Below are 42,026 nucleotides of genomic sequence, written 5' to 3'. Positions count from 1 at the left end.
TCCAGATGGCACCTATACCATTACCCTCTTTGCAGAGGATGAGTATGGAAACGTAGGTGAGTGTACATTTGTACTTACCATAGAGAGTATCCTTGGCAAGGATGATAACTTGTTAGACATTTCTACCATAGTTTTATATCCTAACCCTGCAAAAGCAATAGTAAATATTAGCAACCCTCAATCCATTGCATTGGAGAGTGCTACCGTGTACGATATTACAGGGAAAATGGTTAGAGTGTATGACTTAAAAGATATGGGAACTGAGAAGGTACTAGATGTATCAATGCTTTCTTCGGCTACCTATTTAGTTCATATTCAAGGTGAGCATGGTTCAATAACCAAACAGCTTATAAAAGAATAGGCCTAATTTGATTAATTTTAGTTAGTTGAGAACCCCCAAGAAATTGGGGGTTTTTTATTGCGTGCATTTTATATCATATTTATAAAAAGACACTATGGAAACTCCGTAGCTCCTTGCAGTCTACTTCGGGTCTACTTGCAGTCTACTTCGGGTCTACTTGCAGTCTACTTCGGGTGAATTGCAGTCAAGGTATTATGTAAAATAGCATGGTACCCTCGACCTTTTACCCGCTACCTAGCACCCATTTTTAATTCAAATTAAATATCTTTAAGCAGTGATTCAAAAAGCAGCCCTTTACTTATGCCTTATTTGCTTCGCCTTTTCCTGGTCTCAAGAAGGGAAAGTGTTGCATAAAGTATTTACCAAGCAAGATGGTTTAAAACTCGATTACATAGACACCATGGTCTATGACGACGACGGCTTTATCTGGCTGGGGGGTTCTAGTCTGGATATGCGGGAGATTATCAATAGCGACAAAAAACTTTCCTTACAGCGTTTCAACGGAAAAACCTTTCATAGCATACCCCTTCCTAAACTTAAAAAGCCTATTACCAATATTCGGCAATTGTTAAAACGCAGTGATGGTAAGTTTTACGTATTAGGCGCCATGGGCTCTGGAAATAACTTTTTACTACTTTTTAATCCTATTACTACAGAATTTCAAGAGATTGAAATAGTACCCAACTACCCGTTGCCCTTACAGCTTTCAAGTATTTTTCAGTACCAAGGAGAGGATTATATCCTATATCAAATAGAGCAAACCATAACAGTAGCCAAACTTTCTGAAGCATTGGAAGTAGAAACTCTGTTTACCTATACAGACACCGAAACTCGTTTTTCAATAGATGAATACACTGTATTTATCCCTTTTAAGGAGTTTTGCTTACTAGGGGATAATCATTTACCCGTCCATTACTTTAACTGGGATGGAACACTCTTAAAAAAAGAACCCAATACAAGAAGAGTTAATAATAAAGATGGGGAAGGAGTACGTCGCTATATCGACGAATATGCAATACAGGATGGGATTACTTACATTATGTTATATAGAAACCCACAACTACAGTATGTTAATGAAAAGACTATGGCTATTGAGCCAGTTGGGATTGCTAATACAAGACTAAGCAGCCAACATTTAAAAATTTCCAAAGACTCAAAGGGAAATGCTTCTTGGATAGCTTCAGAAGGAGGAACCCTCTCGGTACAAAAACTCGCCCCCAATACGGGGTTTGAAACACACTTTAAAAGAGATTTATTTAGTTCTTCTGAAGCCTTTACAACCTTATCTAGCGATATAGCCAAAGAACTATGGATAGGTAGAAATAAGGGAGAGCTTCATTACTTTCAGTTTCCATCACAAACCGTGCGTACCTTTTTACCAGATGTTGAAATGCGCGCCATTGCAGCTTTGGACAAAAACACCTATATCATTGCCACCGAAATGGAAGGATGGTATACCTTAAATCTTGAAGACAACTCCGTAGCTCCTTTTTCAATTTCTAGTGGTGCTATTGACATAATACCAAATTCTTCAAGAGCCATCTTTAAAGAAGGGAATACACTATGGAGCAATAATGGCGGTCATATTATTGAGATTGATATCCCTACGCAAGAAGCCAAGACCTATCGTCATTATCCTGTACTTTCCATGGTTAAAGCAACCGACAGCACCTTTATATATGGCACCAATGGATATGCCCTAATGGAGTTTAATAAAAATACCAAAGAGCATACGCAATTACTAGACACTAAAGAATACATCCTTTATGGACTTGCCATCAACAATGCTGTGTGCGTTGCAGCAACCAATAAAGGGGTGATTACCTATAATTTAATATCTAAAGAACATCGCATCTATGGTTCTGAAACCCTTGAAGACCCATTTTTATTGATGGCTACATTTCACTCCGAATATGGATTTTTGTTGGGTAGTCGGTCGGGGAACATCTACCATTTCGATCCTATACAAAAAACCTTTACAACGAAATATAAGGATGTCTTTGAAGCAGGGATAGCAACCCTATTGTTTGATGAGAAACTGTGGTGGATTAATACCTTTAATGGGGTAGTGGCCTTTAATCCAAATGACCAAAGCATTACACGTTATTCTGAAAAGGACGGCTTTAGCCACAATGAAACCAATAGATATAGTGCACTTGATACGGGTGATGGTTTTCTTGTAGGTACCATTGCGGGTATTAATTATTTTGACCCTAAGGCACTTACCAATGAAACTCCTGATTGGAAATTGCACTTATTATCCCTGAAAAACTATAATAACAAGACAAATTCACTTACTACACTTCAAGATAGGAGCCAATTGGATGCTCTACAAGAAATTGTTTTGCCTCAGGAAAACAAAACCCTATCGTTGGATTTTGCGCTATCTAATAATGCTGGTGGCAAAGAACACTCCTTTAGGTATCGTTTAAATGATGAAGATTGGGTTGATATAAAAGAGCAACAATTTATTAGCTTTCCTAACCTGGCAGCAGGAAATTATATATTGGAGATAGAAGCGCTAGACTTTTCGGGTAATCGTATAGGAGAACCCCTTCGCTATTCTATTTATTCTAAGGACTTTTTTTACAATCAGTGGTGGTTTTATCTTCTGTTATTACTGGCTGGCTTTGGAATTGCACTATATCTTCTGCGCCAATCCTCTCAAAAACGAAAAATACAAGAACAGTTTTCTGGGGCTTTGCTAGTTTCTCAGGAAGAAGAGCGCACACGTATAGCAAAGGAACTTCACGACAGTATAGGGCAGCAATTAACTTTAATTAAACGAAAGGCTCAAACCGAAAATAAAGATGAAATAGCGGCTTTATCCCATAAAACATTAGAAGAGGTTCGCAGTATTTCTAGAGGTTTATATCCGGCAGTATTGAAGCAATTAGGGCTGTCTGAAAGTATAGAACAACTCATTTTAGAAATAGATGAAGACACTTCATTATTTTGCACAGCAGAGATAGACAATATTGATTCGTATTTTTCTAAGGAAGAAAGCTTAAATTTTTATAGATTTATACAGGAATGTATTAATAACAGTTTGAAACATGCGGAGGCGACCAATCTTTTGGTACAAGTAAAAGATTTACCAAAGAGTATATTGCTTCAAATAAAAGATAATGGTAAAGGATTTGAAGTTTCCGAAGCCATAAAAAATAATAGTTTAGGCTTAAAAACATTAAAAGAACGTATCCGGCTATTACGTGGCACCATGCAAATACATAGTGGCCCAGCAAAAGGAACTGTTATTAATTGTGAAATCCCGAAAAAGTGAAAAACAATCCTTCCATTTTAGTTGCCGACGATCACCCTATGCTATTAAAAGGGTTATTAGACGAATTACAACAACACGGATATACTGTATTAGAAGGTGCAACCCAAGGAGCACAGGCCCTAGAATCTATCCTTGCACATCAACCTGATATTGCTATCCTCGATATTGAAATGCCTATCCTAACAGGTTTTGAAGTCATAAAAAAATGTATTGAAAAGGATTGTGATACAAAATTTATTATCCTAACCTCCTATAAAGAAAAGGCCTATGTGCATAAGGCTAAAAAGCTGAATATATCTGGATATTTACTTAAGGACGAACCCTTTTCTGAAATAGAAAAATGCATTCAAGCGCTTCAAAAGGATGAAAAGTATTTTAGTAGCAGCTTTACCGATGTGTTTGACAAGGAGATCTATCCACAAATGGATAAAATAAAGTATCTTTCTCCTTCCGAAAGGACTATTGTACGACTTATTGCGCAAGGAAAAACTTCTAAAGAAATAGGAGAGTTGTTAAGTATTTCTCATCGAACCGTACAAAAACACCGAGGAAATATTATTTCAAAATTAGATTTACCTCCTAGTATGGATGCTCTAAATGTTTGGGCTTCTGAAAATAAAGAGTTATTACTTTCCCTTTAAACTACGTACCCCTACGTATTTTTAGACAACGCATGCGTATTTCCTAGCGTAGGTTTATCAAATATCTTTACCGTAAGAAAAATAATACAATATGTATAGAATTACGGTATTTTTTGTCTTACTCTTTTTTCAAGTTTCTTTCTCGCAAGATACCACACCTCCCACCGCAGTTTGTCAAAGTGCCACTGTAACACTAGATTCTTTTGGAAATGGTAGCATCACTGCACTTGATGTAGATGGGGGCTCTACAGACGATGTTGCTATAGCAAGCCTTTCTGTGAGTCCAAGTAATTTTGATTGTTCAGACATAGGGGTAGTAGTGGTAACTCTAACAGTTACCGATACGTCTGGAAATACCGATACGTGTACAGCGAATGTAACCGTTGAAGATACCGAAGATCCTGTTGCGGCCTGTCAAGATATTACCGTTTCGCTTGATGCTACCGGAAATTATGGTTTTACTAATGCTGACTTACAATTTATGGGTGCTGGTAGTACCGATAATTGTAACTCCCTGATTTATAGTTCGGTGCCAAACGCTTTTACTTGTGCAGATGTTTACAATCCTCAATTAATTGACCTAGTCATTACAGGAGTATTGGATGTCGATATTGATAATCCAACACCTACGGTAGCAGTTCAAGCTGTGGAGGTTTATGTTATTGAGGATATTCCCGATTTATCTTTATACGGAATTGGAGTTGCCAATGATGGAGGTGGTAGTGATGGGCAAGAATTTACCTTTCCAGCCGTGGCTGCTTCGGCAGGAGATTATTTAGTGATTGCATCAAATGCAGCCGACTTTGCAACCTTTTTTGGGTTTGCTTCAGATTTTGAAAGTGCAGTTCTCGATATGAGTGGGGATGATGCAGTTGAATTGTTTTTTAATGGAAGCGTCATTGATACGTTTGGAAATATCAATATGGATGGCACAAATGAACCTTGGGAATATTTTGATGGTTGGGCCTATAGAAAAGATGAAACACAAGCAAATGAAGGAGCATTTGCTTTTAATAATTGGATTTATTCTGGTACTGAGATTTGGGATATTACAGACCCAGTATCAGGGAATGTATTGATACCATTTCCTTTTGATAATTATACCTATACCATTAGTGGATCCACAACTCCAATTTCTTTAACACTGACGGTTTCAGATGATTCAGGGAACACTAATACTTGTATGGCAAATGTTTATGTGGAAGATTCTACTCCTCCTGTTGCCAATTGCCAAAATATTACTCTACAACTAAATGCCAATGGAGAAGCGTTCCTTACTGCCGAAGATTTAGACAATACAACAACACCTTCAACCGACAATTGTAGTATTGCCTTCTTTTCGGCAGATCCTAGTGCATTCTTTTGTGATGATGTTGGAGTGAATAATGTGGTACTTACAGTAATTGATAGTTTTGGAAATAGCAGTATCTGTAATGCCACTGTAACTATTGAAGATGTGAATGATCCAACGGCATTTTGTCAAAATATAACAGTTCCATTAGATGCTAATGGTATGGTAACCATATTACCTGCTGATGTGGATAATATTAGTACCGATGCATGTGGAATTACAAGTCGGTCTTTGGATATAGATACTTTTGATTGCACAAACGTAGGCGCCAACACGGTTACACTTACAGTCACGGATGCAAATGGAAGACAAGACACTTGCACAGCACAAGTAACGATTTCCGATGTAACGCCTCCCAACGTGGTATGTCAAAACATTACAATTCCACTAGATGCGTCAGGAATGACTTCGATAGCGGCGACTCAAATAGATAACGGAAGTACTGATGCTTGCGGAATTGCTTCAAGAACACTTAGTGTAAGTAGTTTTACTTGCAATGACCTTGGTGCCAATACAGTTACCTTAACTGTTACAGACAACAACGGAAACAGTGCAAGTTGCTTTGCCGAAGTTACCATTGTCGATACAAATCCTCCTGTTGCGAATGCTATGGACATCACCGTATTTCTAAATGCTTCTGGGACGGCTACGATAGTAGGTAGTGATGTTGATAACAACTCTACGGATAATTGTGCAATTACTACTATTACAGTAAGTCCAAGTAGTTTTGATTGTTCAGATACAGGAAGTCCTGTTTTAGTAACTATGACAGTGACTGATGTTTCAGGGAATTCTAGTACTGATACTGCCACGGTTACGGTGGTTGATGATAGTCCGCCTACAGCAGTTTGTACAGATATTACTTTGCCACTTGACGTTACAGGAATTGCTACGTTAACTCCAAATCAAATTGATGGCGGAAGTGGAGTTTCGTGTGGTGCTGCAACATTAACCATTGACACAACAAGCTTTGATTGTAGTGATATCGGGCCTAATACTGTAACCTTAACCGTTGCAAACGCGGCAGGAGCTTCGGCCACTTGTACTGCTGTTGTAACCGTAGTAGACAGTACTCCTCCTAATGTTATATGCCAAGATGTTACCGTTATTTTAGATGGAGCCGGTAGTGGGACGATAACCACTTCCGACATTGATAACGGTACTACAGATGCCTGTGGTATTGCCTCCCTAAGCCTAAATACAACAACCTTTGATTGTTCGGATGTGGGTGCAAACACGGTTATTTTAACAGCAACAGATGTAAATGGAAATTCGAGTAGTTGTACCGCTATAGTAACTGTTTTAGATAATATAAACCCCTCTGCTATTTGTCAAAATATTACAGTTTCATTAGATGCTTCAGGAGTAGCGACAATTACCCCTTTACAAGTGGATGGTGGTAGTAGTGATTTTTGTGGAATAGCAAGTAGAAGTATTGATATTTCTTCCTTTGATTGTAACGATTTAGGAGCTAATACAGTAGCACTTACCGTTATTGATACTTCTGGAAATATGGCTACTTGTAATGCTATTGTTACCGTTCAAGATGTAATTTCACCTACAGCGGTATGTCAAAACATAACAGTGCAACTTGATACCTCGGGTTCTGCTATCATAACGGCAAGCGATGTTGATGGTGGAAGTACAGATGCCTGTGGAATTGCTTCCACGAATATTAGCAATACCATTTTTAATTGTAATAATGTGGGCGCTAATTCGGTAATTTTATCGGTAACCGATACCAGCGGAAATACAAGTACGTGTAGTGCGACCGTTACGGTACAAGATCTTATACCTCCAACTATGAGCTGTCAAAATATAACGGTGGCCTTAGATGCTTCTGGGACTGCTTTTATAACCCCTCAAGATATTGATTCGGGTACTTTTGATGCCTGTGGTTTATCTTCTGTATCGATTGATAGATCCAATTTTTCCTGTGCTGATTTGGGCGCCAACTCGGTAGTGTTGACCGCTACAGATATTTATGGTAATACGGCTAGCTGTACCGCGACGGTTACTGTAGTTGACGTGATTGATCCCTCAATTAATTGTCCTTCAAACCAAACCGTCATAGCGGATGCTGGAAATATGTATATCATTCCTGACTATTTTGCAGAAGGTCTTGCCGATGCAAGTGATAATTGTACTAACCCTATTACTGCTGTGACACAAAACCCAACCCCTGGAAGTAGTGTTGGATTGGGACTAACAACAGTTTCCTTAACCGCTATGGATAGTAGTGGAAATAGTGATACGTGCAGTTTTCAGCTTACTGTAAATGAACTATTAGGAGTTTCCGATAATCAAATAGAAAAAACAATTAGCATCATACCAAACCCTGCTTCAGAGTATATTACCATTTCTACTTCTGAGTTTGTTTCCATTCAGCAAATCAAACTATTTGATATTCACGGTAGGAAGATAAAGGAACAGGTATTTCAAGTAAACCAAAATGTGGTAACCCTAGATATTTCCATCTTAGAAAATGCTATCTATTTTGTTGAAATTAAAACAGATAGTGGCTTTGTATTAAAGCGTTTAATTAAAAAATAGATTTATGAAGAAGCTACTAAGTTCTTTATTCATTGTAGCATTTGGTTGCTACAGTTTATCTGCTCAGGAAGCTGTAAGATCAACTTTTTCAGCCTCAGGTTCCTCATCTAGCATTCGTGTAAATGATAGGGACTATGTGATTCAGCAAAGTGTGGGACAGCAAAGTATTATTGGGACTTCACAAAGTTCCGTAGCGATTATGCGTCAGGGATTTATACAGCCTCCCATTGAAGTGTTTGCGCTTTCAGAAACCGATAATAGTTTGGATGCAGTAGTATATCCCAATCCTTTTCAGAATATAGTGCATGTCCGCTTTAATGAAACCCTTAAAAAACCTGTTAATATTGTTCTTTATGATGTTCTAGGCAGAATTGTACATACCGAAACAAAGGTGGTTACTACCTCTGAAACGTCTATTCACCTTGATGGTTTGTCTAGTGCGCAATATATCCTGACAATTACTTCAGAAAACAAAGAATTTAAAACGTCTCTCTTGAAAAAATAATTATGAAAAAACTACTCATTTATAGTCTTTTACTAGCTACTATCAGTTCTTTTGGACAACAAGTCTTTTTTGAAACGGGGCTTAATGTTTCTGATTTTAAGTTCAGAAATAATGAAGGTGAATACCTTGAAAATCTTCAGTCTAAGACCCAAAACTATATTACTGCTGGGTATAAACACAGAATTTTTACTGATGGACTAAACATTAGCACTGCGATATCTTACAACAATTATGGAGCAATTGGAAGCGATCCCGTTTTGCAAAACTTTTTTGAATGGGACATTAGCTATTTAGGGTTTAACCTCGGGTTGGATTATGAGGCATTTAAAGTAGGGAACTTTGCTTTTTATATATCTGCTGGAGGTTCTGCTGAATATATGACCGATGGGGTACAAACCATCAACAACCAAGTGTATAATGTGAAGGATGTGGAGGAGTTTAAAGACATTGCCTATTTCTTCAGAAGCGGCGCAGGGCTACGATTTGATATTTCGGATACAGCCAAAATGTACTTCCAATATGCATACGCCACAGGATTAGCTTTAAATGATAATAACAATTCTAGTGTGACAAGACTGACCATAGGAGTTGATACAATTGCATTAGGAATTATGGTGGACATTCCTTGTAATAAAAAGGAAGAAACTCCAGAGGAAACTGAAACAAACGAATTAGAAACTAATTAGTTATGAAAAAAATAGCGCTACTTCTTATTTTATTAACTGCATTTGTAGCTAAAGCCCAAACGGATGGATTAAGTTATCAAGCGGTTATAATCGACCCAAACGAACAGGAACTTCCTGGAGTTAATGCTACTGGGAACATTCTTCCAAATGCCGATGTAACACTTCGGTTTACAATTCTAGATGAATCTGGAAATGTGGAGTATAAAGAAACACAAGACACAAGAACAGATGCGTACGGAATGGTAAACCTAATCATTGGCAAGGGAAACCCTCTGACAGCCAATAGGTTTACAGATATTTTTTGGGGTGGATCCCGAAAAGACCTTCAAGTGGAGGTAAAATTGTATGGGCAGTATGCCGATTTAGGAAAAAACAAACTCACTTTTGTTCCATATGCCTATCATAGAGATATTATTGCAACAGGCTATTTTGCTTTAGACGGAGCTGCAACTTTAGGAGATTCTTTAGAGGTAGAAGGAATGACCGATTTAAATGGATCCCTTTCTGTAAACAATGAAAGCCCAACCAATTTAACAGGAACCCTATCTGTAGATGGGCAAACCGATTTAAACAATACGGTTAACATTAACAATGGCAGTGAACTAATTGCCAGTGGAAATGTGAATGTTGTAGGGGACACCCAACTGGATAGCAATCTTACGGTTGATGGAATAACCAATTTAAATAGTGAATTGAATGTAAATAACAACAGCGCAACGGTATTAACAGGGACACTTCGTGTAGATGGCCAGACCGATTTAAATGGCGATGTAAATATCAACAATGGAAGTGTGCTTAATGTGAGCGGTCCTCTTAACGTAGAAGGAATTACGACTCTTGGGGATGATTTAATTGTTGAAGGAACTACCAATTTGAATAATTCCCTAGATGTGAATAATAACAGTCCTAGCCGACTGTCAGGCACATTAACCGTTGAAGGGGAGACCTTGTTAGAAAATAGCTTAACCGTAGAAGGAGCTACAAACCTTGAAAGCTTTTTCAATGTAAATAATCAAAGTCCTTCCATACTATCAGGGAGTTTGACGGTAGATTTAGGAACCAATTTAAACAGCAGCCTATCCGTAAATAATGGCAGCCCAACCTTTTTATCGGGACCCTTAAACGTGGATGGTCCAATTGGATTAAACAACAACCTAACGGTAAACGGGATTACCAACTTAAATGGTTCGCTCTTTGTCAATAATAACGCACCAACAAATCTTACTGGTAGCTTATTTGTAGGAGGACCTGCCAATATGGACGGAACACTCATTGTAAACGGAGAAACAACATTAAACCAAGGTTTAACAGTGGCAAATGCTTCTGAAACGAATTTAACGGGACAGTTAAATGTAGATGGAGAAACTTTTTTAAATAACACCTTAAATGTGTTGAATGCTAGCCCTACTAATTTAACAGGAAATCTAACAGTAGATGGCGAAACTACCTTGAATAATTCGTTGGAAGTAGCTAATAACACACCTACGTTGCTTACTGGCACCTTAGAGGTTGGTGAAGCCACTACCTTGCAAAATGAATTATCAGTACTTAATGGAAGTAGTACCGTGCTAACAGGAGCACTGACAGTGGATAATGAAACGACTCTAAATAGTTCCCTAACAGTAGCAAATGGCAGTCCTACCCAATTAACGGGTATACTTGATGTTACTGACGCAACGACTTTAAATGATATTCTTACGGTAGCTGGAGCAACCACAATTAATAACGATTTAACTGTAACGGGTAATACCTTCTTAAGTAGTTTAAATACACAAACCATCAATATTGAGAGCGATAATGCCAACTATATTGCCAGTTTTGTAAATACGAATAGTGCTACAGGAGATGGCATTGTCATCAAATTAGGAAAAAACCACGGTGCTTTAAATGGTGGAACAGTTTATAATTATCCCAATCCTATACAAAGTGATCTTCAAGGGCCTTTAAATGCCTTAAAAGCAAGAATTCAAAATGCAGGTGGTGGTCCCATTACATTTTCGGAGGTTATTGCTTTTGCGCCTGCCGCGCAGCGTATCGCTACATTTAACTATGTAAATAATTTAATCTTTTCTGAAATTAACACCCGATCTATTAGTGGCACATCTGGAGGGTTAACATTACCTATAGCTTTTCCTAACTTAACGGTTCCAGGTACTACTTTACTTAATGGATATAATGTATTTGGAGGAGTCAATATTCCTTTTGTTAACATCTCTATCCCATCTTGGTCTATACCAACGATACCTTTACCTAATATTCCCATACCTATTCCGTCGGCTCAAATACCCAATCCGGCACAATACCTTCCAAGTTTACCAATAAACCTTCCGGTAGGAGGCCTACCTTTTGTAGTACTTCCAGCCGATATTATTGTAAATTATTTACCTGCAACGGCTGGCGATGTCTCTCCAGACTCTCTCACTAAGGAGAACGAATACATCACCTTTCAGGATAAGGATGGGAGAAAAACAGGAACTATTCGTGCACAATCCCTTTGGGATTTCAAAGAAAATACCTTGTTGGATAATATCTATATGTTGAATCTACTTTCCGATTTTGTTGGAATTGATTTACTAGATGGTATTACGGCAGGAACGGTCTCGATTACAAATTTCATTGATGAATTTAATAAAATAGGAGTAGAGTATTCCTCTGGAAATGGTGATTATGCGGAATGGTTAGAAAGAATGGATGCCTCCGAGTTTATTTCGGCTGGTGACATTGTAGCGATAGTAGGAGGTAGAGTGACTCGTAATTTAGAAAATGCCGAACAAGTCATGGTAGTTTCACATCGACCTATCATTTTAGGGAATGCCCCTGAAGAAGGCCTAGAAACCTTGGGAAATAACATCGCTTTTATGGGGCAAGTTCCTGTAAAGGTATTAGGGCCTGTTAGCACTGGTGATTACATAGTTGCAGATGAAAATATTAAAGGCTATGGTAAAGCTATTGCTCCAAATGAAATGACTGCTCAAGATTATAAATATACCGTTGGACGTTCCTGGGAAGAAAATCTGAAAGAAGGTCCGAAGCTCGTCAATACAGTAATAGGGGTTCACAACGGAGATTGGATTCAAATTGTTCAAAAACTTCAGAAAAAACAAAAGTTATATGAAGATAAATTCAAAAAAATTGAGGCACAAGTTATAGAGCTTGACAACAAAGCAAACGAACTATTATTAGAAAACAAATAAGTATGAAAAAGATAGTTCTTATACTCGCCTTACTTGCAGTATTTATTACACAGGCACAAACCGATGGGCTAAATTATCAAGCGGTAATTATTGACCCTAATGTTCAAGAATTACCTTGGCAAGATGCAACTGGAAATATTCTTCCTAATGAAGTTATTACCCTTCGATTTTCGATTTTGGATGAATCTGGAAGTATAGAATACCAAGAAACTCAGGAAACTAGAACTGATGCCTATGGTATGGTAAACCTTATCATTGGTCAAGGAACCCCATCCACAGGGAATCGGTTCACAGATGTTTTTTGGGGAGGTTCTCGTAAGGACCTTCAAGTGGAAGTAAGTTTTCAAGGTCAGTTTTCTGAAATTGAAAAGAAGCCACTCACATTTATTCCGTATGCCTATCACAGAGATATCATTGCTACGGGTTATTTTGTCTTAGATGGTCCAGCTACGTTGGGAAATACATTGGTAGTTGAGGGTACTAATGATTTGAATGGTTCGCTTTCAGTAAATAATGAAAGTCCTACAAATCTAACAGGAACACTTACGGTGGATGGACAAGCCGATTTAAATAATACTGTAAACATTAATAATGGTAGTGAATTTAATGCTAGCGGCAATGTAAATGTAGCAGGTGACACCCAACTTGATAGTACTCTTAATGTGGATGGAATTACTAATTTAAATGGAGACCTTAGGGTAAATAACAATAGTTCAACCCTTTTAACTGGCAGCTTTCAAGTGGATGGTGAAACCAATTTAAACGGTGACGTAAATATTAATAATGGTAGCACACTTACTATAAATGGTCCATTAAATGTTGAAGGAATTACGACCTTGGAAGATAACTTACTAGTTGAAGGCACAACCAATTTAAACAATTCTTTAGATGTCAATAACACAAGTCCCACTCATCTTTCAGGCACCTTAACAACGGAAGGGCGAACCACGTTAAACAATACCTTACAAGTACTTGGTGGTACTGATTTAAACAATATTTTTAGAGTAAATAATGCAAGTGATTCTTATTTATTTGGAACATTAATTGTGGATTTAGCCACAAACTTAAACAATGGATTATGGGTTAACAATGGAGCAACCACCTTATTGACTGGGCCATTAAATGTCAATGGGGAAATACTATTTGGAAATGACCTCACTATTAATGGGAACACCAATCTAAATGACGCTCTATTTGTGAATAATAGTGAAAACACAAATCTGTCAGGAAGCCTAAATGTCCTTGGAAATTCCCTATTAGAAAGTGAATTAAAAGTAAATAGTTTAACCACGTTAAATAATACCCTTACGGTTACCAATCAAGAAAAAATGTATGCTACGGGTACATTAAACGTACATGGAATAAGTAATTTAAACAATTCTTTAAAAGTAACTAATGGAGCGTCTTCATTTTTAAATGGTGCCTTAACCGTTGATGAAGTTACATTATTTCAAAATAGTTTAACGGTTACCAATTCAAGCCCTTCAACGCTTTCAGGAACTTTAAATGTTGAAGGCATCACCACTCTTTTAGACAATCTTCGGGTTGAAAATAATAGTGCTACATTGCTTACAGGTAGACTAGTGGTGGATGAAGCGTCCACTTTAAATGACCTTTTAGTTGCTAATGGTGCTAATACCCAATTAACTGGCGAGCTACAAGTGAATGAGGCATCTACATTCAATTCAACTACAGCCATACAAGGGGCTACATTAATTAATAACGATTTAACGGTTACTGGCAACACCTCCTTAACAAGTGTATCTTCGGGTAGTATCAATGTATTCGGGGATACCGCTGGATCCATAGCAACTTTTTCAAACACAAATACTGCAGACGGAGATGGTATTTTAATAAAATTAGGACGCACTCACGGGGCTTGGAATGGCAGCGACTATAATTCATTACCCGTTCCAATTCCAGCCGCTATAACTGCAGCAAGGGATCTATTAGTTGCGGCAGTGAATAATTCGGGAGCCGATCCAAATTTAGACTTAGCAGATATTATAGCCTTAACGCCGAGCACTATGAGGAGAGGCTCTTTAATAGATGTAAATAACTTTGTTTTCAATAAAATAAATTCTGGATTAGGATTGCCCAAGGCTTTTCCTTCATTAAATATGCCAGGGCAGATATTACAAAATGAGGTTACTTTCTACAATGGTAATAATGCTGTGTGTTCAGGGCAATATTGTTATAGCATATGTGTTCCTTTTGTAGGGTGTTATACGGTCTGTATTCCCCCAGTAAATGTGTGTGTTCCTGCAATACCCAGGATATATTTTCCAGGAGTAAACCTTCCTACCATACCTCTTTCATCGCCTTCTATTCCCGATTTATCTCAATATGTTCCTAAGTTACCTACCACAATTACAGTAGATGGTTTTCCCAATACGGCAATCCCAGATGTCTCTTTAGGTAACGTTGCCTATTCACTAAGCAAAGAGAATGAATACATTTCTTTTCAAGATAAAGATGGAAGGCAAACAGGCGTCATTAGAGCCCAATCTATGAGTGATTTTAGAGATAACACTATCTATGATAATATCTATATGCTGAATTTACTATCCAATTTTGTAGGGGTTGATCTGGCTGATGGTGTTGCTGCAGGACTAACAGGGGTTTCTAATGTCATTGATGAGTTTAATAAAATAGGAGTGGAGTATTCTTCTGGAAATGGTGATTATGCCGAATGGCTAGAAAGAATCGATGTTTCAGAAAATATTTCAGCAGGAGATATTGTAGGTGTTATAGGGGGAAAGATTACACGTGACCTAACAAATGCAGAACAAGTCATGGTGGTTTCCCATCGGCCTATTATTTTGGGGAATGCCCCAGAAGAAAAAGATTTTCCGCTTGGAAATACAGTTGCCTTTATGGGTCAAGTTCCTGTGAAAGTTATGGGACCTGTTACCCACGGAGACTATATCATTGCTTCCAAAACCATTGTTGGATACGGGAAAGCCATTTCGCCTAATAATACGAAAGCAGAGGATTTCAAATACACCGTAGGACGTTCTTGGGAAACGAATAGTAAAGAAGGTCCAAAATTAGTGAATACTGTAGTGGGTGTAAATGATTATGATTTTAGTTTAATACTTTCAAATTTTGAAATGCAACAAAAGAACTTAGATACTAAAATTGAAACCTTAGAACAAAAACTGGAAAGAATTTCAGCAAAAATCACAAAAGCAAAACAAGATGAAATTATATATGCAGTTGAAAAATAATATGTGTGGATTCCTATGGGTTTTACTATTAGGTTTTTCCAATGTTCATGCACAAGAAGTAGCAACAGAAACTACCATTCCTGCTGAGGATGCCATAGTGTTACTTGAAAATGAAGAAAACTATAAGATTTGGCTCGAAGCATTAGAAGAACCCGGAGTTAAAGTAGAAGGAAATACGATGAGTTTTAGCTTTGAAGCCAAAAAACTAATAGCAGATGTTTCCTATAGAAATTCAGTTTATAAAAGTGATTACACCTTTGAAGATGTAGCCCAAAGCCTTAAAAGCATGGAATTACAAAAAGCATTCTGGCAAATGATTACGATGTATCCTAATCATAAACAGGAAGTAGTGAATTATATTTTTGCTTACGATCAAGTAATTCCTACAGACAAAGTAGTATCAGCTGCATTTTATACCTATGCATTCTTCGATCCACAAATAACCGAAATTGTAGAAGGTAAACCCAACGTACTACGTCCTGATATTTTTGAAGCCTATTTAAAAAACACAAATGAAATAATGCACTACATTAAATATTTGAGAGAGCAAGGTGCAATTGAAAAGTAGAACTAACTAATTAGCCAATTTTTAAGAAATCGTCTTCACAACCAAAGAAGGCGATTTTTTTTATTTTTAAGCAGTAATCCGTTACATTTGTTGAAAACAGGGTATGGCAGGAAATTCTTTCGGAAATGCATTTAAGCTAACCACTTTTGGAGAATCCCATGGGGAAGCGCTGGGTGGAATTATAGATGGTTGCCCTGCAGGGTTAATATTAGATTTTGAAGCCATTGAAGCCGAAATGCAGCGCCGTAAACCTGGACAATCTGCTATCGTAACTCAACGTAAAGAACCCGACTCTGTTAAGTTTCTTTCGGGTGTTTTTGAAGGAAAAACCACAGGAACACCCATTGGTTTTATTATTGAAAATACCAATCAAAAATCGAATGACTACTCACACATTAAAGATGTGTATCGACCTTCTCATGCCGATTTTACGTATGATAAGAAATACGGTATTCGCGACTATAGAGGAGGAGGGAGATCTTCAGCCAGAGAGACGGCTTGTCGTGTTGCAGCGGGTGCCATAGCAAAACAACTACTAAAAGACATCAAAATTACTGCCTACGTTTCTGGAGTTGGAAATCTACAATTAGATTCAGATTATGCAGCTTTGGATTTTTCAGAAATTGAAAAAAACCCAGTTCGTTGCCCCGATGCTAGCCTAGCAAAGCAAATGGAAGCGTATATTAAAGAAATTCGTAAAGAAGGAGATACAGTTGGAGGAAGAGTTACCTGCGTGTTACAAAATGTACCTATTGGTTTGGGAGAACCTGTGTTTGATAAGTTTCATGCACAACTTGGCAAAGCAATGCTTTCTATTAATGCGGTAAAAGGAATTGAATACGGAAGTGGATTTGCTGGAACCCACCAAAAAGGAAGTGAACACAACGATCTTTTTAATGCAGATGGAAGTACCAAAACTAATTTTAGCGGCGGTGTTCAAGGAGGAATCACCAATGGCGAAGATATTTATTTTACAGTGGCTTTTAAGCCTGTCGCTACTATCATGCAAAAACAAGAAACGATAAATGCCGAGGGGGAGTTGGTTGAAATGCAAGGAAAAGGCCGTCATGACCCCTGTGTGGTTCCGCGTGCAGTTCCAATTGTTGAAGCGATGGCAGCATTAGTATTAGCCGATTTTTATTTACTGAATAGACTTTCAAAAATTTAATATAGTTACCCGACTTTTAGGGCAAATAGTATGAAAAAACTAGCATTACACTGGCAAATAATTTTAGGAATGGTTTTGGGAGTGGTTGTGGCACTTCTTTTAAACAATTTTTCTTGGGGAGCCCAATTTATAGGAAATTGGATAAAGCCCTTTGGAACTATTTTTATCAATGCGCTCAAATTAATTGCTGTTCCATTAATATTAGCCTCTTTAATTAAAGGTGTATCAGACTTAAAAGATATTTCAAGTCTTTCTAAGATGGGGCTAAGAACAATTTCTACTTATATAATCACTACGGTTATTGCAGTTTCAATTGGGCTTGCAGTTGTAAATGTCGTAAAGCCGGGTAATAGTATTTCAGAAGACACACGAAACGAATTAGTAGAAGCTTATGGAGGAGAAGCAGAAATGCGCAAGCAGGAGGCTGCCAAGCAAAAAGAGGCCGGACCTTTACAGGCGCTGGTAGATATTGTTCCAGACAACATTATTGGAGCTTCTGCGAATAATAAAAATATGCTTCAGGTAATATTCTTCGCTATTTTTTTCGGAATAGGATTAATTCTTATTCCTGAAAAAACATCAAAACCCGTAAAAGACTTCTTCGATGGCTTTAATGAAGTCATCCTTAAAATGATTGATCTTATTATGCTTGCCGCACCTTATGGCGTTTTTGCATTATTAGCGGCCTTGGTTGTGGAAGCACCTAGCGCCGATCTTTTTGCCGCTCTAGGAATGTATGCCATAAGTGTGATTATAGGCCTAGCGTTAATGATTTGTGTGTATCTATTATTGGTCTGGATTTTTACAAAGAAGTCCCCCAAATACTTTCTAAATGGAATAGCACCTGCCCAGTTATTGGCTTTTTCAACAAGTTCTAGTGCTGCCACACTTCCAGTTACCATGGAACGAGTGGAAGAACACTTAGGTGTTAAAAAAGAGGTAACAAGCTTTGTGTTACCTATTGGAGCCACTATCAATATGGATGGGACAAGCTTGTATCAAGCGGTAGCAGCTGTCTTTATTGCCCAAGCCTTTGGGATGGACCTTTCAATAGGTGCCCAACTAGGAATTATCGTCACAGCAACTTTGGCTTCCATAGGATCTGCAGCGGTGCCAGGAGCAGGAATGGTAATGTTGGTCATTGTGCTGGCTCAAGCGGGTATTCCAGAAGCTGGACTAGCACTTATTTTTGCTGTCGATAGACCTCTTGATATGTGCCGAACTGTGGTAAATGTTACTGGAGATGCCACGGTTTCTATGATGGTAGCAAAAAGTCAAGGGAAGTTAGGAGAACCCCATGTAAAAGATTGGGATGATAACTATCCTCATAAATAACAAAAGGGCCACAAATTGTGGCTCTTTTTTTATCCTTTTTTTTGAATTTCCACTTGATGCGGATATGGTATTTCAATACCTGCTGCATCAAGATCTTCTTTAATCGTGGGGAGCAGTGCAAACTGCGTGGGCCAGAAATGTTCATTCATTACTGAACAACGAACCGTGAAATCGATTGAGCTGTCATTCAAATTAACCAATTCTACTACAGGAGCAGGGTCTTCTAACACATGTTCCTGCTTTTTAATGGCTGCCATTAAAACCTCTTTTGTTCGTTTAATATCGGCATCATAGGAGACTCCTATAGTGAGTATAATTTTCTGAAATCCTTCAGCCGTAAAATTGGTGATAGCTCCGTTAGAAAGGGCACCGTTAGGTATAATAACCAATCTATTTTCTTTGGTTAACAACTTAGTTGTAAAGATTTCTATTTGCTTAACTGTACCTAATTCGCCTTGTGCCTGAATTACATCTTCAAGTTTAAAAGGCCTAAATATCATGATTAATACGCCTCCTGCAAAATTGGAAAGCGACCCCTGTAGTGCCAAACCAACAGCCAATCCTGCAGCACCAAGCACTGCAATAAATGAAGTTGACTCAATGCCTAATTGGCTTAGCACAACAATAAAAAGCATTATTTTAAGCCCCCAAGAACTTAAGTTAAGTAGGAATTTTTCTAGTGTAGGATCAAAATCTTTTTTAACAAAAAATTTCCGCAAACCTTTTATTAATAATTTAATTACCCATAATCCAATGAGTAAAACGAGGAGTGCCGAAATAATTTTAGGACCATATACAAAGAGTGCGTCTTTAGCCCATTCTAATGCCTTTTCACTTAATTCCATAAAATGTAATTTTTCACAAAACTACTAATATTGAATGGGGCTTCCTAAGATTTTTGATATGCTAACATTTGATTAACATAAATGAAATTTTTACCCATAATCCATATTAACTTTGAAAAAGGGAAGCTGAATATGTGATTATTATTATATTTAATTTTCTAAATAAATAATCAATGAACGTTTGTTTTATAATGTATCCGTGGGCCGAAATGAATCCCGAAGACGATTCCACTTTGGCAATGATTCACGAGTTTGTAAAAAGAGGGCACGGAATGGCAATTACCACACCAGCCAATTTAACCATTCGAGATAGTGTGGCCTACGCTTTTTGCAGGTGTGTTACCCGAAAAGATAAAATACCCAACTCATTAAAATCCTTTCATAGTAAAACGGAATTTTACGATGAAATGCTGCCTCTAGCAGGTTTTGATGTCATTGTGTTGCGTAGTAATCCGCCATTGGATATGATTATGCTTAACTTCTTGGACAGTGTAAAAGATGATGTCTTTATTATGAATGATTTGGACGGGATTCGTAGAGCCAACAATAAGCTTTACACCGCTGTTTTTGAAGATGAAGACAACGAAATAATACCAAAAACGCACGTTACGAAGAACAAGGAATATTTAAAAAAGATAATTAAGGAAGGTCCCGAAAAAATGATTTTGAAACCGCTTAATGGTTTTGGTGGTTCTGGCGTTATCCTCCTTGAAAGGAATGCTATGAAAAGTATCAACTCATTACTTGATTTTTACATCGATAATAAAGACGGTACCTCAAACTATGTGATTTTACAAGACTATATTGAAGGGGCAGACCAAGGGGATGTGCGAATTTTGCTGCTTAATGGAAGACCCATTGGAGCCATGCGACGGGTTCCAGGTGAAGAAGACCACCGTTCTAATGTGAGTGCGGGTGGACGTGTTGTAAAACATACACTCACTACTCAAGAAAAAGAGTTGTGTAGAAAAATTGGTCCAAAATTAGTAAAGGACGGGTTATATTTTGTGGGTATCGATGTTATTAATGGGATGCTAGTGGAAGTAAATGTGATGTCCCCTGGAGGAATTACCTATATGAATCGAGTTTACAAAACTCGTATTCAAGAAAAGATTATCGACTTTGTAGAAGATAAAGTGCTACAGCGTGTAACCGCCTTTGAAAGGAGAAAAAAACTTCGTAAACACGTTGATGATGCTTAAACAACTCCAAACTTAAAAAAATATGGTATGCAACGTCTTTCAGTAGATAACATCATCAAAAAAATTGAAAAGGAAGAACTTTTTGAAGCTGTTTCAGAAGATTATTCTTTTACGTTAAAAATTGATAAATACACTCACTATGTCTGTGGAGCAGTACATGATGGTGCACAATTCCGAAGAGAACTTTGGGATAATTGCCTTCATACCCAATACGATCGCTGGTTTGAAGAAGACCCTTGTACTAAAGAGTTTGTAAATTCCCATCCTATTGTCATGGCGGGTTGTGACAGCCGATTTGAATATGACCTTAATCGAGATCCAGAAAATGCAGTGTTTGAAACGGCTTGGGGAAAACAACTTTGGAAAAACCCACTTCCCAAAGAACAATACAATAAAAGCCTCGAAAAACACACTAATTTTTACCGTGTTGTAAAAGCTTTAATTTCAAAACTCGAAGAAAAATTTGGCGTAGTGGTAGTCTATGATATACATAGTTACAATTGGAGACGCTGGGATAGGGAAGTACCTGTTATTAATTTAGGAACATCCAACATTGATAATGAACGTTTTGGAAAGCTAGTCGAGAATTGGAGGGTTTCTTTATCAGAATTACAATTGCCATATACTAACGAAACTACATCCAAAATAAATGATACCTTTTTTGGGAATGGATATTTTCTAAAATTTATTACCCAAAACTTTCAAAATACCTTAGTTTTGGCGACTGAGTTTAAAAAGATTTACTGCGATGAATTAAATCAAATTGTTTTTCCTGAAGTCGTTTCGGCGATAGAAGAACAATTAAGGGAAAAAATTCCTGCACACGCAGAAGCCTTCTACATTGCACACAGAAAATAATATGATTGCGACAAAAGACCTTTCTAAAACGTATCCTAATTTATTTAAAATTGATGCCGAATTGCACCGATTGGTTCAAAAAATTGAATTACTCGATTATATCAACCCTACCAATATAGAGCAGCAAAAAAAGGAGTTTTTTGCTTCAAAATATAATATCAATCCTACTTTTAAATACCGAAAAATTGACTTTAATGCTCACAAACTTCAACAAGCGTTATTTTCGCAAGATATAGATACGATAAAAGACGAAGAAACCCGTAACTTTTATCGCGATGTTATCTATGATTATTCAGGTCTTATTCAGTGTATTGAAACCATTGGGAAAGGAAAACGTTTTTATTTCAACGGACTTAAATCCTTTGGAACACCTACGGAAAAAGATGTAGCGAACGCCCAGTTTATTCTTCATTTTAAGGATGAAGCCTTTAATGAGGAAATGTTTCCTGTTTTTAATGTGGAAGAAGCTCAAAGTTATTTTATTGAGTTTTCAAAGAAATTCAATTTTAATTACAGCGTAAAGCTTTCCAATAAAATATCGGCTGCAGCGATGGTTCAAAACAACACGCAGACTTTATTTTTAAAGAAGAACCACCGTTATAGTGCCAATCAGTTAAAAGTCCTAGCCAATCACGAAATAGGAGTACATATGGTGACTACCTTTAATGGAATGAGCCATACATTGAAAATTTTTCACAATGGCTTTCCCAAAAATGTAGAAACTCAAGAAGGATTGGCGGTTTTTAGCGAATATATGAGTGGTTGCTTAACGTTGTATCGTTTAAAAGAACTATCATACCGAGTCATTGCGGCAGATAGCCTTAGAAAAGGATTTGAGTTTAGAGAAACCTTCGACTTGCTTCACAATCAGTATAAATTAAATAGGGAGGAAGCTTTTAATATTTGCCTTCGCGCTTTTAGAGGGGGAGGGTTTACAAAAGATTATACCTATCTCACGGGGTTAAAAAAGGTATATAATTATCATCAGAAAAAGGAAGACTTAAACATTTTGCTTTCTGGAAAGGTAAATATTTCGAATGTGGGCTTAATTAAAAAATGGAAAGACTGGGGAATGATTTCTGAAAATCCCTATCGTAATTTTGCCTTTGATAGTAATAATAATCAGAGCAAAACCATTGAGTTTATTCTTGAGAATTTAAAATAATAAAAGCCTCATTATTGAGGCTTTTATTTGAAAGAAACTTTTTTAAATCAGTTTCCGCTTCTTCAATACTTTAAGTATGAGATATACCACCGAAGCAATAATACCTGCGTAGAACCAAAAGTCCATATTGAATACAAATTCTTTATTCACAATAAAATCACCTACCATTTCAAAGAACCAAAAAAGGAGGAAGATGGCTGCGATTCCGTTTTTCTCTTGACGAATTACTTTTCGTAAATTAAAAGATCTATTGGAAGCTTTGTAGTTTTTAAAACTAGGAAAGAAAGGTGGCACTTTTTCTGAATACTTTACATAGGCATCTTCAAACTTTGTGCGTAAAAAAGCTTCTTCAGCAAAACAAATACGTAGATAATAATAGCTGTAATAAAAGAGTACAAAGGCTACTAAAAACCAAAAGGACGCGGTTAACATCGCGATTCCCAACCACATAAAGAAATTCCCTAAATACAACGGATGTCTAACAATCGAATAGATCCCGGTGGTATTGATTTCATCTGCAATTTGTCCTTCGTGGGTGTTTCTACCTGAGGTATTTTCGGCAGCATAGCCTATAGTGAAAACTCTTATGAAAAACCCTAATAAACTAACGCCTAAACATATGTATTTATAGGTTTCGGTATATAAAAAGTCGCAATACGCGTCTGGATTTAGTTTAAAATAGGCAAAAACAGCCAATCCTACCACCAATATAATAAGGGGTAAAAAACTTCTGTATCTAAATAAAAAATCACCTTGGGTTTTTAATTCTTCGCGTAAAGCCATAATTGGGTTGGGTTATGGCGCAAAGATAGTATAAATCTATAATTAGGGAACTAAATAAGGACTATAAGAACTTTTGCTTGAGTTCTGGAGTAGGAATCATACAACTATCCTTTTTACCATACCACTTATAGCGATTTTTAGCAATATAGTCATACACCCAATTTCTTATAAAGTTTGGGATAATGATAAATGCATAGAGTAGAGGGTAGCCTTTATTTAAGTATTTAGCGATACGAAGTGCAGCAGAAGACTTTACGTAGGCCTTTTGATTGTCAATTAAAATGATAGAATCTGTTTTGGAAGTATCAATTCCATATTTTTGTATTAGCGAAGCACCAACATCACTTTGCAATGCGGCAAACTTAAATTTGTTCTTCGGGTCGTGTGTAATAATAAAGTTTACCGAGCTATTGCAGAGATTGCAAACCCCGTCGAAAAGAATGATTTTATATGAATTTTCGTCTTTCATTTATACTTTTTCAAGTTCTTCTAAGCTTACATTAGTCGTAAACATACCGTAATTTACAATAGCTTTTTTCTTTTCTATGGTATCTATAGTGCCAATAGCTCTTCCATCGATCATTCTAACTCTATCGCCAATTTTTAAGGTTACCTTGGGTGGAGGTGGCGGCAATTTGGCAGCAGCTTCTTTTTCTTTCTTTTTTCGTTTCCGAATGCCTTCCACTTTACGTTCAACTTCCTTAAGAACTTTTTGCTCTTTTATTTTTTCAACTTTTTTTGCTTTGGGAGCCACTTTCTTTCGCTTCACATTTTCCTGAAGCACCAACTTCATCAACTCGTCAATGAGTTCTCGTTTGTTTTTATTATTGAAATACTTTTCAGAAAGAATATCGAAGCGTTTTCCTAAGGAAATAAGTTTCTGATTAGCATCAAACAACTCCTGGTAACTTTCTAATTTCTGCTGAATTTTAGCATTGGTCTGTTCCAATTGTTTGCTTTCCTCTTTGGCCTTTTCCTCTTCTGTTTTTAAAGAGGCAGAGGTTTTTCGAAGGTTAGAACGCTCTTTTTGAAGGTTGGCAATGGTCTTATCAAAACGAACCTTTCCACGTTCAATCTTTTTCTTTGCCTTATTTATTAAACTATAAGGAATACCATTTTTTTGAGCGACTTCAAACGTAAAGGAACTTCCTGCTTCCCCCAAGTGCAGATGGTACAAAGGCTCCAAGCTTCGGCTGTCAAACTGCATATTGGCATTGGTAGCAAAAGGGAGTTCGTTTGCTAGAAGCTTTAAATTTGAATAATGGGTTGTAATAATTCCGAAGGCTTCTCTTTCATAAAACACTTCCAAAAAGGTTTCGGCCAACGCGCCTCCCAATTCGGGATCACTTCCAGTTCCAAATTCATCAATTAAAAAGAGCGTATTTTTATTACACTTCTTTAGAAACTGGTTCATTTGTTTTAACCGATAACTATAGGTGCTTAAATGATTTTCGATGGATTGATTATCGCCTATGTCGGTTAAAACTCTATCAAACAAACATATCTCGCTATACGGGTCTACAGGAATCAACAACCCACTTTGAAACATAAGTTGAAGTAACCCTACCGTTTTAAGTGTAATACTTTTTCCGCCCGCATTAGGCCCCGATATGACAATGATTCTATTTTCTGAATGAAGCGTAATCGATTGCGGATAGGTTTTCTTTTTTTTCTTTTTGTTGGAACGTAATAATAGTGGATGATACGCATTCTTTAATTGAAGATTCCGTTCTTTTGAGAATAGTGGGAGTATTCCATTAATTTCTAAAGCGTATTTCGATTTGGCATGCCAAGCATCGATTTGAATTAGATATTCCTGATAGCTTACCAATAGTGGCTTGTAGGGGCAAATATACTGCGTTAGGGCTTTTAAAATGCGTTTGACTTCTTCGGTTTCTTCGTAATATAAATTACTTAGTTCATTGGCATACTCTAAGGTTTCTTGTGGTTCGATATAAACAATACTTCCTGTTTTAGATTGCCCCAAAACAGCCCCTTTTACTTTTCTTCGGTGCATAGCCTTTACCGCTAAAACACGTCTATTTTCCATCACAGACTCCTTAATTTCATCTAGATAATCTGCTTGTGCATACCGACTTAACGCACGGCTAAAGGAAGCACTCACTTGGGTTTTTACTTGCTGAAGTCGTTTTCGAATGTCAAAAAGGGCAGGGGAGGCATCATCTTTTACTTCTCCATATTTATCTAATATGTTCTGAATGGCTTCGGAAATGAGAGAAGTATAATTAATAGTTGTGGCGTATGCTTGCAAATGGGTGTAAAACTCTTCGTATTTTTTAAAGAATTTTAGGAGCTCTTTTGTGGTTTCTGTTACCGAAAGAATTCTTCTAAAACCTGAAGCTTCAATCACACTATTTTCAATTTCTAAAAGGCGTAATTCCTTGGTAATGGCTTCAAATCCGTGATTGGGAATACGATTATCATTCTTAAAAGAAGCGGTAAATTCTTTAACTCGTTGTAATTCGGGTAAAATAGCATCCTCTTCAGAATATGGAAGAATTTCCAAGACTTTGTCTTTACCCATTTCGGTAATACAAAATGCGGCAATCTGTTCCAGCACTGTGGGAAACTCTAAATCCTTAAGCGTATTCTTCTGAATTTTAATCATAATAATTCCCGCTACGGCGGGAAAGGTGTCTTATTAAATTCTTACTTTTAATCCCTACAAAAGTACAAATAATGACCGTAAAAATTGAACCTTCTTGGCTAGTCCAATTAAAAGAGGAATTTGAAAAACCCTATTTTAAAGATTTAGTCAATTTTGTAAAAACAGAATACCAATCCAATACGTGTTATCCTCCAGGGAGTCAAATATTTTCGGCGTTTAATCATACACCATTTTCACAAGTAAAAGTGGTTATTATTGGTCAAGATCCGTATCACGGACCAGGGCAAGCGCACGGATTGTGTTTTTCGGTTCCAGAAGGGATTGCACAACCCCCATCCTTACAAAATATCTTTAAAGAAATTGCTTCCGATTTAAATTTACCTATTCCAGTGAGTGGAAATTTGGAGCGTTGGGCAGATCAAGGAGTATTGTTGTTAAATGCAACGTTAACTGTTCGAGCCCATCAAGCGGGAAGTCATCAAAATAAAGGGTGGGAGCAATTTACCGATACTGTTATTTCAAAACTTTCGGAAGGTAGGGAAGAGTTGGTTTTTCTATTATGGGGAGGATATGCCAAAAAGAAAGGAAGTGTTATCAATAGGGAAAAACACTTAGTGTTAACAAGCGGTCATCCTTCTCCACTAAGTGCTAATAGAGGGTTGTGGTTTGGTAATAAACATTTTAGTAAATCGAACAAATACCTTTCAAACAAAGGGCTTAAGGGGATTAACTGGTAGAAACACTATTCCTCTTCAGGAACTTCAGGTTCAGTAGAATCGTTACAGCTAAATTGCAACAACAAGAAATTTGTAACTAAAAGAGCCCCCAAAACAATTAAAAAAGTTACCATAATATACTTAAATTACACTTGTAAGATGCTGGGTTGTGTGTAGGGTTGCGTTTTTCTTAAAAAAAATATAAAATTTCTGAGGCAGGCATTTTAGTTTCAATTAAATCAAGGTGTTGCAAGGTGTCTTGTACTTTTTCAACCTGCATGCTGGAAAGATTCTCTTGACCCCATTCCGTTAAAGAAAGCCATAACTGAACATCTTCAATTTTCTGATTGTATCTATTGGCAATCATTTTATCGATAGAGGGAATATTTTTAAATTCTAATGTAGTCTTATTTATAATTTCTATAATTGCTTTAACAGCTTCCTTTTCATTTTCCAACGCATCGTTTCTTACCGCAATCACAAAGCAAGGCCAAGGGGTAAGACATTCACCTACTAAGCGAAATGTTCCATTATCTACGTAAGGTTTTGTGGTAAATTTTTCCCACATAAAATAATCACCATCACCCTTTGGCAAACCTTCCAGTGCTCCTTCAAGGTTTTTAATAGGTTCAAAATCTAAATCTTTTTCAATATCCCAGCCTTCATTTTCAGCATTTACATACGCCATTAAATGGGATCCACTTCCATACCGGCTAATAGCTGCTTTAGTTCCTTTTAAGTCTGAAACTGAAGTATAATTAGAATTCTTTGCCACATGAATTCCCCAAATTAATGGTGATTTTACAAAGCACTGTACAATTTTACATTCATTCCCATGAATAATATCGCGAATAATTCCTTCAGTAAGAATCACCGCCATATCAATTTCCTTTTCTCTCAATGCCTTACACATTTGCCCAGTACCTCCATAGTAATCAATCCATCGAAGATTAATTTCTTCTTCTTGGTATTCCTTATTTTTAAGCGTTAAATACCAGGGTAGGTTAAAGTGCTCTGGTACACCACCTATCTTAAAATGCTTCATTTGGTGAGGGTTTCGAGAGTATATACAATAAGTTCTTCAATGGTTTCAAGTGGTTTCTCACTAAAGGTGCCTAAGGCCCGATTGGCTAAAATTGCATTTAATGATAGTGCCTTGTGCCCCAATAGTTTTGCCATTCCATAAATAGCCGCCGTTTCCATTTCGAGGTTTGTGATATTCTTTCCGTTGTAATGGAATGAAGCAATTTTTTCAGTTAGTTGGGAATCCTGAATTGGAAGTCTTAATATTCGGCCCTGAGGTCCATAAAAACCAACATTCGTCGTGGTTATGCCTTCCGTAATTATTTCGGAAGTAAAAAGAGATAATAACTCTGAATCCGCTGCAATGGCATAGGGCTTTGAGTTATTGGGGTTCCATTGAGTGTGTTTTACAAAGGCTTCGGAAAAATCTTGTTTGAATATTTTATCTGTATCCCCGTAAAAATGCAACAAATTGTCGAAACCAATACCGATTCCACTGGCAATAAAACTATTTAAAGCAATTTCTGGTTGTAATCCACCAGAAGTTCCCACTCGTATAATTTTGAGTACTGTTCTATCGGTTTTTATGGTTCTGCTGTCAAAGTCTATATTGACTAAAGCATCTAGTTCGTTAAAAACGATATCAATATTATCGGGACCAATTCCCGTTGAAATTACAGTAAGTCGTTTTCCTTTATACGTTCCTGTATGGGTTTTAAATTCTCGGTGTTGCGCTTTTACTTCAATGGTGTCAAAATGTTTGGAAACCTGCTCCACACGATCTTGATCTCCTACTGTAATAATGGTATTTGCTATTTCACCCGGCTTTAACTGCAAGTGATAAATGCTACCGTCTGGATTTAGAATTAATTCTGAAGCTGCAATTTTCATCCGCCAACACGCTTGGTTTTAAATCCTTTTTCCTGAAGAAACTTCATAATTCTATCACGATAATCTCCTTGAATAATGATTTGTTCGTTTTTAAAACTTCCGCCTACGCTTAATAATTGTTTAATTTCCTTTGCCAATTGTTTGAAGTCGCTATCGGCGCCGTTGTAGCCTTCAATAATGGTAATGGGTTTCCCTTTACGCTTTTCGTATTTACAAATTAATGGCTCGTCTTGAAGCCAAACAGTAGAAGGAGTTTCTTTTAATGGTTCTTCAGAAGGAACATGGTCTGGGAAAAGACTTTTTAGTTGATCTTGTAAATCCAAAGCTTATTTTTTAATAAGTCCAATCTCCACCAATCGCTGGTGTAAAAACTCTCCAGCAGTAATATCTTCAAACGCTTTTGGATGGTTTTCATCAATACATTCTTCTAAACAATTTAGTTTCATATCACTGCGAGGGTGCATAAAAAATGGAATGGAATAACGTGGGGTTCCCCATTGTTCTCTAGGAGGATTCACTACGCGATGAATGGTAGATCGCAATTTATTATTAGTATGCCTTTCCAACATATCCCCAACGTTAATAACCAATTCATCTTCCTCGGGAATAGCATCAATCCATTCACCATCATTTCGTAAAACTTGCAATCCTCCCGTTGAAGCTCCCATTAACAAGGTAATTAAATTGATGTCACCATGAGCCCCAGCTCTAACAGCCCCTTTGGGTTCTTCTGTAATAGGAGGGTAATGAATAGGTCGTAAAATACTATTTCCATTGGTCGCCCAATAATCGAAATATAATTCATCCAAACCGATATATAAAGCTAAAGCTCGGAGCACATAAATCCCCGTTTTTTCTAACTTTCTATAAGCTTCCATCCCAGTTTTATTAAAGTTGGGAAGCTCTGTTACTCGAACGTTATCTGGATATGTATCAGGAAGGTTGGCATCATCACTGGGTTCTTGTCCAAAATGCCAAAACTCTTTTAAATCTCCTTCTTTCTTTCCTTTTGCGTGTTCCTTACCAAAAGATACATAGCCTCGTTGTCCTCCAAGGCCTTCAATCTCGTAATTGCGCTTAGCTTCTTCAGGAAGGGCAAAAAAGGCTTTAACTTCTTTGTATAGTTCTTCAACAAGTTGGTCGCTTAAAAAATGATTTTTTAAAGAAACAAAACCTATTTCTTCATAGGCCTTTCCAATTTCTTGAACGAATTTATCTTTTCGTTTAGGATCTTCAGAAAGAAAATCGGCTAAATCTACACTAGGAATATTGTTCATCTTACATAATATTATCAAAGTGCAAATATACCAATTATTGGTAGTAATTCCGAAGGAAAAAAAAGGGAAAACCAATTTGTAAGCTTAATAATTTTTCTACTTTTGAATTATCAAATCGCCTATATGAATCCCGATACAATTTCGAGTCATCATTTTAAATATAATAGAGACGGAATAGAGGACTCAACCCTCTTAACCCTTTACAGATTAATGCTAAAACCTCGAATGATTGAAGAAAAAATGCTCATTCTTTTAAGACAAGGAAAAGTTTCCAAATGGTTTAGTGGTATAGGACAGGAAGCCATTTCGGTGGGTGTTACTGCCGTTTTGGATAAGGAAGAATACATTCTTCCCATGCATCGGAATCTTGCTGTTTTTACAGGACGTGACATACCTCTACATCGCTTGTTTTCACAATGGCAGGGAAAAGCCAATGGTTTTACAAAAGGACGAGACCGAAGCTTTCATTTTGGCACACAAGAATATAAAATTGTAGGAATGATATCCCATTTAGGGCCTCAATTTGGGGTGGCCGATGGAATTGCGCTTGGAAATCTATTAAAAAAGAACAATCAAGTTTGTGCCGTTTTTACAGGTGAAGGTGGTACCAGTGAAGGAGATATACACGAAGCGCTAAACGTAGCTTCGGTTTGGAGTTTACCCGTTTTATTTTGTGTTGAAAATAATGGTTATGGCTTGTCTACCCCTACGAGCGAGCAGTATAAATGTGAACATCTTGCCGATCGCGCAAAGGGCTATGGAATGGAATCTCATATCCTCGACGGAAATAACATCCTTGAAGTATATAGCAATTTAAAGCGTATCACTGAAAGTATGCGTGAAAATCCTCGTCCCGTTTTTGTGGAGTTTAAAACCTTTAGGATGAGAGGTCACGAAGAGGCGAGTGGTACTAAATATGTCCCTCAAGAGCTTATGGATGCCTGGGCAGCTAAAGATCCCTTAGAAAACTTCACTGAATTTTTAAGAAATGAAGGCATTCTTTCAGAAAAAGATGAAGTGAAAATGAAAGAAGAAATTCTTCATGAAATAAATGAAAATTTAGACATCGCTTTTGCCGAAGAAAAAATAAAATCTTCTGAAAGTGAAGAATTAAAAGATATATATCAAGAATTTGTATATCAGAAGGTTAATGAAAATTCAGAAACAAAAGAACTACGATTTGTTGATGCTGTTTCAGAAGGCTTAAAGCAATCCATGGAACAGCATGAAAACCTTGTTTTAATGGGACAGGATATTGCCGAATATGGGGGTGTATTTAAAATAACAGATGGATTTGTAGATGCTTTTGGAAAAGAAAGAGTGCGAAACACTCCGATTTGTGAATCGGCAATCGTTTCTGCAGCGATGGGATTATCCATCAATGGATTTAAAAGTGTGGTAGAAATGCAATTTGCAGATTTTGTGACCTCTGGCTTTAATCCTATTATTAATTATTTAGCGAAATCCCATTATCGATGGGCACAAAATTCCGATGTCGTTATTCGGATGCCTTGTGGCGCGGGTGTAGGAGCTGGACCTTTTCACAGTCAGACAAATGAAGCTTGGTTTACACATACCCCAGGATTAAAGGTGGTTTACCCAGCTTTTCCTGCAGACGCAAAGGGGCTGTTAGCCACTTCGATAGAGGATCCAAACCCAGTAATGTTCTTTGAACATAAGGCATTATACCGAAGTATACGACAGGAAGTTCCTACAAATTACTTTACCATTCCGTTGGGGAAAGCTTCTATACTTAGGGAAGGAATCGATGTTTCCATCATAACATACGGTGCTGGAGTGCATTGGGCATTAGAAACTCTTTCAAAACTAAATATATCGGCAGATTTAATTGATCTACGCACCCTCATTCCGTTAGATGTTGAAACTATCCTTTCTTCGGTAAAAAAGACGGGGAAAGCTATAATTCTCCAAGAAGATTCTATGTTTGGAGGGATTGCTTCCGATATTTCTGCGTTAATTACTGAAAACTGTTTTGAGCATTTAGATGCGCCCGTGAGGCGGGTAGCTAGTCTTGAAACACCTATTCCTTTCGCTTCCAATCTAGAAAATCAATATTTACCCAAAGAGCGATTTAAAGGGATTCTACAAGAGTTACTTGATTATTGAATTCTTTAACATTTATCGTTAATCTTCTTCTAAATATTTTTGTTTGTTGTTTTTTAATAGTAATCTTTACATAGAAAATTAAAGATATTAATAATACCGATTATCAATACAATAGGTGCTATTTTTTGTATCTTTAGTTAATAACTAATTTACGTTTAACCTCAACTATAATCAATTATGAAAAAATTACCATTTTTAGTACTATTAGTTGTTTTGGTTTTTGCCTGTGGCACACCAAAAACAGTAAAAGAATCAAGAAAAGTAATAAAGGGATATTGGTCTCTTGACGATATTGCCTACAGCGAAAAAGGAACTTTTACCGTAAAATTATTAAACGATACTTCACGAGAGTGCTTTACAGGAAGTTCTTGGCGCTTTATCCCTAATAACAATACAGGAGTGTATAACATTGACAATTCAAACTGCCCAAGTGGTGACAGAAATTTCATATTCGATATTCAAGAAATGAATCCAGAAACAGGGCTTTATGATTTTCTTTTAAAACCCACCAGCGAAAAAAATAAATCTGAGAATAATGTTGGTTTTAGACTACGTCTAGCACAATTAAATGACACTAGTATGAAATGGGAACAAACGGTTTCCTTAGACGGTAAACCCTTTACCATTACTATGAGATTTTCAAAAATAAGTGATTAATAAAAACCAAAATATACTATGAAAGCAATAATGAAACAAATAGGAATTATAGTTTTGGCAATGACCATTTCTATTGCCTTTACCAATTGTGAAGCCACCAAAAATGCTAATAATACTCAAAAAGGTGCTGTAATTGGTGCTGCTGGTGGTGCCATTTTAGGTGCTGTAATTGGAAACAATGCTGGTAAAGGAGGTAATGGAGCCATGGGTGCCGTAATTGGTGGCGTAGTGGGTGGTGCTGCAGGTGCAATTATTGGAAAGAAAATGGATAATCAAGCCAAAAAGATTGAAACAGAAATTCCTGGTGCCGAAGTAGAACGTGTTGACGACGGAATTGTAATCACTTTTGATGGTGAAAATAACGGAGTGTATTTCGATACAAATAAATACGAAATTAACGCTGCATCGAAAGTCAATTTAGATAAACTAGCATCTATTTTAATGGAGTATCCAGATACTAATGTATTAGTGGTAGGCCATACCGACAGCGTTGGTGCTGAAGAATACAATATGACACTTTCGAAAAATAGAGCCCAGTCTGTAACAAATTATTTTACAGGAGTTAAAGGACTGAGTGCTGGACGTTTTACAACCAATTGGTTTGGAGAAACGACTCCTATTGCAACAAATGATACCGCTGAGGGTCGTGCACAAAACCGTAGGGTAAATATTGTCATTGTCCCTAATGAAAAAATGAAAGAAGATGCTCAAAAAGAAGCAGATGGTAATTAAACTTTGATATCCCATTTTGATAAAGCCGTAACAATTGTTTCGGCTTTTTTTTACGCTATCTTTGCCGTGTGAATTTAAAAATACTACACACGTCCCCTCAAATCCTCGCAGTTAAATTGAATGCAGCGGGTGAACGTAGCTTAAGAAAACAACATCCTTGGATTTTTTCAGAAAGTATTCAGAAAATAAATAAAGAAGGAAATGCTGGTGATATTGCTGTGATATTTAGTCAAAATGGTAATAAACCCATGGGTATTGGCTTGTTTGACCCTCATTCCCCCATAAGAATTAAAATGCTTCATTTTGGTAGTGGTGCAAAAATTGATAATGAATTCTTTTCCGAAAAGATTCAGTTAGCTCATTCACTTCGCGAAGATTTATTAAAAACTAACACCAATAGCTACAGGCTTATCTTTGGAGAAAATGACGGCTTCCCAAGTTTGATAGCAGATGTATATGCACACGTTTTAGTAATAAAATTATATTCAGCAATTTGGCTTCCCTTTTTTGAAACTATTGTGACTGAATTATTGAATGTTTCAAAATGCAAGAGTGCTGTCTTGCGGCTAAGTAGGAACATTCAAAAACAAACCGATGTCCACCAGCTTACAGATGGCACCATTTTGTATGGTGAGCTTAAAGATGAGGATGTACATTTTATGGAACATGGAGTGCAATTTTCTGCAAATGTGATTAAAGGTCATAAAACAGGTTATTTTTTAGATCATCGCCATAACCGAAAAAGAGTAGGGGAACTCTCCAGAGGAAAGACCGTACTTGATGTATTTGCGTATGCAGGCGGATTTTCAGTACATTCCCTAACCAATGGGGCTAAAGAAGTAACTAGCTTAGATATAAGTGAACAAGCTTTACAATTGGCAATAGCCAACGGAAAATTGAATACATTTTCCGGAAAACACAAAACACTTGCAGGTGATGCCTTTCAAATACTACAGAACCTTATCGCTGAAAACAAAACATTCGATGTAGTGGTCATAGATCCTCCTAGTTTTGCGAAAAGCGCTAAAGAAGTCCCAATGGCATTAAAAAAATATTCACAGCTAGCATCATTAGGGGAGCAGCTAGTCGCTTCAAAAGGACTACTTGTACTTGCTTCCTGTTCCTCGAGAGTAACTTCGGAAGAGTTCTTTAGCATCAATGAAAGGGTGTTACGTGATTCCGGCAGAAAATTCAAAATAATGGATAAAACCTTTCATGATATTGATCATCCCATCTCGTTCCCAGAAGGGGCTTATTTAAAGTGCGGATACTATCAATTAGATAAATATACTCAAAATCCAAACTGTTGTAAATCCTGTTAATGCCAAAATGGTGGTCATCATAGTCCAACTTCTGAAAGTTTGTTTTTCAGAAAGCCCCAAATACTTACTTACTAACCAAAATCCGCTATCGTTTACATGAGACATAATAGATGCTCCTGCTGCAATGGCAATCACTAGCAGTGCTTTATCCATTTCTCCTGTGGTCGAAAGAAGTAGCGGGGCTGTTACTCCCGCAGCCGTAATCATAGCAACGGTGGCAGACCCTTGTAAGATTCTAACCAAAGCAGCCACTATAAAAGCAAAGAACAAGGTGCTTAAACCCATTTCTGCAAAATAATTGGCGAGCATATCCCCACTTCCTGTATTAATAAGCATTTGCTTAAATACCCCTCCCGCACCTGTCAATAAAATAATAATTCCAGCAGGCGCCATGGATTTTGTGGTGATTTTTAAAAGTGTCTCCTTGGAAACTTTTTTCCGAATCCCCAAAATATACCAAGCCAATAAATTGGCAAGTATCAATGCAGAAAATGGATGCCCAATCATTTTCATCCAATGGGTAAATCCTTCCGATGCCCAACCATTGGCAATAGGACTACTCAATAAAGTGTTAAACACGATTAGAACAATGGGCAACCCTATGATAGCTAAAATTACCCATACGGAGGGTAGTGAATTCTTAGTTTCAATTCCGTCTGAAATCTCTTCAGGAGCTTCTACAAAAATCCGTTTGGCAATATACTTCCCGAAGATAGGGCCACTCAAAATTGCGGAGGGAATACCCACAATAAATCCGAATAAAATGACCCATCCTAAATCGGCTTTTAAAATATCGGCTACAGCCACAGGACCTGGCGTTGGCGGAATAAACGCGTGGGTAATGGCTAACCCTGCCAATAAGGGGATTCCGTATAATAATAACGACTTTTTAGATTTCCGTTGTAGGGAATAAATAAGCGGTACCAAAATGATAAAAGCCACGTCAAAAAAGACGGGAATGGCAATAAAGAAACCGGTGAGCATCAATGCCCAAGTGGCGCCTTTGCTCTTCGTCTTGCTTAATAGAAAAGAGGCTACCGCTTCGGCTCCACCAGAATGTTCCAAAATCGCACCAAACATAGCACCCAATCCTACTACTACTGCAACAAACCCAAGGGTGTTTCCCATACCTGTTTGTATGGTTTCAATAATATATTGTGGCTCCATACCCGCAATAATTCCTACGGTTATACTCGCAATGAGTAACGAGATAAAGGCTTGAATGCGAAGTTTTAAAATGAAAAATAGTAAAACTACAATCCCAGCAAATATGGCTAAAATTAATGTGCTATCCATTTGTTTTCCAGTTGGTTGTAAATGATTGATCCTTAGGAGCGTCGATTCGCTTATAGGTGTGCGCACCAAAAGCATCCCGCTGTGCTTGAATAAGATTTGCAGAGGAAAAGGCTGTTATGATTCCATACCAATATTGGAGTGAAGCCGATAAACAGGGGAGGGCATTGCGCTGTTGCATTCCCCAAACCAATATATCGACAACGGCACTTTCGCTGTGTTTTAACTTTTTCAGAATAGCAGTATCCTCTAAAAGAATAGAATGATTGCCCATTATTGGATGTATTGTCTTGAGCAACTCCGATTTTAAAATACACCCGTTGGTCCAAACACGTACGACTTCACTTAAATCGACATCCCAACCTTCAGAATTTGAAGTAGTTTCAATTAACTGCAATCCTTGTTGATGATTCAATAAACGTGCAAACTGATAAGCCTCTTTAAGTTTTTCGGTATCTATCGTAGCTAAAAATGATTCATAGTCTAATCTTTCAGAAAGTGTTGTCCGCAATTCTTTGGTGTTAGACACAGCACGCTCCATGACTGCTGCAGTAAGTATGGTGGCCGGAAACCCTTGCTCTAATGCCGCTATGCTTGACCAAGTACCCGTACCTTTGCTGGAAGCAACATCCCAAATTTTGTCTAAAAGGGATTCCTTGTTTTCTTTTTTCTGAAGTATGGCAATAGTTGTTTCCAAAAGAAAACTTCCAGTTTCACCAGTGTTCCAATCTATAAATAGTTCTGCTATTTCATCGTTACTTAAACTAGGCTTTAAAAGTGCATAAACTTCGGCGAGTAATTGCATTTCTCCATATTCTATTCCGTTGTGAATAGTTTTAATAAAATGCCCTCCACCATTAGCTCCCAATAAAGAAATACAAGGCTTGTTATTAAAGTCTTTAGCGGAAATAGTTTCAAGTAATACTTTAACTATATTATAAGCTAAACTATCACCGCCCACCATCATGGATGGCCCTAATAACGCTCCTTCTTCGCCCCCTGAAATTCCTATCCCTAAGTAATGAAACTTTTGATCCTTTGCCAGTTTTTCCCTTCGTTGGGTGTCTTTGTAATGTGAATTACCCCCATCCATAATAATATCGCCTTGAGATAGCAGGGGAGTTAGTTCTTCCAAGACGGCATCCACGGGACTACCAGCAGGAATCATGAGCAGTATCTTTCTAGGTGTTACTAGCGATTCTACAAATGCTTCAAGGTTTGTAAATCCTTGGATGTCTTCATTTTGTAATTCGGAAAGGAGGGAAGGGATCACCTCTTTTTCCGCCTCGGTGTATCTATTATATGCCGAAAGTGAAAAACCATGGCGTAGGATGTTTTTTGCTAAGCTTCGCCCCATCACACCCATTCCTATGATGCCAAATTCTGAACGTTTCATTGGTTGTATATTAGAAATAATTTTAGATACTATCGCTTCAGGGGTTTGATCTACCGAAACCAGAATACCGTAGGAGGGAGGCTCTAGTGTTTCAAACTGCGACTGAAGCAATTCAGGTTTCATATAATGATTGCGAGCTTCCATTCTTTTAAAAATGGTTTTATAATCGCCATCCAAGTAGATCCATTGGATACTATTCCCTTCCGAAAGAATTTCTCGATAGGATTCCTTTAACGCGGAACACGCTAATACACCGCCTTGTTCCCATGAACGTATCTCTTCTTTAAGTTTTAGGAGCCACGGTTTACGGTCTTCGTCATCCAACGGAATTCCCGATTCCATTTTTTCAATATTGGATTTGGGATGAAAGTCGTCTGCATCATAAAACGGAATAGCCAATTGCTTGGCTAGTAATTGCCCTACAGTGGTTTTTCCCGAACCACTCACCCCCATAATAATATATGCTTTTCTCATTCGTTAACGGTTCCAAAAAATGATGAAGGCACTCCTTTAACCCCAGGAACTACCCTAAATACAGAACCTGCCAAAGGAAATTGAATTTTTTCGTCCTCGGTCATATCTACCGTTGCCGTTGTAATATAGAGGATATCCAGATTAGGCCCTCCAAAAGCGCAACTAGTGACGTTATGCGCGGGAACTTCAATCCTTGTAATCACGCTACCCGTTTTAGGGTCAAAGCAAACTACAGCATTGCCGTTCCACATACCCACCCAAAGGTTGTCATGTTCGTCTATAGCCATTCCGTCGGGAAAGCCTAAAGAGGCTGGAACTTCTACCGCCACGCGTTCGTTTGAAATGGTTGAAGTTTCAGCATCATAATCAAATGCGCGAATCTTTGCCGTGGGGGTGTCTATATAATACATGGTTTTGGCATCTTTGGTCCAAACGATTCCGTTAGAAATAGTAATGCTATCGAGCATGGCTGTAGCGGTTCCATTGGGAGTTACTTTATACAACTTCGCATTAGGTTCTTTTTCGGCTAAATGCATAGATCCCACCCATAAGTTTCCGTTAGGGTCACATTTCCCATCGTTAAACCGATTTTCAGTTGTATCGGCTTCAACGTTAGAAAGTCTTGTTAAACTTCCATTCTTAGTATTTTGAATATAAATCCCATCTTCCAAAGCCACCACGGCCGTACTGTCTGATTGGGGGACCACCGTTCCTATACGGGAAGGCATCTCGAACGAGGTGTTTAGTTTGGTACTAGGATTATAGATATATAATTTCTTACCCAAAATATCCACCCAATATAATTCTTGAGTTTTATGATTCCAAAAAGCACCTTCACCTAACTCGGCTGGAATTTGTAATTCTAGAGTAACTTCTGCCGTAGTAGAAGATTCATTTTCAAGGACTTGCTCTTTGGAGTTTTCTTTACAACTGCTAATAAAAAAGATGGCTAAAAGGGTAAAAATTAAACGGGTAGCGAACATAGAAGATTGTTAAAATTTTGATTTATAGTATGTTGATTTAAAAAAAGATTTTAAATTTAAACTATTAGAGCGGTATTCTGCAACTATTAAAACTATTATTATGACACAATCTTCCTCCAAAAAAAAGCATGCAAGCTTCCAGAGTAATTACCGCAGATCCCTTAATTTTCGTCATTCGGCTAAAAAGGAAACCTTTGTATTAAACGAGAAAGGGGAGTTGGTGTTGAGGAATGATGCTTCAGAGGATGAATAGTAAACTCTTTTTTATGTAAGGCTGCATTACTCCAATGCGGCTCTTTTTTTCTTCAATGCACTCCTGCTAAAGTGCAATATCACCACCGAAACCACCCCACAGATCATAAACCCAATAAACACTGGGAGTACACTATTTTCAATGTAGCGACCTATAAACGTACTAATAGGAATTCCCATTAAGGTTGAAATGAGACCTGTAATGGCAGCTGCCATTCCCGCTATATGCCCCATGGGTTCCATTGCTAAGGCACGCAGGTTTCCGAATAAAAATCCAATAGCAAAAAACTGCACCGAAAAAAATGCCATTAATACTTCAATACTTGGGTTGGGTTGCCCATAAAACAGTACCACAAATAGGGTTGAAACAATTAGAAATGCATAGATGGATAGGGTGACCAATTTTAACATTCCGAAACGAACTACTAGATTTCCATTGGTGAATATTGCCAAACTAATAGCAATCGCTAGACCTGCAAAGAGGTAGGGGAACTCTTCTTTAAGTCCGTATTGAACTTCAAAGATTTGCTGAGAACCACTTAAATACACTAAAAAGGCGCCCAAAATTAATCCCGAAATAAAGGTGAAACCCATAGTAGATTTTTCGGTTAAGACTTCTTTAAATCCTTTATTAAAACGTTCACGGGTAAAAGGGATTCGCTTGTCAAGGGTAAGGGTTTCGGGTTGTCGCTTCCAAAACCAAAAGCAAACCAAAGCACTAAAGAATAGCTGTATATAGAAAATTCCCTTCCAATTATAGTAATCCAACACCAATTTACCAGCTGCAGGGGCAACGATAGGCACCAAGAGAAAAACCACAGTAACAAACGACATGATACGAGCCATATAATCGCCGCTATATAAGTCACGAATAATAGCAATACTTATCGTTCGTGGTGCCGACAATCCAATCCCTTGAAGAATCCGGCCCGCAATCATAACGGGTAAACTTTCAGCATAGACACAAATAATACTTCCAATTAAAAATATTCCGAAACCCATATAAACAATGGGTTTACGACCTTTGGCATCAGATATAGGTCCAAAAACCAGAGGACCTACCCCCAAACCCAAAAAGATCATGGTAATTATGAGTTGGTTATCTGCGGGACGCTGTGTCCCAATAGTAATCCCAATAACGTCTAACGCTGGAAGTAACGCGTCAATAGCAAGTGCAACCACCGCCATAAGAGAGGCCATCATGGCAATAAACTCGATTTGGGAGGCAGATTGTCTTTTAAACATACTGCAAAAGTAGAGCTAATTCTTAGAAGCAAGATGGCTTATCGATGTTAAGATTTAATTAAAAAAACATCTTTCAGAAAATCTAACAACCTAACATTGGTCATAGTAGGAAGCCCAAAAGTAGATTATTTTTAGTATCTTAATTGTTCTAACTAACGTCTTTCATAACATTCATATTCTATGAAAATTTTTGACAACAAACACATCAAAAATGTCGTTCTTGTAGGCGCGCACGGTGCCGGAAAAACGACGCTAGCCGAAACGATGCTCTTTGAAGCTGGGCTCATCAATAGAAGAGGAACCGTCGAACAAAAAAATACGGTGTCCGATTATCACGAAATCGAACAAGAACGAGGTACTTCTATTTTTGCGACACCATTGCATACCGAATGGAGGAATTACAAAATTAATATTATCGATACCCCTGGATTGGACGATTTTATTGGAGAAATTATTTCTTCCATTCGCGTGGCAGATACTATTGTACACGTCATTAACGCCGAACACGGCGCCGATATTGGTACAGAAATCATTTGGGATTATGTGGATAAATACCGTAAACCTACTGTCTTTGTCATTAATAAGTTTGACCACGAAAAGGCCAATTTCGATCAAAGCGTAAACAGTTTGCAACGCTTAGTAGGAAAAAATACAGTCTTAATTCAATACCCTATAAAACTGGATGGTGCCAATGCCATTGTAGATGTTATGAAAATGAAGTGCTACAAATTTGGTCCCGATGGGGGAAAACCAGAAAAAGTGCCTATTCCAGAGGCTGAATTAGACCGCGCCAACCAATTGCACAACGATTTGGTAGAAAAGGCAGCCGAAAATGATGAGGATTTAATGGAATTGTATTTTGACAAAGGCACCCTCAACGAAGATGAAATGCGCCAAGGGATTAAGTTAGGGATGCTTAATCACGATTTGTTCCCAATATTCACGACATCTGCACTATTAGATATGGGAAGTGGCCGCTTAATGGGCTTTATAGACAATGTGGCGCCTAGTGCTTCCGATTTAAAACCCGAACAAAGCGAAGAAGGGGAGTTGGTGGCTCCTAAAGTAGACGCGCCTACAACCTTGTTCATCTTTAAGACCCTGTTCGAACCCAATCTTGGGCAGGTTTCTTTCTTCAAAGTAAAGGCCGGTGAAGTGAAGGTGAATGATAAATTCTATAACCAGAGTACCAATGAAATTGAAGTGGTGAATAACCTATATATTATGGATGGTAAAACCAAGCATCCAGTTAACAGACTAACGGTGGGGGATATTGGCGCT

33 protein-coding genes (1 of these 33 only partly in view) are annotated in these 42,026 nt (G+C 37.5%); 21 read left to right on the top strand and 12 right to left on the bottom strand.

Annotated elements, in window-relative coordinates; genetic code table 11:
• From KXJ69_RS13025 to KXJ69_RS12975, 11 genes are all read left to right on the top strand, one after another.
• Window positions 1-361: T9SS type A sorting domain-containing protein (locus tag KXJ69_RS13025; RefSeq protein WP_219053559.1), on the top strand; the 361-nt coding region annotated here is incomplete at its 5' end.
• 346 nt (window positions 362-707) lie between these two features.
• A complete protein-coding gene (locus tag KXJ69_RS13020; RefSeq protein WP_219053558.1) occupies window positions 708-3,644 on the top strand; it encodes a sensor histidine kinase in 2,937 nt (978 codons plus the stop codon).
• Window positions 3,641-4,285, top strand: coding sequence for a response regulator transcription factor (locus KXJ69_RS13785; RefSeq protein ID WP_219053557.1), 645 nt, complete (start codon window positions 3,641-3,643; stop codon window positions 4,283-4,285). Before KXJ69_RS13020 ends, KXJ69_RS13785 begins: the two co-directional genes overlap by 4 nt.
• A gap of 91 nt (window positions 4,286-4,376) precedes the next feature.
• Complete coding sequence (locus KXJ69_RS13010) at window positions 4,377-8,189, top strand: T9SS type A sorting domain-containing protein (protein WP_219053556.1); 3,813 nt, start codon at window positions 4,377-4,379, stop codon at window positions 8,187-8,189.
• A 4-nt stretch (window positions 8,190-8,193) separates the two neighbouring features.
• On the top strand, window positions 8,194-8,694 hold the full coding sequence (locus KXJ69_RS13005) for a T9SS type A sorting domain-containing protein (RefSeq protein WP_219053555.1): 501 nt from the start codon (window positions 8,194-8,196) through the stop codon (window positions 8,692-8,694).
• Between the two features lie 2 nt (window positions 8,695-8,696).
• Window positions 8,697-9,380: a porin family protein gene (locus tag KXJ69_RS13000; protein WP_219053554.1), complete on the top strand. Its 684-nt coding sequence runs from the start codon at window positions 8,697-8,699 to the stop codon at window positions 9,378-9,380.
• Window positions 9,381-9,382: 2 nt separating this feature from the next.
• Window positions 9,383-12,574 (top strand): autotransporter outer membrane beta-barrel domain-containing protein, encoded by a 3,192-nt coding sequence (locus tag KXJ69_RS12995; protein WP_219053553.1) that lies wholly within the window; start codon window positions 9,383-9,385, stop codon window positions 12,572-12,574.
• Window positions 12,575-12,576: 2 nt separating this feature from the next.
• Window positions 12,577-15,804 (top strand): autotransporter outer membrane beta-barrel domain-containing protein, encoded by a 3,228-nt coding sequence (locus KXJ69_RS12990; RefSeq protein ID WP_219053552.1) that lies wholly within the window; start codon window positions 12,577-12,579, stop codon window positions 15,802-15,804.
• Window positions 15,776-16,372 carry a hypothetical protein gene (locus tag KXJ69_RS12985; protein WP_219053551.1) on the top strand — a complete coding sequence of 199 codons (597 nt, stop codon included), beginning with the start codon at window positions 15,776-15,778 and terminating at the stop codon, window positions 16,370-16,372. The genes KXJ69_RS12990 and KXJ69_RS12985 overlap by 29 nt, the downstream gene beginning before the upstream one ends.
• A 103-nt stretch (window positions 16,373-16,475) precedes the next feature.
• Complete coding sequence (gene aroC, locus KXJ69_RS12980; RefSeq protein WP_219053550.1) at window positions 16,476-17,540, top strand: chorismate synthase; 1,065 nt, start codon at window positions 16,476-16,478, stop codon at window positions 17,538-17,540.
• Window positions 17,541-17,570: 30 nt separating this feature from the next.
• Entirely contained in the window at window positions 17,571-18,875 is a 1,305-nt protein-coding gene (locus KXJ69_RS12975) for a dicarboxylate/amino acid:cation symporter (RefSeq protein ID WP_219053549.1), read from the top strand.
• A gap of 29 nt (window positions 18,876-18,904) precedes the next feature.
• Here the strand turns inward: KXJ69_RS12975 and KXJ69_RS12970 are convergent, their stop codons facing one another.
• Complete coding sequence (locus tag KXJ69_RS12970) at window positions 18,905-19,720, bottom strand: mechanosensitive ion channel family protein (protein ID WP_219053548.1); 816 nt, start codon at window positions 19,718-19,720, stop codon at window positions 18,905-18,907.
• A 173-nt stretch (window positions 19,721-19,893) separates the two neighbouring features.
• On the opposite strand from KXJ69_RS12970, the gene gshB reads away from it, so the two are divergent.
• Genes gshB through KXJ69_RS12955 form a run of 3 tightly spaced genes read left to right on the top strand, consistent with a single transcriptional unit; the run spans window position 19,894 to window position 22,945 of the window.
• Window positions 19,894-20,922, top strand: a complete 1,029-nt coding sequence (gene gshB, locus KXJ69_RS12965; RefSeq protein WP_219053547.1) for a glutathione synthase — start codon at window positions 19,894-19,896, stop codon at window positions 20,920-20,922.
• A gap of 27 nt (window positions 20,923-20,949) precedes the next feature.
• Entirely contained in the window at window positions 20,950-21,780 is an 831-nt protein-coding gene (locus tag KXJ69_RS12960; RefSeq protein ID WP_219053546.1) for an N-formylglutamate amidohydrolase, read from the top strand.
• A 1-nt stretch (window position 21,781) separates the two neighbouring features.
• Window positions 21,782-22,945, top strand: a complete 1,164-nt coding sequence (locus tag KXJ69_RS12955; RefSeq protein ID WP_219053545.1) for a peptidase MATCAP family protein — start codon at window positions 21,782-21,784, stop codon at window positions 22,943-22,945.
• 42 nt (window positions 22,946-22,987) lie between these two features.
• Here KXJ69_RS12955 and KXJ69_RS12950 read toward each other — a convergent pair whose 3' ends face one another.
• From KXJ69_RS12950 to KXJ69_RS12940, 3 genes are all read right to left on the bottom strand, one after another.
• Window positions 22,988-23,728 carry a methyltransferase family protein gene (locus tag KXJ69_RS12950; RefSeq protein ID WP_219053544.1) on the bottom strand — a complete coding sequence of 247 codons (741 nt, stop codon included), beginning with the start codon at window positions 23,726-23,728 and terminating at the stop codon, window positions 22,988-22,990.
• 61 nt (window positions 23,729-23,789) lie between these two features.
• On the bottom strand, window positions 23,790-24,197 hold the full coding sequence (locus tag KXJ69_RS12945) for a thiol-disulfide oxidoreductase DCC family protein (RefSeq protein WP_219053543.1): 408 nt from the start codon (window positions 24,195-24,197) through the stop codon (window positions 23,790-23,792).
• The gene (locus KXJ69_RS12940) at window positions 24,198-26,357 is read right to left on the bottom strand and encodes an endonuclease MutS2 (protein WP_219053542.1); all 2,160 of its coding nucleotides are present in this window, start codon (window positions 26,355-26,357) and stop codon (window positions 24,198-24,200) included.
• Window positions 26,358-26,428: 71 nt separating this feature from the next.
• Here KXJ69_RS12940 and ung point away from each other — a divergent pair, with 71 nt between their 5' ends.
• Window positions 26,429-27,094: a uracil-DNA glycosylase gene (ung, locus tag KXJ69_RS12935; protein ID WP_219053541.1), complete on the top strand. Its 666-nt coding sequence runs from the start codon at window positions 26,429-26,431 to the stop codon at window positions 27,092-27,094.
• A 169-nt stretch (window positions 27,095-27,263) separates the two neighbouring features.
• Here the strand turns inward: ung and KXJ69_RS12930 are convergent, their stop codons facing one another.
• From KXJ69_RS12930 to KXJ69_RS12915, 4 genes are read right to left on the bottom strand one after another with little or no spacing between them, the layout of a single operon-like run.
• Window positions 27,264-28,118, bottom strand: a complete 855-nt coding sequence (locus KXJ69_RS12930) for a substrate-binding domain-containing protein (RefSeq protein WP_219053540.1) — start codon at window positions 28,116-28,118, stop codon at window positions 27,264-27,266.
• Window positions 28,115-28,987, bottom strand: a complete 873-nt coding sequence (locus tag KXJ69_RS12925) for a nucleoside phosphorylase (protein ID WP_219053539.1) — start codon at window positions 28,985-28,987, stop codon at window positions 28,115-28,117. Before KXJ69_RS12925 ends, KXJ69_RS12930 begins: the two co-directional genes overlap by 4 nt.
• Window positions 28,984-29,310 carry a translation initiation factor gene (locus KXJ69_RS12920; protein ID WP_219053538.1) on the bottom strand — a complete coding sequence of 109 codons (327 nt, stop codon included), beginning with the start codon at window positions 29,308-29,310 and terminating at the stop codon, window positions 28,984-28,986. The genes KXJ69_RS12925 and KXJ69_RS12920 overlap by 4 nt, the downstream gene beginning before the upstream one ends.
• Window positions 29,311-29,313: 3 nt before the next feature.
• A complete protein-coding gene (locus KXJ69_RS12915) occupies window positions 29,314-30,264 on the bottom strand; it encodes an isopenicillin N synthase family dioxygenase (protein WP_219053537.1) in 951 nt (316 codons plus the stop codon).
• A 123-nt stretch (window positions 30,265-30,387) separates the two neighbouring features.
• On the opposite strand from KXJ69_RS12915, the gene KXJ69_RS12910 reads away from it, so the two are divergent.
• The 4 genes from KXJ69_RS12910 (at window position 30,388) to KXJ69_RS12895 (ending at window position 35,102) form a co-directional block, all read left to right on the top strand.
• Window positions 30,388-32,391 (top strand): alpha-ketoacid dehydrogenase subunit alpha/beta, encoded by a 2,004-nt coding sequence (locus KXJ69_RS12910; RefSeq protein ID WP_219053536.1) that lies wholly within the window; start codon window positions 30,388-30,390, stop codon window positions 32,389-32,391.
• 177 nt (window positions 32,392-32,568) lie between these two features.
• A complete protein-coding gene (locus KXJ69_RS12905; protein ID WP_219053535.1) occupies window positions 32,569-33,048 on the top strand; it encodes a lipocalin family protein in 480 nt (159 codons plus the stop codon).
• Window positions 33,049-33,066: 18 nt separating this feature from the next.
• Window positions 33,067-33,780, top strand: a complete 714-nt coding sequence (locus tag KXJ69_RS12900) for a YiaD family glycine zipper/OmpA-like lipoprotein (protein ID WP_373422843.1) — start codon at window positions 33,067-33,069, stop codon at window positions 33,778-33,780.
• Window positions 33,781-33,848: 68 nt separating this feature from the next.
• The gene (locus tag KXJ69_RS12895; RefSeq protein ID WP_219053534.1) at window positions 33,849-35,102 is read left to right on the top strand and encodes a class I SAM-dependent rRNA methyltransferase; all 1,254 of its coding nucleotides are present in this window, start codon (window positions 33,849-33,851) and stop codon (window positions 35,100-35,102) included.
• On the opposite strand, the gene KXJ69_RS12890 is transcribed toward KXJ69_RS12895, so the two are convergent.
• The 3 genes from KXJ69_RS12890 to KXJ69_RS12880 are packed head-to-tail and all read right to left on the bottom strand — an operon-like array spanning window position 35,058 to window position 39,248.
• The gene (locus KXJ69_RS12890; protein ID WP_219053533.1) at window positions 35,058-36,398 is read right to left on the bottom strand and encodes a GntP family permease; all 1,341 of its coding nucleotides are present in this window, start codon (window positions 36,396-36,398) and stop codon (window positions 35,058-35,060) included. The genes KXJ69_RS12895 and KXJ69_RS12890 overlap by 45 nt on opposite strands.
• A complete protein-coding gene (gene gnd, locus KXJ69_RS12885) occupies window positions 36,391-38,265 on the bottom strand; it encodes an NADP-dependent phosphogluconate dehydrogenase (protein WP_219053532.1) in 1,875 nt (624 codons plus the stop codon). The genes KXJ69_RS12890 and gnd overlap by 8 nt, the downstream gene beginning before the upstream one ends.
• On the bottom strand, window positions 38,262-39,248 hold the full coding sequence (locus KXJ69_RS12880; RefSeq protein WP_219053531.1) for an SMP-30/gluconolactonase/LRE family protein: 987 nt from the start codon (window positions 39,246-39,248) through the stop codon (window positions 38,262-38,264). Before KXJ69_RS12880 ends, gnd begins: the two co-directional genes overlap by 4 nt.
• A 100-nt stretch (window positions 39,249-39,348) precedes the next feature.
• Between KXJ69_RS12880 and KXJ69_RS12875 the strand changes: the two genes are divergently transcribed.
• Window positions 39,349-39,501 carry a hypothetical protein gene (locus KXJ69_RS12875; protein ID WP_219053530.1) on the top strand — a complete coding sequence of 51 codons (153 nt, stop codon included), beginning with the start codon at window positions 39,349-39,351 and terminating at the stop codon, window positions 39,499-39,501.
• A gap of 26 nt (window positions 39,502-39,527) precedes the next feature.
• On the opposite strand, the gene KXJ69_RS12870 is transcribed toward KXJ69_RS12875, so the two are convergent.
• A complete protein-coding gene (locus KXJ69_RS12870) occupies window positions 39,528-40,745 on the bottom strand; it encodes a multidrug effflux MFS transporter (protein ID WP_219053529.1) in 1,218 nt (405 codons plus the stop codon).
• A 180-nt stretch (window positions 40,746-40,925) separates the two neighbouring features.
• Here KXJ69_RS12870 and KXJ69_RS12865 point away from each other — a divergent pair, with 180 nt between their 5' ends.
• Window positions 40,926-42,026, top strand: partial view of an elongation factor G gene (locus tag KXJ69_RS12865; protein WP_219053528.1) — the 5' portion only. 1,017 nt of this gene lie beyond the right edge of the window; 1,101 of the gene's 2,118 nt are visible here — the first part of the coding sequence; the start codon lies at window positions 40,926-40,928; the stop codon falls past the right edge of the window.

The sequence above is a fragment of the Halomarinibacterium sedimenti genome (genome assembly GCF_019312585.1).
Lineage (GTDB): Bacteria > Bacteroidota > Bacteroidia > Flavobacteriales > Flavobacteriaceae > Halomarinibacterium > Halomarinibacterium sedimenti.
Note: the sequence above shows the minus strand (reverse complement) of the source record. Positions and strands in the feature narration are given on the sequence as shown.

Bases quoted from the DNA above. Each gene is read 5' to 3' on its own strand.
- KXJ69_RS12905 (WP_219053535.1), top strand. From the start codon at position 32,569: ATGAAAAAATTACCATTTTTAGTACTATTAGTTGTTTTGGTTTTTGCC.
- KXJ69_RS12930 (WP_219053540.1), bottom strand. From the start codon at position 28,118: ATGAAGCATTTTAAGATAGGTGGTGTACCAGAGCACTTTAACCTACCC.
- KXJ69_RS13000 (WP_219053554.1), top strand. From the start codon at position 8,697: ATGAAAAAACTACTCATTTATAGTCTTTTACTAGCTACTATCAGTTCT.
- KXJ69_RS12955 (WP_219053545.1), top strand. From the start codon at position 21,782: ATGATTGCGACAAAAGACCTTTCTAAAACGTATCCTAATTTATTTAAA.
- gnd (WP_219053532.1), bottom strand. From the start codon at position 38,265: ATGAGAAAAGCATATATTATTATGGGGGTGAGTGGTTCGGGAAAAACC.
- KXJ69_RS12995 (WP_219053553.1), top strand. From the start codon at position 9,383: ATGAAAAAAATAGCGCTACTTCTTATTTTATTAACTGCATTTGTAGCT.
- KXJ69_RS12940 (WP_219053542.1), bottom strand. From the start codon at position 26,357: ATGATTAAAATTCAGAAGAATACGCTTAAGGATTTAGAGTTTCCCACA.
- ung (WP_219053541.1), top strand. From the start codon at position 26,429: ATGACCGTAAAAATTGAACCTTCTTGGCTAGTCCAATTAAAAGAGGAA.
- aroC (WP_219053550.1), top strand. From the start codon at position 16,476: ATGGCAGGAAATTCTTTCGGAAATGCATTTAAGCTAACCACTTTTGGA.
- KXJ69_RS12880 (WP_219053531.1), bottom strand. From the start codon at position 39,248: ATGTTCGCTACCCGTTTAATTTTTACCCTTTTAGCCATCTTTTTTATT.
- KXJ69_RS12970 (WP_219053548.1), bottom strand. From the start codon at position 19,720: ATGGAATTAAGTGAAAAGGCATTAGAATGGGCTAAAGACGCACTCTTT.
- KXJ69_RS12890 (WP_219053533.1), bottom strand. From the start codon at position 36,398: ATGGATAGCACATTAATTTTAGCCATATTTGCTGGGATTGTAGTTTTA.
- KXJ69_RS12950 (WP_219053544.1), bottom strand. From the start codon at position 23,728: ATGGCTTTACGCGAAGAATTAAAAACCCAAGGTGATTTTTTATTTAGA.
- KXJ69_RS12915 (WP_219053537.1), bottom strand. From the start codon at position 30,264: ATGAACAATATTCCTAGTGTAGATTTAGCCGATTTTCTTTCTGAAGAT.
- KXJ69_RS12900 (WP_373422843.1), top strand. From the start codon at position 33,067: ATGAAAGCAATAATGAAACAAATAGGAATTATAGTTTTGGCAATGACC.
- KXJ69_RS12910 (WP_219053536.1), top strand. From the start codon at position 30,388: ATGAATCCCGATACAATTTCGAGTCATCATTTTAAATATAATAGAGAC.
- KXJ69_RS12985 (WP_219053551.1), top strand. From the start codon at position 15,776: ATGAAATTATATATGCAGTTGAAAAATAATATGTGTGGATTCCTATGG.
- KXJ69_RS13005 (WP_219053555.1), top strand. From the start codon at position 8,194: ATGAAGAAGCTACTAAGTTCTTTATTCATTGTAGCATTTGGTTGCTAC.
- KXJ69_RS12960 (WP_219053546.1), top strand. From the start codon at position 20,950: ATGCAACGTCTTTCAGTAGATAACATCATCAAAAAAATTGAAAAGGAA.
- KXJ69_RS12990 (WP_219053552.1), top strand. From the start codon at position 12,577: ATGAAAAAGATAGTTCTTATACTCGCCTTACTTGCAGTATTTATTACA.
- KXJ69_RS12870 (WP_219053529.1), bottom strand. From the start codon at position 40,745: ATGTTTAAAAGACAATCTGCCTCCCAAATCGAGTTTATTGCCATGATG.
- KXJ69_RS12945 (WP_219053543.1), bottom strand. From the start codon at position 24,197: ATGAAAGACGAAAATTCATATAAAATCATTCTTTTCGACGGGGTTTGC.
- KXJ69_RS12975 (WP_219053549.1), top strand. From the start codon at position 17,571: ATGAAAAAACTAGCATTACACTGGCAAATAATTTTAGGAATGGTTTTG.
- KXJ69_RS12875 (WP_219053530.1), top strand. From the start codon at position 39,349: ATGACACAATCTTCCTCCAAAAAAAAGCATGCAAGCTTCCAGAGTAAT.
- gshB (WP_219053547.1), top strand. From the start codon at position 19,894: ATGAACGTTTGTTTTATAATGTATCCGTGGGCCGAAATGAATCCCGAA.
- KXJ69_RS12925 (WP_219053539.1), bottom strand. From the start codon at position 28,987: ATGAAAATTGCAGCTTCAGAATTAATTCTAAATCCAGACGGTAGCATT.
- KXJ69_RS13010 (WP_219053556.1), top strand. From the start codon at position 4,377: ATGTATAGAATTACGGTATTTTTTGTCTTACTCTTTTTTCAAGTTTCT.